This window comes from Archaeoglobus fulgidus DSM 4304, from assembly GCF_000008665.1.
GTDB classification, from domain to species: domain Archaea; phylum Halobacteriota; class Archaeoglobi; order Archaeoglobales; family Archaeoglobaceae; genus Archaeoglobus; species Archaeoglobus fulgidus.
Genome location: NC_000917.1, coordinates 988713 through 1042196, shown reverse-complemented (window position 1 = coordinate 1042196; position 53484 = coordinate 988713). Strand labels below are relative to the sequence as shown.

The following is a 53484-nucleotide window of genomic DNA, read 5'->3' as shown; positions in this document are numbered from 1 at the left end:
CCCTCTCGTAGATAGTTGCGAGGTCAGTGTACATGTAACCCGGATATCCTCTTCTTCCGGGAACCTCTTCTCTTGCTGCCGAAATCTCTCTAAGAGCTTCGCAGTAGTTGGTCATGTCTGTGAGAATAACCAGAATATGCAGGTCGTACTCGTAGGCGAGGAACTCTGCAGCGGTGAGTGCCATTCTGGGAGTCAGCAATCTCTCGATAGCCGGGTCGTTGGCAAGGTTGAGGAAAACAACAGCCCTCTCCAGTGCCCCAGTCCTCTCGAACTCCTTCATGAACTGGTACGCCTCTTCGTAAGTTATGCCCATAGCCGCGAATATGACAGCGAACTCCTCACCCTCGCCCCTAACTTTTGCCTGCCTCGCAATCTGCAGAGCGATGTCGTTGTGCGGCAAACCTGAACCGCTGAAAATCGGGAGCTTCTGACCTCTGACGAGGGTGTTCATTCCGTCAATTGCTGAAATACCGGTCTGGATGAACTCTCTCGGATACTGCCTGGCGTAGGGGTTGATGGCCGCACCGACAATTGGTCTCCTCTCCTCTGGAACGATCTTTGGCCCACCATCAATCGGCTCACCGGAACCGCTCAGAATTCTTCCGAGCATGTCCTGGGAGCAGTTGAGCTTGACGATGTCACCGGTGAACCTGACGGTGCTTGAGGTGTCAACTCCTCTCGTACCCTCGAAAACCTGAACAACGACGACATCTTTGGACGTGTCGAGAACCTGACCTCTCCTTGTTGAGCCGTCGGGAAGCGTTATGGTGACGAGCTCTCCGTAGGCAACCGGCTCGGTTTTCTCAACAAAAACAAGGGGACCCGCAACCTGGGTTATGGTCTTATACTCCTTCATCTTCATCACTCTCCGAGCAGATTCTTTCTAATCTTCTCCAGCGCAGCCTCCATGGCGGGCTTGTAGTCCTCCTCGAACTTGGCTCTGGCAAACTCTTCGAGACCCTCGACTCCCGCAATTTCATCGATGGTCTTTCCTGCTTCGAGAGCCTGATAGAACCAGTCGTTGATCTGCTTTATGGCCTTCAGCATGTCGTACTGCTTCTGCACGCTGCAGTATGTATCGACGGGGTGGTAGGCGTACTGGATGAGGTAAACCTCTCTGATGATTCTCGCAACCTCCAGAAGGACTCTCTGGGATTCTGGCAGTGCGTCGCTACCAACAAGCTGCACAATCTCCTGCAGGTTAGCCTCCTCCTGCAGAACCTCCATTGCCCATCTTCTCAGCTCGTTCCACTCCTCGCTGACGTTCTCAGCAAACCAGTCCTTCAGGGTGTCAACGTAGAGGCTGTAGCTCTGCAGCCAGTTTATGGCGGGGAAGTGCCTTCTGGCAGCGAGCTTCGCATCGAGGGCCCAGAACACCTTCACAATTCTGAGCGTGTTCTGAGTTACTGGCTCACTGAAGTCACCGCCGGGCGGTGAAACTGCTCCGACAACCGTGACACTCCCTATGTTCCCTGCGAGGGTCTTAACTCTGCCAGCTCTCTCGTAGAACTCTGCAAGCCTTGATGCGAGGTAAGCGGGGTAGCCCTCTTCACCGGGCATCTCCTCAAGTCTTCCTGAGATTTCTCTCATTGCCTCTGCCCATCTGCTGGTTGAGTCAGCCTGTATGGCTACATCGTAGCCCATGTCTCTGAAGTACTCCGCAATGGTGATTCCGGTGTAAACCGAAGCCTCTCTCGCCGCAACAGGCATGTTGGAGGTGTTGGCAACAAGAACCGTTCTCTCCATCAACGGCTTTCCTGTTCTCGGGTCTTCAAGCTCCGGGAACTCCTCAAGAACCTCTGTCATCTCGTTGCCTCTCTCACCGCATCCGATGTAAACGACAATCTGAGCATCACTCCACTTTGCCAGCTGGTGCTGGGTCACAGTTTTACCGCTTCCGAATGGGCCCGGAATTGCAGCGGTACCTCCCTTTGCAACCGGGAAGAAGGTGTCCAGAATTCTCTGACCAGTTATGAGCGGCACAACGGGTGGAAGTTTCTCTACGTACGGCCTCGGAATTCTGACTGGCCACTTGTGGTAGAGCTTAAGCTCCGTGCCATCCTCAAGAACCGCAATGGTGTCCTCAACCGTAAAGCTGCCCTCGTAAATCTCAGCGATTACTCCCTCCTTGACGTTCGGCGGAACGAGAATCTTCTGCTCTACAACCTCAGTCTCCTGAACAGTTCCGATTATTTCTCCCGGTTTTACTTTTTCTCCCTTCTTCACCAGCGGCTTAAACTCCCACTTTGCCTTTCTGTCCAAGCCCGGAGCTTCAATGCCCCTCCCGATGAAATCTCCGCTGACCTCCTTTAGCACCGGCAATGGCCTCTGCACACCATCGTAGATGTTTCTTATCAATCCAGGCCCAAGCTCAACGCTGAGCGGCATTCCGGTGTTCTCTACTTTGTCACCCGGCTTTACACCCTCTGTATCCTCGTAAACCTGAATGAGAACCTTCTGCCCTACTAAACCTACAACCTCTCCCATCAGCCCCTCTTCACCTACCTTGCAGAGGTCGTACATTCTGGCCTTCAATCCCTCCGCAACGACGAGGGGTCCAGAAATCCTATAAATTTCTCCCACGTATCCAGCTTCTTTCACTTCCATAGGTCAACACCTATCGCCTTTCTTATCTTCTCCCTAATCTCCTCCACACCTCCGGTTCCTCCTACAGAAACAAAGGTGGGTTCAACCTTCTCATCAATTTCCCTCCTCAAAACCGGAGGGAGCTTTTTCAGGTACTCCTGCTTAATAATCACAACACCAACATCATCTCTCTTTAAAACATCCTCAACCGCCTTAACGATTTCCTCGTCGCTCGTGACCTCGTATATGTCCGAGATTCCTGCAAGCATGAAGCCAATCGTGAAGTCCGGATCGCCCACTACCGCCAACTTTTTCATAATATCACCATCTGCCTCTCAATCTCCTCGCTCGGCAAGCCGTAGTATTTGCCCCAACCAAGAACTCTCAGGTTGTCCACTTCAACCTTTTTCAGCACAATGTACTGCAGAACCGGCAGAATGCTGAGCGGATAGTTGCTGGCCCTCTTGGAGATTGTCTTTATCCAGACCTTGTCGAACTCGATCTCAACTGCCGCGACCTCCTTCCCTTCAATCTGAACGTCATTCCAGAACCAGTAGCCCTCGAGAGCCTTTATCATTTCATCAATCGGCATGGCCGCAAGCTTCCTGAGTTCTTCTTCGGTAAGTTCGTAACCACCGGGAATCGTGCACTCCATTATTTCGTCGGGCGTCGCATCCTCCGCCTTCAGCCTCAGCAGCGTCTTGACGTTCCTTATGTCTATTTCCATCTTGATGAAGTCGAGGAAGAGCTTCATTGCAAAGTCTGAAGGATTTAGCTTTAGTAACTCCCTGTAGTAAACCTTGTAAAGCCCGTCCTCGATTTTGCTCATGTCTTCGCTGCCTATCTTGGAAAGGGGCTCGTAGTAGGGTGTCCCCTCAAAGGACTTGACGATTTCTTCGATATCCTTGACAAGCAACGTCTTCCAGAAGTCCATGTCCCTCTCACCAGCAGGGACCAGAATGTCATCAACCACTTCGGGCTGAACGTTTGCCATTTTGCCCCTGATGATGTTTATTATGTTCCAGACATCCCACTTCTCAAGATACTTCATTATCAGGAACTTTGAGGCACCAAAGGAGACCTCAATGAGCTTTCTGTAGGTTCTCGCGAGGTTTGCGTAGAGGGCGTGGTCGAGCAGTCTTGGCCCCGTGAACTTGTAGCCGAGCTCGTCGATTTCCTTTTTATACTCCGTCTCACCTATATACCTCACAATCTCGTCAAACTCCATGTTCAGCAGTTTCCTGAAGTCCTCTGGCTTCAGCAGTCTGCTCTTCATAACCTTCGTTCTTGCAACGATGTAAGCCCAGGCGGCTCTATTTCCCTTGTAGATCATTGTTATCACCTCTTACTTACTTGAAAAGCAATTTTGACACTTCGCTCAGCTTCTGTTCGTAAACCTGGCTTACAAGTTCGTCGAACGTCAGGTTCAGTCTGATGTCCCCGGCGGGGTCTTCAAGTATGACTCCTCCTATACAGTCTATGTTGCCGCCGTAGGTGACATCGAGTTTGAGCTCCTTTATCAGCTCTTTTACTATGTCCTCATCCTCTTTCCTTGAGTAAACAACCATTCCTGGTGAAGCGTTCTTTTCAAGCAGGTTTTTGAGTATCTTCTTTCTCGTCTCTTCATCCATGTCTCTAACCTTCTGCCTGAGAAGGTTGAAAACCTCCTCAAGGATCTCCTTCTGCACGTTCAGAAGTTCCCTTTTCATCTCCAGTTTGACGCTGGAAATTTCCTGCCTTCTGATGGCTTCCGCCTCCTTCTCTGCCTCCTCTCTGGCCTTCTTCAGAATCTCCTCGGCCTCAGCCTTGGCCTCGGCCAGTATCTTCTCAACTTCCTTCTCCGTCTCCTCCCTGATTCTCCTGACCTCCTCTTCACCTTTCTGCTGGATCTCCTGCAGTACTTTATCCAGTGGCATCTCTTTCACCTTAGAACGCGAACATCAGTATGAACGCTATGACCAGTCCGAAGATGACTATGGTCTCCGGTATAACTGTGAACAGAATACCGAGACCGAAGAAGCCCCTGTCCTCGGCTGTAGCTCCTACGGCAGCTGCACCGATACCGCTCTCACCAAGTCCTGCACCAATACCGGCCAGTCCAACTGCCAGTCCAGCACCAACTGCAATCAAACCCTTAGCCAATGCATCTTCCACCATTCATCTCACCTCCAGGGAATAAGCTGGCTAAACTTAAGCCCGCCTATTAATATTAAAATGAGGATGGTTACTCCGAGAACCATCCTCGCGGTCGACACCAACCAGTAATACTTCACGAACCTCTCTATGTTTTTTTCCGTCAGCACCCTCCTTTCCAGGAATCTCCTGACCAGCTCCTCGCCCGGCATGTTAGAACGCGAACATCAGTATGAACGCTATGACCAGTCCGAAGATGACTATGGTCTCCGGTATAACTGTGAACAGAATACCGAGACCGAAGAAGCCCCTGTCCTCGGCTGTAGCTCCTACGGCAGCTGCACCGATACCGCTCTCACCAAGTCCTGCACCAATACCGGCCAGTCCAACTGCCAGTCCAGCACCAACTGCAATCAAACCCTTAGCCAATGCATCTTCCACCATTCATCTCACCTCCTCAAACACACCTCACTCCTCAATAAACCTCTTTATCCTGCCGAAAGGCTCGTAGAGCCTTCCGCCACCCTCAAAGAACTTCGTAAAGAACTCTACGTAGTGCAAACGCAATGACTGCAAACCTGGATCGAGAATGCCGAGAATCAAGTTGCCCACGTGTCCGATTAGCAGGACTATTGCGCCAACTATCGGTATACTTATACCCACTGGATCAATGAGCTTCATTCCGATGAAGTTGATGACGAAGGCTATGTAGACTGAAGACAGTCCAATGGCTAGAAGTCTCGCGTAGCTCATGATCTGGCCGAACCACGTTAGCAGCTCGACTGCAAGTATGACTCCCATAGCACCCATTTTCGGCACTTCGCCCATGACGAACAGTATGAACCAGACGACGAGCAATGGAAGTGCTGCCAAGTAGTAAACGTTCAGTCCTGCCTGCCAGCCTTCCATAAGTCCAGGCAGTGGAAGCGGAGGCACATCGCCCGGATTCGGACCCATTCCGAGCTGGTAGAACACTCCCACGTTGTACGCGAAGCCGAAGATGATCATTGCAAGGCCAAGAACACCTATGATCCACGAGAGCTTCTCGAGAATCGCATCCTTAAGGCCATGCTCGACATAGACGTTGTAGAAACCGAGAGCGAATCCAAAGAGAATCTTCGCGATACCGATCACAATCGTTGCGAACAGCAGAATCTTGACACCCATCTCCTCAACCCTGTCGAAAATCGGATGACCGTGGTGGAACTCGTAGAGGTGCTCAAGCTGCGAGCCAATGAAGTGGATCTGGTATGGCTCGTACTCTCCAGGCACTATGAAGGGGCCGAAGCACTCTCCGTAGATGAAGCCGAAGATTATTGACATCACTCCAGCGTACACACCGATGTTCAGCATCCTCTGCCAGCCCTCAGTCTTAAACACCCTCTTGAGGTACAGGGAAATGACCGTGACGAGCAAACCGTAACCGATATCTCCCAGCATCATACCGAAGAAGATCGGGAAGAAGATCGCTATGAACACAGTTGGGTCAATCTCCTTGTACTTCGGAATTCCGAAGGTTGTTGTGAGGAGCTCAAAGTTTCTCACACCAGCAGGGTTGCTGAGCTTGGTTGGAGGTTCACCCTCTTCATCAAGCACCTCAACCGCAACGCCGTTTGCATCCATCTTGGCCTTGAACTCGTTCAAAGCCTTTGCAGGCAGATAGCCCACGAGGACGAATGAGTACTTCGAAACCAAAGTTCTCAAAGGCAGCTCGTACTTGTCCATCTGCGAGCTGAGGTATTCTTCAATTGCAAGCAGAGTTTCGGCCTCCTTTACCTTTACCTCTTCTATTTCCTTCTCTACCTGCTCCTTTCTTGACTTCAGCGATTCGATTTCCTTCTCTATCTCCGAAATTTTTGCCTCAAAGTCCTCAACGTCGGGAACCTGAATCTCCCTGTAACCGCACTCCTGCAAGATTCTCAGGAACTCGTCCCCGTACTCGGCTTTAACGAAAACCGCTACAACGAGCTCTTTCTCGTATTCGGTGGCGAAAACTTCAAAATCGCTCGTTACCTGGGCAAACTTCTCCGTCGGGTTCTCCTTTACAAACCCGACGAAAACTCTGAGCGTCTTGTAGCCCTTAAGCAGTCTTGCGGGTATTCCGAGCCTCTTGAGAGGCTCTATCTGGTTGAGCTGCTCCTGCAAGGATGCAATCTTTTCATCAACGCTTCTCAGATACTCAATTCGCTCTCCAATCAATTGCTGGTACTCGTCGAGCTTCTCCTTAAGCTGGGCTTCAATCTCGGACTCTCTGAACTTTCTTCTGGGCACTATCCTCGATGGATCGAGCTTCAGGTGGGAGATGAAGCTCCTCATCTGGACAAGGGCTCTTGAAACAACTGATGCATCCGGATGCGGCTCGCCGATTCTGAAGTATTCCGATTCTTCAGGCTCCTCTATGTGGACGAGGTTGAGTCTGTGGAGAAGGTCTGCAGTTTCGCCCAGTTTCTCCCTGGGACCCACTACAGAAACCCTAACCATTCGTTCCGGCTTAAGCATGTTCCATCATCCCTACGAACTCATTATACAGCATCTCCACGGCCTTCATGATGTTATCCTTGCCCTTCTTTGCGTAATCCTCGATGTTCTTTGTTTCCCTCTTTCTGATTTCCTCCTTCTCGGCTTCTATCTGTTGCCTTGCAGAATTGAGAATGTCTTCCTTAACTTTAACCGCCTCAGCTTCGGCACTCTCAATAATTTCTCTCGCTTTCATCTTAGCCTCAAGAATTTTGTTTTTTCGTTCCTCCTCTGCAGCCCTGATAGCCTCTTCAACCTTAATCTCTGCCTGCTTAATTTTTTCAAGAATTTCTGTCCTATCCATGGTAACCACCCTGATCAAACTCTAAACTTTAAAGACATTCGAAAGCCTTACAAATCGTATTTAAGCTTTGTTATTTTTACACAGGTAGAATTTGTAATTAAAAACGAGGATTAATTATATATCCGCCCCTGCTGACCGAAAACGGAAAATAATCGATGAGATAAAAAACGGTATGAAGGTTCTGGTGGTCGATGCAGGAGGGAGGGGTAACGCAATTGCTCACGCTTTCTCAAGGAGTGAGCAGGTTAAAGAAATTTATATAGCTCCCGGAAACGGGGGTAGCGAATTTTTCGAAAAGTGTAAGATTGCCGAGCTTGATGGAAAGAAAATTCCATCTATAAGGGCAATAGACGAGATAGTGCGGTTCGCAAAGAAATGCGAGGTTGACCTCGCTTACATCGGACCGGAAGAGCCGCTGAGCCTCGGATTGGTTGACAGACTTGAGGAGGAGGGAATACCTGCCGTAGGGCCGAAAAAGGAGGCCACGATTCTTGAAGCAAGCAAGTGCTGGGCGAAGGATTTCTTAAAGAGAATTGGAGTTCCCATTCCTGAGTACGCGAACTTCGACAATCCAGAAGAGGCGAAGGAGTACATAAGGGAGAAGTTCAACAACGGGATAGTGGTGAAGGCAGATGGCCTTGCTGCGGGGAAGGGTGTTTACGTCTGCGACTCCGTAGAGGAGGCATTAAGGGCGGTGGACGAGATAATGGTTCAGAAGAAGTTCGGAGAGGCTGGAAACAGGATTGTGGTTGAGGAGAGGCTGAGGGGAATTGAGGTTGCCTTCACCGCCATGACGGACGGCAAAACCGTCAAGCCGTTCGGCCATGCAAGGGACTACAAGAGGGCTTTCGACAGCGATGACATTGAGGGCTTGAGGGACTTCTACATCGGCCTCACAAAAAAATTCTACACCAAAGCCCAAATAGAGCAACTCTACAGGGAGGGAAAGCTCATCAACCCCAACACAGGAGGTATGGGTGCGGTGAGCCCACATCCAGCGGTAACGGAGGAGGTAGAGCAGAGAATCATGGAGATGGTTGTGGAGCCGATAATAGAGAACTTTGACAAGGAGTTCAAAGGCGTTCTTTATCCTGTCATAATGCTTGTTGAGGAAAACGGAGAACTAATCCCTAAGGTTCTTGAGATAAACGTCAGGGACTGCGACCCCGGAGCGGAGGCAAAGCTACCGAGGCTTAAGAGCGATATGGCTGAGATATCGATGGCTGTGGTGGAGGGTAGGCTGGATGAGGTGGAGATGAGGTTCAGCAGCGATTACTGCGTTGCTGTTTGCGCGGTCAGCGGAGCTCTGAAGGGCAGAGAAGGGCTGAAGCCCGGCTATCCTGCAGACCACTACACCAGCCAGCCTATAACAGGAATCGAGGAGGCGATGAAGGAGGCGATAATCTACGCCAACGGCATCGCTAAAACGAATGGATACGTCACAACCGGCGGAAGAGTTCTGACGGTCGTTGGAATGGGACAAAGCATTGAGGAGGCAAGGAGCAAAGCGTATTCAGCACTTGAAAAAATTAGCTTTCCCGGAATGCGATACAGAAGGACCATAGGGCTTGATGTTCCCGAGTAATTAATGAGGAATTGTTATTTTATACTTATCCGAAATAATAACGGCCTAACTCCAAGCTAACACGGAAAACAATTAAACCACTCGCATGAAGTATAATTCCGATGAGTAAAAGGATTTACATAGAGACTTCCATAGCATTAGACTACATTGAAGGGCAAATAGAGAACAACACTGATTTAAAAAGCTATTTTAGAAGGGAATTGCCGAGAGTTCGAAGTCTATCTACTAGAGTCGTCAATTGGCGAAACTTTCGGGCAGTGTTTAGTTAAAGAGTGGAGAGAAGATAAAATAATCGAAAAATTGCTTGATTTTCTAAGAGAAACTCAGTCCAGAATTATAAGAGCCGATTCAATTAATGATGTTGATAAAAAAGAACTTAAGAGGATATTCGGCAGAGGTGACAAAATCCTGAATCAGGAGTGGAGTGACGAAAATCAGTGGGGGCTTGACATTTACGATATATGGTTTCTCTCCCAGGTGTCAGTGGACCCTAATGCAAAATATATATGGGCAAATGATAGAAGGATGTTAGATTACGGAAACGCATATATAAATTTCATTTCTGGTCGAGATGTTAGCGTAGTTGACACATTGCGTGGAATTAAATAGCACCGTATTTTTTAAGTTCCTCTAATACCGTTTTGATATAGTTTTTAGATGCAAAGGGCTTTCTTTTATATGTTAAATTCACAAGTTCCATTTCGAAGTCTTCTTTCGTTATTCCCAGCTTAGCTAGGCTCTCAGCAACCTTCTTCAGTTCTAATAATGTCGCAGCAATTTCGAGCCAAGTTCCGTCTTTATCTCTTGCTATATTCACTAATGCTCTAAAAATTTTATCTTGGAGAAAAATCTCTTTCTGTTGACCCCCTACCTCACCAATCATTCCAGAATTAGATAGGTGGTAGTAATCATCCGCTAGCTCTGGAGAATATGGACCTCTCAGGTATAGATTAAACTCATAATCTAGCAGATTTCCGCCCAATGCCTTATAAATGTAAACTAGTTTTTGTAGTTTCAATCTATGGTCAAATCTGTTAACATTAAATTTGAAACTCAAAGCTTCCTTGAGGGCTTCTACAAATCCTGCCAAGCTTCGCAATCTTGATTCCATAAGAGGGGTGTTTACAAAGTTACTTAATACTTTTTCGTAATAACTACTTAAAATTAAAAATCTAAATAATTTTTCGTAAATCCTCGATACTTCCTAGATACACAACTTCCTCCTCAATCGCATAAACCTCAATTTTCCTCGCCTTCTGAAGGATGGGTGACAGAAAGTTTCCCTGCAGAACATCGCTACCGCTCATCAGGGGGGAGAAGGCGGGCAGGACGATTTTTGCTCCATCCGCAACGAGGTAGCATGGGAAAGTGTACAAAGCTCCCCTCACTCTCACCTTCACGGCCGGATGCTCATGCCCCATTATCACCTTCTCCTCCTCGCAATCCTTATGGCCATGAACGACCAGATAATCTCCAACCCTTACGCTCTCCTTAAGCTCTATTCCGTACTCAGCCAGAATTGCTGCGAGGTAGTTGTCATGGTTTCCTCTCACAACCTCAAGCTCCACATTAACGGATTCTATAAACTCCCTGACGTCCTCCCACTCGTACGGTAAATTTTTGCTGAACTCATGCTTTAAGTCTCCCGCCACCACGATTTTGGCGATACCGTACTTCTCCACAATGCTCGCAACTCTAGCTTTTATTTCCTCCACCTGCATTCTCGGTACAGCGTAGCCTCTCTCCTGCAACACATTCTCAAATCCGAGATGCAGGTCGGCTATTACAGCTGTATTTCCCACAATTGCCGCCCTCTCTGGCGTAAGCAAAACATCTTCCATTGGTAACGATAAAAGCGTAAAAGTTTAAAACCTATCTGAACACCTAAGCCAACACCTTGCAGAGAGGAATTTAGATGACACACGTACTGATTAATGGCCCCCCTGGAACGGGCAAGTGCAAGATCCTCGAGGATGTTTCGAAGGAATTCGACAATGTAGTTTGGGTTACCACTCTCTCCAGCGCATATTTTGTCAGAAAAAGAATTGGAAGAGAAGATGTGTGGATTATCGACACCTACACGTGGGGGAAGAAGAACTCAGAAGACAGCAGAGACATAATCGTTTCCAACCCCCTGAACCTCAACGAGGTGAGCCTGGCCATAAACAAAGTGCTTGACGGTCTTGATGGCAGCTACCTTCTGATAATGAACTCAATCTCGGGGTTGCTCATCTACCACACATATCAGAGAATCCTCCACTTCTTAAGGGCTTTACTTGTGAGAGTTGAAAAGGAGAAATCAAACAGCATTTTCACCTTAGTCAAGGATGCCCACGAGAAGAGTGTGGAAGTTTCAATTTCCATGTTCTTTCCCAATATTGTGGAAACTAAAGAGGATGGAAAGGTCAGAATTATAAAGTCCTCGGTCCCCCTTGACAAAAGCGATTTTGATTCCAATGAGGCGAAAGAGATAATTAAGAGGATGCTGAAAGAGAGTTTATGAAGGATGTTTTTTACACAAGCACAAGGGCGGAGGTTACAGATCCAGCTAAATGGTATCAGCCCGATTTGAGTGCTGTTAGAAAGCTGGAAAAGCTGATAGATGAGAGCGGTGTTCTTGATGTGGTTTCAAAGGGGGATGTTGTAGCGGTAAAAACGCATTTTGGCGATAGGGGCACAACAAGAACTCTGAGGAGCGTCTTCATAAGGACAGTTGTTGAGAAGGTTATCGAGGCTGGTGGAAGGCCTTTTGTGACGGAAACTACCGGTCTGGGGATGCTGAGGCCAAGATGCACTGCGGTGGGGAGAATAAACATTGCTGAAGAAAACGGATACACCCACCAAACCCTGAAGGCCCCGATAATCATCGCCGACGGATTGCTGGGCTTCGACTACGTTGAGGTGCCGGTAGAGGGGAAACACCTTAACTCGGTGAAGGTGGCTAAGGCCATTGCTGAATGCGATGCGGTCATCTGCTGCACCCACTTCAAGCTGCACATGCAGGCTGGGGTTGGGGGGAGCATAAAGAACGTGGGGGTTGGCTGCGTTGCAAAGCCCTCCAAATTCGACATCCACATGTCCGACTACCCGCAGATTGATGAAGAGAAGTGCACGAAGTGCGATGAGTGCGTGAAAATCTGTCCAAGCAATGCGATAGAGGACTACCAGATTAACAGGGAGAAGTGCGTCAAGTGCCTCGGCTGCTCGGAGGCCTGTGATTATGGGGCTGTTAAAACCTTCTGGGTTTTTGGCAGAGATGTGTCGGAGAGAATAGTGGAGTGCACGAAGGGTGTTTTTAAGGTGCAGAAGAACTTCGCCTACCTGAACTTCCTGATGGACATCACCCCCCACTGCGACTGCCACCCCTACAGCGACCTGCCAGTTGTGCCTGACCTGGGCATAATGGCCTCAAAGGATATTCTCGCAATAGACAGGGCAAGCGTGGACTTGTACAGGCAGGCTGAGAATCTAAGCGGAGCATTGCTGAAAGACAAGAAGTTCTGGGACTGGACGGACGTTGAGGGGATGCTTAACTATGCCGAAAAGCTTGAACTGGGAACGCAAAACTACAGGCTGATTGAAATCAGCTGACAGCTATCACATCCAACCTGTCAACTCTCGCATTTACTCCAACTTTTTCTGCCAGACTCGGCCTTGTTCTTCCGTTATCCCCGCTGACAAGCTCCTTGATGTAGAGCCCCGCCTCGGCCTCAAACTCCACCACCGCAACCCTGCCGGTGTGGTGAATCAACCTTGCATCGTAAAGCCTTCTCACCCTAACCCTGTCCGCCCTTCTGTGCGAAACTCTCATGGGAGTTCTCTGCCTTATCTCTCCCTTAAGGCTTTCAAGGGCCTCAATTAGCCTTTCCCTCTCAACCTTCTCCTCAAAAACGACCTTCGCCCTGTAGGTCTTTCTGTGCCTCTCCGTTTTCACCTCTCTGACCTTCTCAGCATCTGTGTACTCAAGATCCCTAACAGCAACCCACTTCTGGGAATTTATAGCCTCTTCAAGCTCCTTCAGGTCAACAAACCTCTTTCTTGGCTCGATTACCTCAAGCACAAAGGGTCTGCCAGTTCCAAGCATTCTCGCATCAACGTCCTCCCTTCCAGCACCGTGGAGCTTTGCATCTCTCGCTTTGAAAAGCCTGACAGCGGGCATGGCAATTAGCTCCTCAACCGATGAAACGTACTTCTTCCCGGTGAAGTTGCATACTTCACAGCCTTCTCCATTGCAATACCCGCACAGCCACCTCGTCTGCGAGATGTTCCTGACCCTCTTCAGGTATCTTCCGTAGATGAAAACGGGCCTTATCTGAAGCTCAAAGGTGAAGGTTTCGAGGTCGAACAGAACGGTTATGTCTGGATTAAGGGTTCTTTTACTTCCAGTTTTCTCTTCGATGGCTCTGGCAAGCTTTGTGTTGAACCTCTGCTTTATCTCGTACTCAATCCCCTTCAGCGACAGATATTCTTGCAGGGCTTTCAAACTGCCCCAAACCCTGCTCCCAACGTTGAATGTCTCGAATTCGTACTCTGACATCTTTTTCACAATCTCCTCGGCAAACTCCTCAACTCTGTCGAAGGCGTTGCAGCACGCCTCGCATTTCTCTGCAACCACACCTTCGCCGATGATGCCATAGCACTCCCTGCAGAGGTTCACAGAGAAAATTGGAAAAGGGCTTTAAAACTGCTGTGGCAGTGGCTACATGAGGCAAACAATTCTGAAGCTCTACGAAAAGGCCAACGAGAGGGACTGGAAGCCGTGGGAATTGCAGAGTGAGATGAGAAAAATCTACGAGAACGTCGTAGCTGTGGGAGATGACCTCTCCTTCACCGTAAGGCTCGACAAAGATGTTAAGCCCGTCAGTCTTGAGAAATTTGGTGCTTCAAAGGTCAAGCTGCACCCCTTCAAGACCGCATGGCGGTTCGAGAGGGGATTCATTGCCTTCGAGGGAAAATTCCTGAGAATAAGCAGGGAAATCGATAAAAAATTGCTTGAGGAAATCCTCAGCGTTATCCTGCCTGAGGACTGAGCAGGTTCTGGAGCTTCTGCTGTGTCTCAGCGAACCTCTCCCTGAGCTTTTCCTCCTGCCTTTGCAGAGTCTTTATCCTTATCTCGTAGGTCTCCTTTTTCTCTGTAAGCTCCTTAATCACGTCCTCCTTCTTCTCCTTAACCAGAATGTTTCCAACAGCCTTGTAGACCGGTGTTTCATCATCGACCTTCTGAAGCTCCTCCAGTGCCTGCTCCGTGTCTCTCAGCAACGCCTCTACCTGAGCCCTCTGAGTGATTACTGCCTGCAGCTGCTGCTGAAGCTGCTGAAGCTGCGCAACCAGATTCTGAACCTGCGGAGGGAGTTCACCCATTTTTCAACACCTCTTCAACCTCTACACACATCTTAATCAGCCTTAACCACGAATTTATCGCCGCTCTCAAATCTGAGACGTCTTCAGCCTCAATTTCTAATCCCAACCTTTCGCCAGATTGATAAAGCTTTGCCCGACTTATTGAGGTTTCGATTTCTGGCTGGATTGATTTGGCCACATCAGGGCTGCAACCCTCAATGACAATCTCTGCCCTGTTCATCATCCCCATTCGGCAAACCTGCTTATAAATCAATCCCAGAACCTCCTCGTTCGAATGTAGTTCCTCTCAGCCTCAATTAAAGCCTTAAAGAAGTCATCTTCCTCCAGATAATACCTCGAAAGAAGCCTTGCAGCTGTGTCAGCCCCTATTCCGAAAGTTGAGAGAGCGTAAACAGCTCTCTTTCCGTGAGCCATGACGAGGTTGGCCAGCTTGAAAAGCTCTCTTTCCCTGAACTCCTCGGGCTTTCTTCTTGAGTTGAAGACGGCAATCATTTTCGAGCCGCACTTTATGCATGTGAACCTCTCAAAGCTCTCAACTCTCTCCGTGTAGCAGGCCCTGCAGTTCAGGCAGTAAACCCTCACCACCTCTTTTTCAAGCCTCTCCCTGAAGGCTCTGAGGATGGCCTCGCTGGACTTGACGGCAAGAATGTCCATGGCCCTCTGTCTCGCTGCAAGGCTTATTGGACTGAGTTCATTGTAAACAGAAACTTCAATCTCCCCGCTGGAGATTTTCTCCACAACTTCTGCCGTTCTCTCGACATCCATCTTCTCAACGAAAATCTCCCTCAAAGCCTCTCTGTAGATGGGCGTATCCTTCAGCTTCACCACGAGGCTTCTAACGTTAATCCTGCTCAGCTCGTCCTCCTTGGACAGGAATCCGAATTTTCTGGCAGCGTTGACAACCTTCCACTGCATCAGCCTCGTGTCAAAAACAGCTCTTTCAGCTAAACTCTCAACCGCTTCGGGCTGAATGCTTTTAAGTATGCTCTCCACCTCTTCGGGTTTTGCTGGACTGAGCTTGATTCTGTAGGGGTCGATCTCAACCGCCACACTGCTTCCCCTTCTTGCGGTTAAAAGTAAAGCGAGAATTCTGCCGAGGGTCTCGTTCACCTTGTGACCGAAGCATGCGTTAACCACAACAACATTCTCCGAGCCCTCAATGGTAATGTGGCTGTCATAGGGGACTGCAAAGCCCTTCTCAATCTGCTCCCTCAGTGTTTTAACCACCACACTGACATCTCCCTTAGCTCCCAGAGCCTTCAACGCTGCCTTCTCCCCCTTCGCCTTTATCAGCCCGGCTAACCAGTTTCTCAGCATTCCGACTTCCTGAGCAACCTCAAAGGGGACGGGAATCTCCTCCCCCACCCATGAAGGTATCTCTCCTTCAGCAGATACTGGCTCAACCCTCACGACCTCATCAACGCTCAGAACTCTCCAGAGCTCTCCTTTCATCGCAAAAATCTCCCCGCTGAAGGTGGAGAGAAAGCTCTCGTCGAGGGAGCCTATGGTTTTTCCGCTTGAAACATCAACAACCCTGTAGTGCTTCTCGTCGGGAATCATCGATATGTTCTCGTAGAAGTACCTCCTCGTGTTTCTCCTCGCACCAATCTCCCCCTCGTCGTAGAAAATCTTCCCGATCCGGGCGAGGAAGTTGCAAACCTCATCAAACTCCTCAAAAGTCAGATTGCGGTAGGGAAAAGCTCTCTTCACTATCCTGTGGGCCTTTTCAGCATCAATTCTGCCGTATTCGAGGGCGAGAGCGCATATCTGATTCGCCAGCACGTCAAAACTTTTGAAGTGAATCTCCGCATCCTCCAGCAATCCCTCCTTGGCCCTTCTGACAATTACAGCGGACTCAAGAATGTCGTCGAAGCTGCTCGCAACAACGTAGCCCTTCGAAACTCTCCCCAATCCGTGACCGCTCCGTCCTACTCTCTGCACGAGCCTTACAGCCTGCCTCGGACTGTTGTACTGCACAACAAGATTTACGTGGCCAATGTCAATCCCAAGCTCCATTGAGGAAGTGCAGATTAGAGCATCAAGCTCGCCCTTGGCGAACCTCTCCTCAGCCTCTACCCTCGTTTCCCTCGAAAGGCTGCCGTGATGCACCTCCACATCAATCAGCTTTTTGAGCTTGATTCCCAGTGCTTCAGCCGTCTGGCGTGTGTTGACGAAGATTAAAGCAGAACCGTGTTCCTTCACCGCATCAGCAATAAACTTCAGCTCTCCGGCAATCTCCGCATCAACGCCAAGCTTTGCTGCAAGCTTCTCATCAACCTCAGGCTTTACAACCTCAATTTCGTACTCCTTCTCAGCCTTCCACTCCAGAACTTCCGCATCAGCCCCAACGAACCTTGAAACAAGCTTGGGCCTGCTTACAGTTGCTGAGAGGCCAATGGTCTGAAACCTTGCCATCTCCCTCAGCCTTTCAAGGGCAACGCTAAGCTGCACTCCCCTCTCGCTGTCAATTAGCTCGTGAATCTCGTCAACCACCACATACCTCACGTTCTTCAAAGCCTTCCTCAGGTTTTTTCCGAGGAAAAGAATCTGGAAGGTTTCTGGAGTGGTGATTAAAAGGTGCGGGGGCTTTCGGGACTGCCTCGCCCTCTGGGAATCTGGAGTATCGCCGTGCCTGACGTCAACCCTTATGCCAAGAAACTCGGCAATCCCCCTAATCCTCCTCAGCATGTCCCTGTTCAAAGCTCTTAGAGGTGTAATGTAAATGGCAACGATTCCCTCGGGCTTCTCCATTTTTAGCATTGCCTCGAAAATGGGGATTATTGCAGCCTCCGTTTTCCCGCTTCCCGTTGGAGCGATGATTAGCACGTCCTTACCGCTCAAAATCTTCCTGAAGGCCTCTAACTGCAGCTCGGTCAGCTCCTCAATTCCCGCAGCACTCAAAGCCTCTCTGAGCCTTTGATTCAGCATCGTAAAGGCTATGTTGGCGGGGAGGTGATTAAAGCTTTTGCCTTCAGTTTCGCGCTCAGCTTCAACCTGCAAAAACCTTAAAAATTCTTCAAATAATGGAGTTCAATGGTAAAGATTGATGAGGTTGACATCAAAATTTTGAGAGAATTGCAGGATGATGCCCGCAAAAGCTTGAAGGAAATTTCAGAAAAGGTAGGAGTGGCCGAGGGGACGGTTTACAACAGAATAAACAAGATGAGAAAAATCGGGCTTATCAAGAAGTTCATTCCCGTCGTTGACTACTCAATGCTGGGATACGACCTCATAGCGATAATAGGCATTACCGCAGAGGGTGGTTACCTGACGGAGATTGAGAAGGAGATTGCGAAGGAGAGAAACGTGACAGCCGTTTACGACGTTACAGGTGACTACGACATTATCGTTGTGGCCAAGTTCAAGGATAGGGACAGCCTGAACGCCTTTGTAAAAAGAATAGCGGGGATGGACAAGGTACTCAAGACATACACAATGCTCGTGCTGAATGTGGTTAAGGAGACGCACCTGATAGACCTCTAAGTTGTGTACTCGGCATTCAGCTTCACGTAATCGTAGGTTAGGTCGCAGCCGATGGCAAAGCCCTTTCCATTACCTTTTTCAAGCCTCAGCCTGATTACAAGCTCCTCTGCTTTCTCCATCAACACTCTCGCCCGCTCTTCGTTCCCCAAAGGCCTTCCGGAATCGATTAGAAAGACTTCATCCCTCCCGTCTGAGAGGCTAAGAGTTATTCTCTCATCCACATCTGCCCCGCTGTAGCCGGCAGCAGCAATAATTCTCCCCCAGTTGGGGTCGCAGCCGAATATTGCCGTCTTAACAAGCAGCGAGCTTGCAACAGCTCTGGCTATCAGATTCGCATCCTCATCATTTCTCGCTCCGTCAACCCTGACTTCGAAAACCTTCGTCGCCCCCTCTCCATCTCTCGCCATCTGCTTTGCGATGCTGTAAAAGACCGAGCAAAGCTCCTCCTCGAAAACATCTCTCTCCACCCTCTCCTTGCCGGTTGAAATCAGCAAAACGGTATCGTTGGTTGAGGTATCCCCGTCAACCGTAAGTCTGTTGAAGGTTTTATCGGCTGCCCTTCTCAGCATATCGTAAAGCTCTCCGCTGTCAAATTTTGCGGAGGTGAAGGCAAAGCAGAGCATTGTAGCCATATTCGGTGCAATCATTCCCGCCCCCTTTGCAACAGCAGCAATCCTCGCCTTCTCTGAGTAGGCCTTCTTGACGAATCTGTCCGTGGTTACAATCGCCCTTCCGAACCTCTCTGCATTCTCCACCGAATTTCCGAGACCTGAGTAAACCTCCGGTGCTTTTTTTCTTATCCACTCCATGTCCAGCTTTCTTCCGATTACGCCGGTAGAGGCGACCGCAACTCTCCTCTCCTCACATCCAAGAAGATTTGCAGCGATTCTGCACATCTCCCTCGCGTCTCTCATCCCCTGCTCCCCGGTGTAGGCATTTGCATTTCCGCTGTTCACAATCACACCCTCCACAACCCCATCCCTGATGTTCTCCTCGCAAACGATAACCGGAGCAGCCCGGATTTTGTTCTGCGTGAAAACTCCTGCAATACTTCCTCTAACCCTAACGAGTCCAAGGCCGTATTTTCCCTCCTTTATTCCGTTGCAGAGGACACCGCCAATGTCCGTTATTTCCATGAACCAATTCTGAGCAGGTAAATTAAAATTTTCAGAAAGTTTTTAATTTCACCTTCCGAATTGAAGTGATGATAGACGGCCTTCCAACACTAGACGATATTCCGTACAGAGGAAAGCACGTTCTGCTGAGGGTTGACATCAACGCTCCTATTGTGAACTCAACGATTCTCGACACGAGCAGATTCGAGAGCCACATTCCGACAATTGAGGCTCTTGAAGACTCAAAGCTCGTTTTGCTCGCACACCAGAGCCGACCCGGAAAGAAGGACTTCACGAGTCTCGAAAGCCACGCATCCACACTTTCCAAACTGCTCGGGAAGAGAGTCGAGTACATAGACGAAATTTTCAGCAAAGGCGTTCTGAGAAGAATAAAGGAGATGGAGAACGGTGAGGTAATTTTGCTCGAGAACGTGAGGTTCTACTCCGAGGAGCAGTTGAACAGAAGCGCTGAGGAGCATGCCGAGTGCCACATGGTCAGGAAACTCAGCACAGCCTTTGACCTCTTTGTCAACGACGCCTTCTCCGCATCCCATCGAAGCCACGCATCTTTGGTCGGCTTCGTTCCGGTTCTGCCATCCGTCGTGGGAAGGCTCGTCGAAAATGAGGTTACCGCCCTCAGCAAACCCCTCAAGGGGGAGGGGAGAAAGATATTTGTCCTGGGCGGAGCTAAAATCAAGGACTCGGTGAAAGTTCTAAAAAACGTGCTGGAAAACAACATTGCGGAAAAAGTCGTTCTCACGGGTGTAGTTGCCAACTACTTTCTCATGCTGAAAGGTTACGATATAGGTGAAGTGAACAGAAAGGTTGTGGAGGACAACAAGGAAGACGTGAGCGACGAGGAGATGATAAACATACTCAAGAAGTACTCCGACAAAATTATCCTTCCCATTGACCTCGGTATAGAGAAAGACGGTGTCAGGGTAGATATCCCATTGGAGAAGTTTGATGGGAAATACAGAATAATGGATATTGGGCTTGAAACCGTTAACCAGCTTTCGGAAATCATCCCGAAGTACGATTATGTGGTTCTGAACGGTCCTGCGGGAGTTTTTGAGGATGAGCGTTTCTCTCTCGGAACTTACGAGATTCTGAGGGCCGCGACAAGGGCTGGTTACTCGGTTGTTGGCGGGGGGCACATCGCCTCAGCAGCACGCCTCTTCGGCCTTTCGGACAAGTTCAGCCACATATCAACTGCAGGAGGGGCGTGCATAAGGTTCCTGAGCGGTGAAAAGCTGGTAGCTCTTGAGGTTATCAAGGAATACTGGGCGAAGAAGTGGGGCAAATCTTAATTTTTTAAAATTTCATACGATAAAATTTTTAAGCTGCCCATTTTCCTAAAGGATTAATCAGAGTTATGTTTAATTCAGAAAACGTTAAATATTCTCCATAATTTTCAAATGAAGAGGTGTGATAGAATGAACTACAGGGAAGAATATGAAAAAAAGCTTATCAGTCCTGAAGAGGCTGCGGGGCTTGTAGAGAGTGGAATGCACATCGAGCTTGGCGGTGCCGCAAATACAGCGCTCATAATAGACAAATACCTCGCAAAGAGAAAGGACGAGCTTGAAAACGTTAAAGTGGGTACTTTCATAGACCTCGCCCATTACGAGTTTCTCAAGGCCGACCCCAATGGGGAGGTCTTCGAGTGGTCGAGCGGCTTCCTCTACCGACCCGTAAGAAAAACCAGCAAGGAGCTTGGACCGTGTGTATTCAGGCCCAACCTGTATCACGACGTTCCGAAAATTGTCAGGGAGTTCTCCAAAGACTACGACCCGATAGACATCGCCTACCTCGTCACCACGCCCATGGACAAGCACGGCTACTTCAACTTCGGCCTGACCTGCTCGCACATGAAGGCGCTGGCAGAGGTTGCAGAGAAGGTTGTGGTGGTCGTCAAAGAAAATATGCCCTGGGTCAATGGAGGCTACGACGAGTGCATCCACATCTCGGAAGTTGACTACATCGTTGAGGACAACGAGATGCCAGTTCCGTTCATACCATTCAGCATACCCCCAACGAAGGAGGATGAGATGATAGCAGAGAACATACTCAACGCAGAAACGAAGGACGGCAGGAAGCTCATACAGGATGGCTCAACGCTTCAGGTTGGCATTGGCGGTCTGCCGGATACGGTTGTTAAAATGCTCAAGGAAGGAGGGTACAAGAACCTCGGCGTGCACACCGAAATGATGGGCGATGGCACGCTTGAGTTGATTGAGGAGGGCGTTGTTACCAACGACCAGAAGAGGCTCGATAGGGGGAAGAGCGTTTTCACGTTCGCCCTCGGCTCTCTCAAGCTCTACGAGTACCTCGACAGGAATCCGGAGGTTGCAACCTACCCAGTCGACTACACCAACGACCCCTTCATCATAGCGCAGCAGCCGAAGATGTTCTCCCTAAACCAGGCCGCAGAGGCCGACCTGATGGGCCAGATAAACTCGGAGCAGATGGGGCTGATATCACCAACAGGCAAGCTCTATCAGGTGAGCGGGACTGGGGGGCAGTTGGACTTCGTTATGGGCTGTCTTTTCAGCAGAGACAGACAGGGCTTCAGCATTCTCGCAATGTACTCCACACACAACGGTACGTCGAGGATCAAGCCCATCCTGCCTCCTGGAGCGGCGGTGACTGTCCCGAGAAGCATGGTTCAGGTTGTTGCAACCGAGTGGGGAGTTGCCTACCTGAAGGGGCTTACGGTAAAGGAAAGGGCAATAGCGATGATTCATCTCGCGCATCCAGACCACAGGGAGTGGCTGGAGAAGGAGGCTGAAAAACTCGGTCTTCTACCGCCGAACTACACAATCCCGGCAGGCAAGCCGGATTACTTGCTCTACAAGAGGGATTAAGTTTTTAAATTTTTTCGCATAAGGCAAACTCATGCAACTGAAAAAGGCAGCTCTGCTGACATCAGGTGTTGCTTCCTTTCTCACCCCCTTCATGGGCTCTTCAACCAACATAGCCCTGCCCGCAATAGGCAAAGAATTTCAGATTGACGCCATAACTCTCGGCTGGATTGCCACGGCATATCTTCTCGCAGCCGGCATGTTTTCCGTCCCCTTCGGCAGGATTGCAGACATAGCGGGAAGGAAGAAGGTTTTTGTGGTTGGACTGCTTGTTTTCAGTCTCGGCTCCATTCTCTCAGCAATTCCTCCCAATGCGGAGATGCTTATAGCTTTCAGAGTCCTCCAAGGTGTTGGCGGTGCGATGATTTTCGCCACCTCAGTAGCCATTCTCACTTCGGTTTTCCCTCCCCAGGAAAGGGGGAAGGCCATTGGCATCAACACCGGAGCGGTTTACACGGGATTAAGTCTTGGCCCCATAGGTGGAGGGTTTCTGACCCAAAATCTCGGATGGAGGAGCTTGTTCATCGCCAACGGAGCTTTGGGATTCTTCGCCCTAATCGTTGCATCAGTCTATCTCAGGGGGGAGTGGGCTGATGCGAGGGGGGAGAAATTCGACCTTGCCGGTTCCGCAATTTACGCGGCCATGCTCTTCTTCCTGATTTACGGTTTTTCAGAGTTCTCAGTTGCTTTCATAGTTCTCGGTGCAATCTTGGCCTTAATTTTTGTTGTTTACGAGAACAGGCAAGAGCATCCCGTTTTTGCTGTAAGGCTTCTTCTGAGCAACCTTACCTTCTCCCTCTCAAGCCTCGCCGCACTGCTCAACTATGCGGCAACCTTCGCCGTGGGCTTTTTGATGAGCCTCTACCTCCAGTACGTAAAGGGGTTCGACGCTCAGACGGCTGGCCTCATCCTCGTATCCCAGCCCGTAGTCATGGCAATCTTCGCCCCCATTGCCGGCTGGATTTCGGATAGAATAGAGCCGAGGGTTGTAGCCTCAACGGGCATGGCTGTGACAACTCTGTCCTTAATCCTCTTCGCAGGCATCAACGGAGAGACGGCCTTAAGCAACATAATCACTTACCTCATGCTCCTCGGTTTTGGAATTGCACTGTTCAGCTCTCCGAACACCAACGCAATCATGAGCTCGGTTGAGAGAAAATTTTTCGGCATAGCCTCAGCCACAGTTGCAACAATGCGGCTCGTAGGGCAGACTTTGAGCATGGCTCTCGTCATGCTCGTCTTCTCAATGGTAATTGGAAGGGTTGAGATAACTCCTGAGTACTTCGGCAGGTTCATCGAAAGCTCAAGAATAGCCTTCTCGATCTTCGCCGCGCTCTGCTTCGTTGGAATCTTCGCATCGCTGGGGAGGGGAAAAATAAAGAGAGGCTAGTCGAGCTGCTTTAATGTGTGAAGCATGCGGTGCAGTGTGGTTATAAAGCCGAGCACCGCCACAATCCACAGCGTTGCTGCATAAACGCTCACCGCATTACCGCTGGCGTATCCGTAGAGCAGCCCAACCATTATGATGGCAAGCCTCGTGTCCCTTCCACCAATTCCAACTTTGCATTCCGCGCCTTCAGCTTCAGCCATAGCCCTCGTTATGCTCACTCCAAAGGAGCCAACCACCGCCATAAAGCCGGCAAGCCATAGCTCAGAAGGATAAAGATAGACAATTCCAATGACAATTGCAGCATCCACGAACCTGTCGAAGACTCTGTCGAGGTACGCTCCGCTCCTCGTAACCCTCCCCGTCAGCCTTGCCAGGTCACCGTCAGTGCAGTCAAGAATTTGCGAGATGAAGAGAGTTAGCACGCCCCAGTATATTTCTCCAGCTGCAATGACCGCTGCTGCCCCCAATCCGACGATTGTGGCAATAACGGTGATTAAATTCGGCGAAACACCTGTTTTCGAGAGAATCTTTGCCAGAGGTCGGGAAAACCTCCGATAAACAAGTTCTGTCAGCAGATACTCCCATTTGATTTAAATCACCTCCTTATGGGTAATTTTAAATAACTCTCCTTTTAACATTTTTCATGGAGGCAGTAATACTCGCTGCAGGTTTCGGTTCACGATTGGGTCATCACACTCGCGAAATCCCGAAAGCTCTCCTGAAAATTGGGAAAAGACCGTTGATATACTACACGGTTCAGACTCTGATGGAGAACGGTATCAGGGATGTTGTAGTGGTTACCGGACACAAAGGATACGTTTTGAGGGAGTATCTTTCGCAGTTCGACCTCAATTTCAAATTTGTCCACAACAGCCTTTACAAGAAAACCAACAACATTTACAGCCTCTATCTGGCAATGGACCACGTGAGCAAGGGATTTTACATCCTGAACTCCGATGTTCTCTTCCATCCCGGCATCTTTCGGGAACTGCACTCCTCCACGAAGGAGAACCTGATACTGTCCGTTGACACGTTCAAGGAGCTTGGAGAGGAGGAGATGAAGGTCAAAATAGAGGATGGAGTTGTTAAAAGAATAAGCAAACAGCTCAACCCCTCAGAGGCTGATGGAGAATACATAGGCATTGCAAGAGTTGAGGAAAACATCATCGACGACCTCTACAACCACGTTTCCAGAGTTATGGAAAGGAAAGGGAGAAGAGTGTTCTATGAGGAGGCTTTTCAGTCAATGATGGATGACGGCATCGCTGTTTACTATGAAACAACAAAAGGGCTTCCGTGGATTGAAATAGACACCCCTGCGGACTTGATGAAGGCCAGATACGAAATCTACCCCAAAATCCAGTTTTGAGAAAAAGAAATATAGACCCATTTTTTACTTGAAGCATGGCAATCGGTTTTACCTTTACCGAGGAGCAGGAGGATATAAGGAGAGCTGCAAGAGAGTTTGCGGAGAAGGAGTTCACGCCTGAGCTGGCGAGGGAGTGCGACAGGGAGGAGAAGTTCCCCTACGAGCTGTGGAAGAAGTGTGCAAAGCTTGGCTTTCATGCTGTCGACATCCCTGAGGAGTACGGTGGAGGCGGTTATGGGCCGATAGAGAAGATGATTGTGATGGAAGAGTTCTCAGCCGTCAACCCCGGCCTCGGACTTGCGTGTTTGCTACCGACCTTCGGCTTTGAAATTCTTGTTCTGCACGGCAGCGAGGAGCAGAAGGAGAAGTGGCTGACGAAGCTTGCAAGGGGAGACGTGATAATGGGCATGGCCAACACTGAGCCTGATGCGGGCAGCGATGCTGCAAACATCAAAACGAGGGCCGTTAAGGAGGGAGATGAGTGGGTGATTAACGGGACGAAGCAGTTCATCAGCAACGGCTCCATTGCGGACTTTCTGCTCGTCACTGCAAGGACGAGGGAGATGGACCCCAAGGCTAAGCACAGGGGAATAAGCTACTTCATCGTTGAGACGAACAGGGAGGGTTACAAGGCGAACAAAATTAAGGGCAAGATGGGAATCAGGGCGACTGACACAGCAGAAATCAGCTTCAGCAATGTAAGAGTTCCGGCAGAGAACCTTGTCGGAGAGGAGGGCAAGGGATTCTACTACATGATGGAGTTCTTCGACATGAGCAGAGTGTGGGTTGGAGCGCAGGCTGTGGGGATTGCCAAAGGGGCTTTGAAGCTCGTAATTGACTACGTGAAGCAGAGAAAGGCCTTCAACGTTCCCCTCGCAACCTTCCAGTACATACAGTTCAAGATTGCCGAACTGGCAACAAAGATTGAGGCTGCAAGAACCCTCGTTTACAGAGCCGCTGCTGTGCAGGTTGAGCAGGGCAAGCCTGACAACACCCTCTCATCCATGGCGAAGTGGTATGCTGGAGAGGTGGCAGTTGAAACAGCCAACTGGGCTCTGCAGTTCCACGGAGGCTACGGATACATCGATGAGTATGCGATAAACCAGTTCTACAGGGATGCCAAAATCACAGAAATCTACGAGGGGGCGAAGGAGATAGAGAAGCTAATAATCGCAAGGAATCTTCTCGGATTCCGTTAAATTCTTCTCAATTTTTCAAAGAGTGCTGTCATAGCGAGAAGGGTGAGAACGGACGAGATTATATCGGCTACGGGCTGGGACAAAATAAACCTCGGCGATAGGACTGCGTAAACAGCCCCAAAATTGACAAGAAGCAGCCCAATCCACTTTAGGAACCCCACTTCAGGGAAGTAAATTTCTTCTCCCTTCTGCCAGAAGATTATTAGCGAGGAGAGCATTGAAACAATTGCGGGAATTGCAAAGGCCATAAAGAGGTAGAAGGGATTCTGGCTCACAATGAAGGCTATGCTACCTGCTGGAAGGGAAGCGGCGAAGGAAATGACGAAAATCAGGCAGGCTTTGGACATAACAAAGCCCCTCTTGCTCAAGGGAAGCATTCTCAAAAAATCTACGTTCTCAAGGTTGCCGATAATTCGCAGGTCGATGGTTGAAAGTGTAGAAATCGTGGTGATGATAAAAATTGAGAGGTTGGGCATGTTTGCGATGCTGACAACGTTCGGCATTACTATGACCAGAGGAACGATTAAGGGAAAGAGGGCGTTTTTCCTTAAAATCAGCCTGAAATCCTTGATGAGCATGGCTCTGAGCGGAGAGCCTGAGCTGAGCCGAGAGCTCCCCTTCACCTCCACAATCTCGGGGTTGAGTATGCTTCTCCACACTCTCCCTGTTGATAGCTTGATGGTGGCTGAGGAGGCCGCATAAGACAGAAGGAGAAGATGGGGTGTCAAGTATGGTGTGAGGTCTGGAATTTCCTGAAACCGCCTTAACGCAAATACGAGCACGGCAAAAAACAAAATCCCGGCGAGGACTGACTTGGAAAAGCCGCTCCTGACCTTTACGCCGAAGAGGGCGTAGTAGAGGAAAACCATTGAGTATCCCAGCAAAATTGCTGCGATTATCCAGAGAAGGGAATAAAGTCCGAAGTAAAGGTTCTTCACCATCAAAACGGCAATTGTTGGCGTCGCAAAGGCCAGTATGTTGATTGAATCGATGAAGAAAACAACCAGCATTCTCTCGGAAAATCTCACGGGCAGATACCTTAGAGGCTCGAAAACCCTTGAGGAGGCTGATATGGCGATGTTTTGGGCTGGATAGATCTGGGAGAAAACGAGCGAGAGGGTGAAGATTAGGCTCAGGCCCAAGCCGCTGCTGATGAAGGCAACCCAGCAGAGGAAGGAGCCAAGGAAAGTCATAATGAAAAAGGATTTTGCAACCTGCACTCTAAGCGAGAACTTCCTCATTGACTTAACTACTCTCTCATGCGAAATCTGGGGGTTTCTTTTCATGTTCTGGTAGTTCATCTCCCTGTAAATCACGTCCAGAATCCTGCTGAGGGGCTCAGCCAGAAGACAGCACCTCCAGCAGAGGTTTGATGTCCCTCTCTATTTTCGTGAGCTTCAGAAAAACATCTTCAAGATCCTCATCCTTTTTCAGCTCATCAGGAGTGCCCTGAGCGATTATTCTGCCGTTTTGAATTATGAGAATTCTGTCGCAGATTCTCTCGGCAATGGGCATGATGTGGGTTGAGAGAATCACCTCTCTCCCCTCCTCTCTGAACTGGAAAATCAGGTCTCTGAAAACCTTTGCTGAAGCAACGTCGAGGCCGTTGAAAGCCTCGTCGAGAATCAGCACCGAGGGGTTGTGGAGCATAGCAGCGATTATGGAAACCTTCTGCCTGTTTCCAAGGCTTAGATTTGCAAAAAGTTCGTCCATCGCCGTGAACTCAAGGGCCTCAGCAAGCCTCTCAACCCTCTCTTTCAGCAGAGAGGACTCAATTTTTCTAACTGCCCCGACAAAGCTGAAGAGTTCGGATGCAGTAAGGCTCTCGTAAAGCACTGGAGTTTCGGGGACGAATCCAACAAGCTCCTTAACTTTAAGGGGGTTCTCAGCTACAGATACGCCGTTTACAATGACATCCCCTTCATCCGGGGGAATAACTCCGGCGATTATCTTCATCAGCGTTGATTTACCGCTCCCGTTTGGGCCGAGAAGGCCGAGAATCTCATTTTCAGCTACAAAACTCACTTCGCTGAGCACTGCCTTATTGCCAAAGCTTTTGGAGACGCCTTTTACCTCAATCAACTCTACCTCCTCCCCACCTTCTTGATGAGGATTATCAAAGCCAGAATGGTTACTGCAATGATCCCCAGCCCCACGAAGGTTGCAGCGCTGCTTTCTCCAACCACAACGCTGATTCTGTCACTCATGGTCATCTGGTCAGAGGTTGTTTCAACTGTTATTCTGTACTCGCTCGGCTTGGCGTCGGGGGGAACCCTGATCCTAAGGTTAACTTCCCCCCTCTCTCCGGGTTTTACGGAGGGAATCACTTCGGGGCTAACCTCCCCGCTCCATCCCTGAGGAAGTTCAAGCTTTACCTTAACGTTGGTCAGCGTCACACCCCTCCCAGAGTTCTCCACGTATCCCTTCAGCTCAAGCTCCTCTCCCGGAGAGGCTTTTACAGTGTACATCCCACCCTCAAGGCTGAAGTAGGCTGCCATTCTCCCAACAACGCTGAGCTTGAGGTCTTTTTCGGCAGTGTACTTGCCCTTGGCAACGATTTTCAGGCTGTAATCCCCCACTTCTGCGGTTGCCGGTGTGTAGATTTCGAGGGTGATGTCCTTCTCTTCTCCACCCTCCAAGTAAACCTCAGAGACTGCAAGCTCACCCTCCCTGAAGTTGTATGTAAAATCAGGGGGCAGGCCTTCAAGGCTGAGGGCATACTGGTCCTCTCCGTAACCCCTGTTTTCTATTCTGACGTTAAGGGAAGCCACGTCACCTATGGAAACGGTGATTCTTGAGCTGCTCACCGAAAGCTCTGCATAGTAAGCTTTTTTCTCAAGAAAAACCGTTCCGAGGTCGTTTGTCCTCCCGCCCCTGACCTTAACGTCCCTTATCGTCTTCTCGTAGTACCCACCCTTTTCGATTTTCAGGTCGTAGGTGCCGGGCTCAACCTCGAAAATTGCCTCTCCATCACCGGAGGTAAAGAAGGTCTCGTTTCCAGCTGTGATTCTGGCTGAAGCAACCCCCTCACCATCCTTGTCAACAACTCTGAGCCTCACCTCCCCCTTCTCTCCCGCATGGCTCTCCTTCACAAAAACTTCAAATTCTTTGGTTTGCGGGCCGATATGCAGTGTAACCGCATACTTTCCCACATCAGCGGTTGAATCTATATCAACCTGAACCCTCAGCTGCTTCCCGCCCTCTCCAACCACAGTTCTGTAGACCTCCACATCGCCGTCGTAAAACCTGCACTCCCAGCCTTTGGGGGCATCACAGCTCAAATCAACCTCTATCGGCGAGTTGAGGGTGTTTTCCAGCAGTGCGTTAACCTCAACCACATCCCCTCCTTCAGCAACAATGCCCGTGTTGTCGAGGGATATCCGCAGAGGCTTTTCTGGAAGCTCAACGTTCACCGTAACGCCTGCACTGCCGTCTGCGTGGAGATAAAGGTAATACCTCCCCGGCTTTTCCGGAGCCAAGAATTTGAAGGTTAAATCTGCCGACTCGCTGGAGTTCAGCCTTAAGGAATTAACCCTCTGTCCGTTGTAGTAGAAGTAGCCCTCAGCCTCTCCATACCAGAAGCTGTAGCTTAGCTGAAAGGTGCTCTCATTCCCCTCGTCATTTTTCACGGTGAGGGGGATGGAGACCTCTTCTCCCGGGGCAGCAGTTATCTCCTTGAGTTCACACTCAATCGAGCCAGTAAGGAGTGCCGCAATCGCAGCTAAGAGAAAAAACCTGAAAAATTTCATAGCTCCTCCCTCGTGAACCTGACGTAGCTTAGAGTAAACAGCAAGAGAGGCAGTATGACGAAAGAAAGAGCGTTTTTGGTTGTGTCCGTTGGCTGGAAGGGCATGAATTCAGAAGTTGCCGCGAAGGAGCTTACGAGGGTTGTGTAGCTGTTTTGGGGCGAAATCAGCAAAATTGTCTGGGTAATCTCCTGAATTCTTCTGAAGTGCTCCTCTCTCTCCTCCTCATACTTTTGCCATTCTGGAGATTCAATAACGCTCTCATCAACTTTTTCAAAGTCAACAGGCGGCTGGGGAGCAGGACCTGCTAAGATGCCGGCGATGAAGTAGGCCATTATCGGCACAAAAATAGCCAGCATGACGAAAAGTGTTAGGGAAACTGTTAATGAGGTAGTGGAGCTTTTGAAGACTGCTGAGAAGAACAATCCGATGGAGAACATGGTGAAGAGGTATGCAATCGTTGCCAGCGCGAACTTCGCAATCAAGCCTAAATCGTCTGCTGCTGGTATGTAGCCGTAAAAGGCTGAAACTCCGATGATGAACATTACCGTAACGAGAACTATAATGCAGATTGCCGCCAGTGCAGCAATTGCTTTGCCCAAAACTATTTCATCCCTGAAAACCGGGTGGCTGAGGAGCGTTCTTAAAGTTCCGCTCTCCTTCTCCCTCGAAATCATGTCAAATCCTATTGCCAGCCCTAAAATCCCTCCGACAAAGGCTATCGTTTGAGAGCCAAGGAAACCAAAAACTGCTTTGATGCTGATTGTCGAGAACTGGCTCATTTGAGACACAAAGAGCAGGTATGTGAGCAGCATCGCTGCAAGCAGAGCTAAAAACCTCTTGCTGGTTACGATATCCGCAAACTCTTTTTTTGCTATAATCAGCGCCTTCATTCTCCCACCATGCTGAGGTAAATTTTTTCAAGGCTTGGCTCCCTCAGAGAGAGCTCTTTAACAACAAAACCGTGCTCGAAGAGTGTGCGCGAAATTTCCACTCTGCAGTCCGATTCAACCTTAATGACATATACATCTCTGCTCTCATCATACTCAACCTCTCCAAACTCCCTCAGCAGAGATTCGTCAGCTCTGGGCTCGGTTTGAACAACAACCTCCATGCTGCCTGAAAGCTCCGAAATCTTCCCAACCTTCACGATCCTTCCCCTGTTTATGATTCCCACAACGCTGCACACCTCCCTGACCTCTGAAAGTATGTGGGAGGAGAAGAAGAAGGTCTTGCCCTTCTGGTTGAGCTCCCTTATAATTTTCCTGAAGTCTGCAATCCCCTGCGGGTCGAGGCCGTTGGTCGGCTCATCCAGAAAGACCACCTCAGGGTCGTTTATCAGTGCCTGAGCTAAGGCCAGCCTCTGCTTCATTCCCCTGCTGAACTCTCCAACCTTTTTGTCTGCGGAATCCTGAAGGCCTACGAGGGCGAGAAGCTCGTCAACATTATCCTTAGGATTGGCGTAGAATTCCGAGAAGTAAAGCAGGTTCTGCCTTGCCGTTAAGTTGGGATAGAAACCGTAATTTTCTGGCAGGTAGCCACAAATCTCCTTAACCTCAACCGGCTTCTCCTCAACGTCCATTCCGGCAATCCTTACGCTGCCTGAAGTTGGCTTAATCAGTCCGAGGCAGCAGTTGATGGTTGTTGTCTTTCCAGCCCCGTTTGGACCGAGAAAACCGAAAATTTCGCCCCTCTCAACTACCAAGCTTATCCCGTCAAGAGCCCTGAAACCGTTGAAGACCTTGGTGAGGTTCTCAACCTCAATCTGTGCCATGCTGGAGCTTGGTAGGGGAGAATATAAATGTTACCAAATGAGATGTGATATGGTAAATACATTATGATGACAATTAGGAAGCTGAGAAAAAATGGGAAATAGCTTACCCAATTTGGAAAGCTCCTGTGTCGTAGAGCGCTGCGGTGAAATCGATGTTAACGCTCTCACTCCAGAACCACTTGTTAAAGTCTGCTTTGAACTCATGGTGTGCTATCATTGGCAGGTTTCCACCCGGCTTTGTTGGATCAAGCAATCCAATATCCTCAACGACGAAAATTCCAAAAGGTCTGGCCGAGAAAGCCACCAAATCAGCTTTAAAAATCCTTTCATCAAGCTTAAGCGATTTTTTGTCTTCGGTAACTTCCGATACAGGCAGAACGGTAACCTTATGGCCTGATTTCGACAGAGCTTTTAGCCATGCCTGAATGAATTTCTCCTTCTCCTCCTTGCTTACCTTGTGGAGCACTATGGTAAAGCTGCTATTTTCGATCTTCTCTGCAAGGCTTTCGTAGAGCTCAAGTGGAGTGACTTTTTTGAGAAAATCCTCCTCGGCGAGGTACATCTTTTCTCCTGAGTTTAGGTCCTCCAAGTCCTTCAGGACTTTTCCGCTTGCTGTTGGCTCCAGAACGGTTTTCTCTTTTTCTGTGGTGAACACGCCAGCGCATGCGCTTAAGACAATCACTGCGAGCATAGCTGCCGAAAGCTTGAAGATACCTCCTTTATCTCCCATATTATACACCTTATTGTTAGCAAATGACTTTTGCTTATAAAATTGTTCCGTGTTGTCGTCTTTACCTAAGGGAAAAACAACCCATTTGGCGTAAGGTAAGTTAAAAAGTCAGTGGGGAGTCACCGGGTACACCCTTACCTTCTCCAGCCACGCCCCAACTTTCGGAAAAACCTCGCTCGGCGCCTTCAGCCCGAAGGGCAAGTCAAGATGGGCTGTGCCCTCAATTATGTAGTACTCGTCGAACTGGTGTGGTGTCTTGGCCTCCATCAGGTCTCTGATTATCTGTTCCGCCTCAACAAGCGCATCGTATTCTGAGAGCAGCGTTATGAACGGGACTCTGACTTTCTGCATGTTCAGAATGTAATAGTAGTAGCCATCCTTTCCGGGATTTGGTTCTGGGGGAACAATTAGGTAGCTTCTGCCACCGTTCTCGAAGTATTCCCTCGCAGTCCTGTGAGTTCCGAAATCGTTGTAGTGGGCCAGTGTGGGAGTGTAGAGGCTGTCAGCGACGTATCTTACAAGGAAATCGTTCAGCTCGTCATTCATGTTGCCGGGGTTTGTGAAGGTTAAATCTCTTATGAGTTCGCTGTACTGCCCGTACTCCTCGTTCATCTCAAATATTAGCTCAAAGACCTCATCTATAGTGTGGGTAGTGGCGCACCACAGCCTGTCGTTCTTCGCAATTAGATTCATGATCCCCCTGATGTCGATGTAAAGCGGGGTGTCGAGGAGAAGCCACATCAGCTTCAGGTCTGTGAGCTTGGGCAGTGGTGGAATCATTGCCGGGTCGAGGGCAATTACTCCAACAACAGTCTCCTCACCCTCGGTCAATCCGTTCCTTTCCCTCACCAAATCATCATCCGAAACGACCTTCTTGCACCACGGCTTTTTGAAAAGGCAGGCGAAAGTCCATTTGAATTTAGCGCCCTGCAGGTAAACGTAGCTCACAAGCCCACCGGTGCTGTGCCCCCCTATCACCGGATGCTTTCCCGTCACCTCGTAAACCTTCGTAATCGCCGCCTTTGTGTCGTAAATCGCCCACGTATCGAGGCTCGTTCTTGCAGAGCCGACACCGCTTTTCAGCTCCCCAACGCCCGTCCCCCTGTAGTTCACGAGCCAGACGTCGTATCCCTGCTTCCAGAGGTAGTATGCAAGGCTGTAGTAAAGCATGGGGTCCTGCTGGATTCTCTCATCCCCCACGGCCCAGTCCGCAAGCTCTGATGGAAGCTGAGTTTTGTAGAGGTCTTTGAGTTCCGGAGGTGTGTGAGTCAGGTATTCGTTCATGTTGCAGAGCAGCCCCGAAAACAGCACAACCGGCTGTACACCGTCGTTTACACCTTCTCCCGGCGGGTGGTATCTCAGCAGCTTGATTTTTACTCCGTCATCCGTTTTTGCCGTGTAAACCTCGCCGAGATACTCAAACGCTCCAGCGGCAGGAATCAACAGCAGCGCCATAACCAGAGCAACAGCCCTAAGCATGCAGTCTGTAACCTAAGATAATTATATAATTTTCTACAAATTAATGGTGATAATTAGGATAACAAAAAATAAACTTAAAGCTCGGCCTCGAAGTCCTCAATGCTGTAGGTGAAGTCCTGCCCCCTGATTTTCGCAATCTCCCTTGCGAGGAGCCAGTAAACAATGGCCAGAGCCCTTCTGCCCTTGTTGTTTGTGGGTATGACAAGGTCAACGTCAGCGGAGGAGTTGTTGGAGTCGCAGAGGGCAACGACTGGAATGCCGACAGCAGTGGCCTCGCTCACGGCCTGCTTGTCAATGGCGGGATCATTGACGAAAACGACCTCAGGCTCCCTGTACTCGGAGAGCATTGGATTTGTCAGAGTTCCAGGAATAAACCTCCCCACGATGTAATCGCTTCCAACCACCTTTGAGAACATTTGAACGGGCTTGTGAGCGTACTGTCTCGCCGCAACCAGCAGAATCTTTGAAGGCTCATACCTCGAAAGGAACTTTGCGGCAACTCTGATTCTCTCGTCCAGCTTTCTGATGTCCAGAACGTAAAGCCCATCCTGCCTTACCTTGAAGATGAACTTCTTCATGTCGCCCGTTTTGATTTGGGTCCCTATGTGCACTCCCGCTGCGAGGTAATCATCCGGCGGAACCAGATACTCGTACTCCTTCTCCATCATATCATCACCATTCTCGGTTTGTCCATCAATTCTTCAATCCTGATGAGCTCGTTGAGCTTGGATATTCTCTCTCCCCCAACCACTCCGGTCTTTATTAACTTTGCGTTGAAAGCAACGGCGAGATGTGCTAAAGTCTCATCCTCCGTTTCTCCGCTTCTGTGGCTCACAACAACGCTGTATCCGTTATCCTTCGCAATTTTCACCGCCTTTGCCGTCCCGCTCAGAGTCCCGTTCTGGTTAGGTTTTATTAAGACTGTGTTTGCTGCACCAACCTCAATGCCCTTCTTTATGATTTCGGGGTTGGTTACGAAGATGTCATCCCCGCAGACCATGCACTTTACCTGCTTCGTCAGCTCCGCAAACCCCTCAAAGTCCTTCTCGTGGAGGGGGTCTTCGATATAGAGCAAGTCGTACCTGTCAGCAAGCTCCGCCATGTAGGCAATCTGCTCCTCTGTAGTTAGCTTTCTGTCGGAGTAAACGTACCTCTCACCATCCCATAGCTCAGTTGCCGCAACGTCAATCCCCATCCTGACCTTCACTCCCAGCTCGTCCTCAACTCTCTGGATGGCCTCGCTGAGAATCTCGAAGGCCTGCTCGTCACTTATCTGTGCAGCCCAAGCCCCCTCATCGCCTTTGGCAGCGAAAATTCCCCTTTCTTTGAAAATCTTCTTAAGCTGCTTGTGTACGGCGGCGTTTGCTCTCTGAGCCTCAAAAAAGGTTTTTGCCCCAACTGGAATTACCAGAAACTCCTGAATGCTTGTGGAGCCTTCTGCGTGTCTCCCACCACCTATGACATTGCCCAAGGGGTAGGGAAGCTCCTTTGCAAAAACTCCACCAACGTAAGCGTAAAGCGGAAGGCCGAGAATTTCCGCAGCTGCTTTAGCAACTGCAAGGCTTGCGGTTATGGCGAAATTGCCACCAATTCTGGAAAAGTTATCGGTTCCGTCAAGCTCTCTCAATGCCTCATCAACGCTCTCCTGATCAAAGACGCTCATTCCGATAATCGCCTTTGAAACTTCCTCCTCAATCTCCTCGTATCTGTAGGGGCTGACTACTACAGCCTCTCCACTGCCAGTAGAGGCTCCGCTCGGAGCCATCGCCTTCGCAACAACCTCCCCAGCAACGACTTCACACTCAACCGTCTCGTTTCCCCTGCTGTCGAAAACGACTCTGTAGTGAACGTCCTCAATTATCAAGCTACCACCTCAGAAAAGGTCGTATCTTTCAAGCCATACAAATTCATTTCTCCTCCTCCTGACGGTAATTGGAATTACGCCCCTGTTGAACTCTTCAAGGGCTATTTCGAGGGGTTCAGTTTTATCAGTCTCAATTAAGACAGGAGCTCCCATTGCAATCTGCAATGCTCTCGCTCCAATAATCCTGGCCTTTTCAAATCTCGTATATTCGAACGGGAACTTTACTTTAATGCCCATCACCCCTTAAAGCAGATGGGGCCGCCGAGATTTGAACTCGGGTCACGGCGTCCCGAACGCCGCAGGATCACCAGGCTACCCCACGGCCCCATGAAAGCGGGATAGCTCCTTAATTACAGACTTGTGAGTTATGAACATTCTCCTGCAGCAGTACCTCTCGATTCCGAGTTCGTCCAAAGCCTCTTTTGGACTCTTGCCCTCGCTGAGCTTCTGCTTGTACTCATCGTATAGGTGGCCTATAACCGCCCCGCAAGAAAAACAGCGAATTGGGAAATCGCTGGAATTCTCGTTTCTCGGTACGTCCATTGTGTTCACCTGTAGGATGTCTGTCTCCTTGCTCTCGCTCCCCTACCTCCCTGAATCTTTGGAAGCTTCCTCCTCACGTCGTTAACCAGGAGGGTTCTGTCATACTCTAAGAAAGCCTTTCTCAGCTCCTCATCTCCGCTGAACTCAAGGAGCGCTCTGGCAATGGCAGTTCTTGCGGCCTCCGCCTGAGCCATGAACCCCCCTCCCCAAGTTTTGACCTCAATGTCAACCTTCTCTGCAAGCTCCTTGGCGATGATGAGGGGCTCCATTATCTTCATCCTTGCAAGCTCGGGCTGGTGTATCTCAACCGGAACGCTGTTTATCCTCACTCTGCCCTTGCCCGGCTTTATAACAGCCCTTGCAGTTGCCGTTTTTCTTTTACCGCTCGTTACAACAATCTTCATCTCAGACACCTCTGAAACCGAGATACCTGCTTACCTCTGCAAGAGTAACGTACTTGTCTGTTTTTGAAACTTTCTCCAGAAGTGCGTCCTCGATTTTCTCAAACTCCCTGCCCTGAAGCTCCTCCGGAACGCCCATGAAAACTCTGAGCCTTCTGTAGGCATCTCTTCCCCTTGAGCTCTTCCATGGGAGCATTCCCCTGACGGTTCTCTTGAATATTCTCTCGGGATGCCTCGGGAAGTAAGGCCCCTTCTCCTTGCTTCCCCTGTCGTACTTCTCCTTGTACCTCTCGAAGACCATGTACTTGTCCCCCGTAATCACCGCCTTCTCTGCGTTAACAACAACGATTCTCTCGCCGTTGAGCAGTCTCTTTGCAATTTTGCTTGACAGCCTTCCGAGAATGTGGCCTGAAGCATCAATAACTGTGAAGTCGTCTCCAAGAGTCTTGATAACCCTGCTAACGTTTACCGCCATTCCAACCACCTCAGACCATCAGCCTCACTCCGCTACCCTTCGGATTCTCCTTCAAAAGCTCCTCGATTTTCATGCAAACTCCGCCAGCCTCCCTGATTTTGCTTGCCGCCTTCTCCGAGAAGCTGAGCGCTGCAACCTTTACTGGCTTTGTGATGCTCCCTGAACCAAGAACTTTCCCCGGAACCACAACATACTCGTTGGGCTTTGCATACTTCTCAATCTTCGATACGTTTACCTCCGCCTGCAACCTCCTCGGCTTCGCCAACCTCTCTGCAACCTCTTTCCACACTGGCGCCTCATTTTTTGCTGACTCGCTCAGCAGTACATCGATGAGAGTAACGAGGTTTGGATTTGACTTCCTCCTCTGCCAGCTTCCTTATCTTGCTCATATCAACTACACCTCAGCGTAGTTTTGACCGTTACATTACGTAATTTAAATCTTTGCCGCATGTTAATTTTTAATGTTCCTTCCGCGGAAGGCTAAAAACGATTTCGATATGAGGTGAAGCTAATGCAGATTGGGGTTATAGGAGCGGGAGAGTGCGATGAGGAGACTTACAGAATTGCGTACAGAGTTGGGGAGCTTATTGCCGAGAAAGGGCACGTGCTGATAAACGGGGGCCTCGGAGGGGTGATGGAGGCCAGTGCCAAGGGGGCGAAAAGCAAGGGTGGGCTGGTTGTTGCCATTCTGCCGAGGAAAAAAGATCTCTGCAACGATTTTGCCGACATCAGGATTGCGACGGACATGGGACATGCAAGAAACGTAATAATCGTCCACTCCAGCGACGCTTTGATTTCTGTGGGCGGTGGTTACGGAACAATTTCGGAGATAGCCATTGCACTCAAGGAGGGGAAGAGGGTCGCCTCTCTCAAGCCTCCTGTCGTGATTGAGGGGATGAGGGTTTTTGAGACTCCGGAAGAGGCAGTTAATTACTGTATCTCATCATCCGTCAAATAGCAGCTGGGGTCAGCACCCCACAAATCGCCGTAGCGGTAAGCTCTAACTCTGAACCCTCCACATATTTCCTTAAAGTGACACTTCCCGCATTTATCCCTGAGATACTTGGTTTTCTCCCTAAGCTTTTTCAGCAACTCGTCCTCACCCATCCATATTTCCTCGAAGCTCCTCTCCAAGACATTTCCGACAGTGTAGTCCCACCAGAACTGGTTGGGGTGAACATTGCCCTGATGGTCGATGTTTGCGAGCCTTATTCCGCTGCTGTCTCCGCCTCTGAACTTCAAGAACTCAAGAGCCATCTCTGCCTTTTCAGAATCAGCCTCTTTCAGCTTCAGGTAGGTGTAGATTCCATCCGCGGGATTGTCCACCGTCATAATCTCCATTCCCTCTTTCTCAGCCTCCCTGAGAAGGTTATCGAGGAGAGCCCTTCTCTGCTCGTTGGTGATGTCGTCCTTGAACTCCGCTCTGCCGGATGGGACGAGGTGGTAGAGGCAGAATCTCGGAATTTCGTGCTCCCTCGCCAGCTCGATGAGAGAAAAAACATCTTTGTAGTTGTATTTGCTCACGGTGAACCTTATTCCAGATAAAACAACTTCTGAGGCCATTAGCAGTCCCTTAAATGCCCTTTCGTAGGCCCCCTCGACTCCCCTGAACCTGTCATTGGTTGAAGCAACGCCATCGAGGCTAACTCCAACGTACTCAAAAACCTTAAGATTTTCTGCCATATCTCTGTCAATGAGAGTTCCGTTGGTGGACAGAACACTCTTTATCCCCTTCTTTTTAGCGTAACCAGCAATTTCGAAGATATCTTCCCTTAAAAGGGGTTCACCACCGCTGAAGAGGATTAGCGGGACTTTAAACTCGGCAAGGGAGTCCACAATCTGGAAGCACTGCTCTGTCGTTAACTCCGAAAAATCGGAATTGGCGGATGCGTAGCAGTGAAGGCATCGCAAGTTGCATCTGTTCGTAACATTCCAGACGACAATGGGGCGGAGGGATGAGGCAAACTGCTTGAGCTTTTCAGGAATGAAGCTGGAATCCCCTCCGTAGGTTATCTGCCTTGAAACCGTCGCTTCTCCCGCAATAAGCTTGCTCAGACTGATCATCCTCAACCTTAGCGGCAACCTTCAAAAATAGTTTTCGAAGGAAAGCTTATTATCTCATTCGCCAACTAAGGCTAAGCCGGGGTTGCAGAGCCAGGCCACTGCGGGAGACTCGAGATCTCCTGCCCGAAAGGGCGCGTGGGTTCGAATCCCACCCCCGGCGCTTACCAGATGAGCACCTTAACCACGCCCTCTGCAACAACTTTATCGCCTGTATAGCACTTGACGTCGATTGTGTAGCGGTTTTTCTCCACACCGCTAACCACTCCCTCAACCCTCACAACGTCTCCAATTCTTACGGGGGAGGTGTAGCGGAAAGATTGTTCAAGCAGCACCACAGTGCCGGGAAGCCTTGCAACAGCGGCAGAAACGAGGCTTGTTGTCAGCATTCCGTGCACGACTCTGCCTCCAAATCTCGTTTTTGAGGCAAAGTCCTCATCAAAGTGCACAGGATTCAGGTCACCAGAGATTAAGCCGAACATCGCCACGTCAATTTCGCAGAGCTTCTTTTCATACTCAAACCTGTATCCTTCCTTCAACTCACCTTCAAACTTCTCAAAAGGCTTAACCTTCCCTCCTTTCTTGGAGTAGATTCCCTTCATCTCTTCCAGAAGGCTCATCATTTTGACCTCTCCACCACCCATTTTATAGCTTCCGGCCAGATTTTTCTGTGCGAGCTTCCGCTGACAGTTAGACCGATATGCCCTTTATCAGACAGAAGCAACTTTTTGTCCTTAGACGGAATCTTCTCAAAGAAGGCTGTAACGGACTCTGGTGGAGTTATGTGGTCCTTCTCTGCAGCAAGAACGAGAACGGGCATTTTGATGTTTTTCAAATTCACCCCCTGTAATCAAATTTTCCTACATCTTTGAGAAGTAAAACACAAAAAATTATTTGGATAAAAAATACAAATTACCTGCCCTTCCACTGAGGTCGCCTTTTCTGAACAAAGGCCGCCATTCCCTCAGCAAAGTCCTCAGTTGGGATTAGAAGCTCAATCTCCTTTCCAGCAAGCTCTAAGGCGTTCCTGAAAAGCTGCCTTACAGCATTCATCGACCTCTTTATCGACTGCGCCGCTAAGGGAGCAACTCTGCAAACCTTATCAACGTGCTCTATCCCCGCATCCTCCAAGCAGTGCTTCGGCACAACTAAATCAACCAGCCCGAACTCCTTAGCTTCTTTAGCATCCATCGTCTCTCCAGTTAGGGCGTAGTAGGCCATCCTCCTGCCGAAAAGGGCGTATCCGAAGGATGAGGCGATAGGCGGGATAGCTCCAATCAGCCCCTCAGGAACGGCAAAGCTTGCATCTTCGCTGGCTATAACGATGTCAAAGAACATGTTGAGCTCCATCCCTCCACCGAACGCATTTCCGTTCACAAGAGATATTATGGGCTTGTCGTAGTCAGCAAGCTCCGAAACGAGGGGCATGGCAATGTTCTCGAAGAACTCAACGCCATCCCTGAAGCTTTTCCAAGAGCCCATTACAGCTATGTCGTCTCCAGCGCAGAAGGCTCTCCCCTCTCCAGTTATGATTACAGCCCTAACATCCCTGTCAAGCCTCGCCTTCCTGAAAGCCTTTGTCAAACCAACCCACATCTCCTCGTTTAAGGCATTCAGCTTCTCAGCCCTTCTCATGGTTATAACTGCATAGTTGTGCCTCTTCTCATACCTTACTGGCCCGATATCCTCAAGTTCGTAGTTCCACTTGTAAAAACCCTCTCCGGTCTTCTTTCCGAGCTTTCCATTCTCCTTAAGCTCTTTCAGCAGCTCATCCGGCTCGTACTCCTTCAGTCCCGTCTTCCCCTTCCTCGTTTCCAGCACCGAAACAACCCTGTCTATGCCATAGCTGTCGGCAAAGTCCAGAATGCCCTTCGGATAGCCCATTCCCTTCACCGTTGCCTTGTCTATGTCTTCTTTCGTTGCGATTCCGTTTCTTATCAGCCACGCAGCCTCGTTAATCCCCGGAGCCAGCAGATTTATCGGGTTGACGCTGTATGCAAGGTCTTTTGAGATTTTAGCCCTCGTGTAAAAGCCACTGTACTCATAGAAGCCTTTGCCAGTCTTCATCCCCAGCCTGCCCTCTAAAACCATTCTCTCGAGCAGTCCAGGCACCTCCACCTCAAAGCCCCTCTTCCTCACTTCATTGAGGACATTGTAAACCGTATCAACTCCGCTGAAGTCAACAACCTCGAAGAGGCCCATAGGCAGCCCTGCTCTGTATTTAACGGCTGCATCAATCTGCTCAGGTTTAAAACCCTCCTCAAGCAGCCTTATCGCCTCCACGAAAACCCTTATGTTTATCCTGTTAATCAAAAACCCGGGAACGTCCCTCTCAACGAGAACGTAGTCCATTCCAATTGATTTGGCAAACTCAACGGTTTTCCTTACAGTTTCATCGCTCGTGTCTCTCCCCCTTATTATTTCAACCAGCCTTATCAGAGTTGGAGGGTTGAAGAAGTGCAGCCCCACAACCTTGTCCTTTCTCTTTGTTGCCATCGCTATGTCTGTTATTGGAATGGTGGAGGTGTTCGTGGCGAGAATGACGTCATCCCTGCAGTTCTCATCAAGAGTTTTGAAGACCTCATGCTTCACTTCGGTCTTCTCGACAACAGCCTCTATGACGAAATCAGCCTCTTTAGCAGCTTCAACCAAATCCGTTGTGGTTTTCAGCCTCTTCAGCACATCATCTGCCCCTTTTATCCTTCCCTTTTGTTCAAGCTTTCTGACGCTCCACTCTATCCTTGAGAGCGCATTTTTCAAAATGTTCTCGTTTATGTCGCAGAGAATTACCTCATTTCCAGCAAGGGCACAAACTTCAGCAATTCCGTGCCCCATCGTGCCCGCACCGACCACAAGAACCTTCATAATCCAGTTTGATAATGATATTATTTAAGTGTTTCTTATTAGTGTAGGCATTGCCTTGCAGATTTCAACAAAAGTGGAATTTTTTACTAAAAATGGTAATAGAGGCGTAATTCACAGCAGAATTGTACGCCGGCTATCCTTCACCGTCTCCCCAACAAACTGGGCCATTGAGTCTATCTTTATCCCGCTCCTCTGCAACCACTCAAGGAATTTTTCTCCCTCAGAAACAAGCTCCTTCAGATTCTTGTATCGCACAACGACCAGAAGATTGTAATTGGAGCCAACGAGCTTGTATATCTTTTCCACGAAGTCGAACTTCGCAAGCCTTTCCGTTATCTTCTTCAGCCCCTCGTAATCGTTGTGCACTCCCAGAAGAAGAATCCCGATCGTGTCGCACTCCGCCTTCTTGTAATCGATTTCCCATGTTCTTTTCACCTTTTTCACTATTCCCATGTCTTCGAGCATCTTTATTCTGTTGTAAGCCGTTTTCTTGGAAACTCCGGCATATTCGGCGATTTCTTCAAGAGAGAGGCCTTTCGCTATTGCTTCCAGGATCTTCAGATTTTTTTCATCAATCATCGAAGAAAATGGTGTCTCAGAAAAATAAACTTTTTTATCTTACCTCCTGCATCATTTCCACAATAAGGCTGGCCACTTCTCTGTCAAACCTTCTTACAAGTTTCTCCAGCTTGCTTTTGCTTGGCTCAGCCTCCTCCATATCCCGCAGAAGAGAATTCAGCGTGAGAACAGCCCCTTCAAAATCTTCGGTCATAATCTTGCCTAGCTGCGCTCTCGACCTCATCAACCTCTCGATTTCAAAGTAGAAAGGAGTCACGAGGAAGCAGAGCCTCCTAACACCATCGAGCATCCCGTACAAATCCACTAAAGCGTCCCCGCTTCTCGATCCAAGGCCTGCTGTGAAAATGATGCAGTCGTAGCCGGAAAGCTCCTCCGCCAGAGCCTCCATCTCCTCGTAACCGAAGTACCTTGCATTTTTAAGCGTTCTCCTCTCATTGACGTTGTAAGCATCAAAATCAGAGGCTATGCCTAGCATTTCTCTCATTATGCTCGTTCCTGCCCCTCCTAAGGACACCACCGCAATTTTTGCCATTCCCCATCTTCTCACAAAAAAATTTAAGGTTTTTCATTGCTTGGCGTGGATGTAGATGGCGTAGCTGCCTGTAGGAGCATCATCGTCAACATCGATGTGAACGTGAATTACAGTTTCAGAAGGGCTGTCAGCTGTGCCTGCAGGCAATCTGAGCTTATTTGAGCTTGAAATGCTCTCTCCACTTTCGGTGTGGAAGGAGACGTCGATGGCACTCTTGTCTGGACCTTCAACAATGTCTTCGAAGTAAATCTCAGCCTCTCCCCCGGAATTTTTCACCTTAACCTCCTTCACGTAGTGCGCCCCTTTCGCAATGTCGATGCTGAAGCTTGCAGGAGAAACAGATATCGCGTCTTCAATCACATCTATATTTCCCTTCATCGAAAAGTACACTGCAGATGCCGACGCTCCTCCGAGTATCAGCAGTAAAAGAACTATGGTTTGCCATCTCAATCTCATGCTCTGTCATAACACTTCAATAATTTAAATTTTTTGCTCAGATAAAAATGCTCACTCTAATAATCATCAACTCAACTTAAAGCTTATATTGGTTAAAGAACATCATATAGCATGAAGAAACTGCTGGTGGCATCGCTGGCTCTGCTTATTCTCACGCCGGTTGCTTTGGCTGAAGACTTCTCCATGGATGCCGAGCAGCTTGCGGTTGTGCTTCTGAAGAACACGATTTCCAACCTTGAAATGAGCAACAAATTCGTTGAGATTCTCGACAATTCCGGCAGTGATTCGGTTTATCAGAATCTCTGGGGAGTGATTTACGGAGCGCTGGCCGTTATGGCAGTGAACAACGAAGTAACTACAGCTCTCCTTGATGAAGTCTCAAAATCGCAGGAACTGTCCTCAAAAGTTGGTGATGCTATTAACTCGCTTGGTGAGAACAGCACCGTTGTTTTCGGCGACGTAAACGGAAGCAAGGGGCTGACTTTGATTCTGAGGAAGGAGAGCGAGGTTCTGCAGAACGGAAGTTACCCGTACTCAGACAACGAGACTTTATCTGAAGCTTACGCGAGGGTTGTGGCTGAGTTTACTTCCAGGAGCGTGGATTTCATAGTTAAGCTTTTCAGCAAAATCGATGAGGCCTGGGTTTGATTTACATTCTTAGTTAAATTTATATTGCTTCCCGACCCAGCAAAGGCTGCGGTGATGATTTTATGTACGCCCGTATAAAACTCAGAGATACTGTTAGGGTTCCTCCATCAAAGCTTGGAGAGGATATTGAAAAGGTAATCAACTCCCTCCTCTGGGAGCAGTTTGAGGGCAGGCTCGACAGAGAGTACGGAATGATCATAGGCATCGAAAGCATAGAAGAGATAGGAGAGGGCAGAATTATTGAAGGGGACGGAGGAGTTTACTTCGACGTCGTTTTCAATGCTATATGCTTCAGACCGCTCCACCAAGAGGTCGTGGAGGGGGAGGTCATCGAAATCGTAGAGTTCGGAGCGTTCGTTTCCATCGGCCCATTCGACGCTCTTCTGCACATGAGTCAGGTTACCGATGACTACATGGTGTTTGACGAGAAGAACAAGAGGCTGGTGGGGAGGGAAACTAAAAAGGTTCTTCAGGAGGGTGACAAGGTAAGGGCAAGAATCGTTTCGCTCAGCCTCAAGGAGAGAGAGCCTGAGAAGAGCAAGATTGGTCTCACCATGAGGCAGCCCTGGCTTGGGGCGCTGAAGTGGATTGAGGAGGAGATTGAGAAGCTCATGAAGGAGAGTGGGGTTTGATGGCCGAGCTTGCATGCAAGAACTGCAGGTTCATAAATGTTGACACCAACATCTGCAGAAATTGCGGAAGCACTGACCTGACGAAGGAGTGGTACGGTTACGTCGTAATTGTTGACCCCGAAAAGAGCGAGATTGCAAAGAGGCTCGAAATCAAAATACCGGGCAAATACGCCCTGAGAGTAGGATGAAGGGGCTTAGACTTCCTGAGAGCATGCGCGAAGAGCTTGCAAAACCGCACGGGAAGCTTTACAGGGGCAAGGGGGAGAAACTGCTGCTTGAGGTGGAGGAAATCTCGGAAGCAAAGCCCTTTTGCACAGTCGGAGATTTGGTGACCGCTTCAGCCATCAAAGTCGGTCTAACTCCAGATTTGGCTGTTGCCGACGGAAAAACGCTGAGAGAGGAAAATGTTGAGTTCGAACAGGAGGCTTTCGATGAAGTAATCGAAACAACCAATCCTCCCGCTCACATATCCTGCGAGCTTATTTCCGCCCTCCTCAAAGCCTTAAAGCTGTGCGAAGATGGAAAGAAGGTTCTCGTGTTTGTTGACGGTGAGGAGGACCTTGCAGTTGTCCCACTCGTAAAATTGCTCCCTCTTGGAGCTTTGATCCTTTACGGTCAGCCGGGAGAGGGTGTCGTGGCATTGAAGGTTGACGAGGAGAAGAAAGTTCTAATACTCAACCTGCTTAACAAGATGGAGATAATCGGAGAATGTGATGAGTTGAAGTACTTGCTTGGAGGTGATTGACTTGGAGGTTTACGTTGAGAAAGAAAGGCACAACCCTCTGCTGAGGAGGAGAGAGGTTTACTGCAGACTGAGCTTCGAGGGAAAAACACCCTCCAGAAAGGAGGTCAGGGGCAAAATAGCGGGGCTGATGAACGCCGAGCCGGAAAGAGTTGTTGTGGACTACATAAAAACCGAATTTGGCAAAACAGAGGCGAAGTGCTACGTTAAAATCTACGACACGGTTGAAGACCTGCAGAAGATAGAGGAGGAGCACATAATCGAGAGAAACAAGGTTGAGGAGCAGGCTGAAGAAGCTGAGGAGGCTGAAGCTGGCGCTGCCGAGTAAATGGAGGTGGGAAAATGGCTAAAGGTGCGGAAAGCATTTACAGATACTACGAGATAAAGGGCGAGAAAGTCGTAAGAAAGAAGAAATTCTGTCCGAGATGTGGTGAGGGAGTCTTCTTAGCTGAGCACAAGGACAGGCTAAGCTGCGGCAAGTGCGGCTACACTGAGTTCAAGAAGAAATGATTGCTCTCGGAATAGAGGGCACGGCCTGGAGTTTGAGCATAGGTGTTGTTGATGAGGAGGGCGTTATAGCCCTCGAAAATGACCCCTACATCCCGAAAGAGGGAGGGATACACCCGAGAGAGGCTTCACAGCATCACAGCGAAAGGCTCCCCTCCCTGCTTTCAAGAGTTTTTGAGAAAGTCGATAAGAATTCCATCGACGTCGTTGCCTTTTCTCAGGGCCCCGGAATGGGGCCTTGTCTCAGAGTTGTGGCGACCGCAGCCAGACTTCTGGCCATTAAGCTCGAAAAACCCCTTGTCGGTGTAAACCACTGCCTCGCCCACGTTGAGGTAGGGAGGTGGCAAACTGGTGCAAGAAAGCCGGTTTCTCTCTACGTGAGCGGCGGAAACAGTCAGGTCATTGCAAGGAGGGGGAACAGGTACAGAGTTTTCGGCGAGACGCTCGACATAGGTATAGGCAACGCCTTGGACAAATTGGCGAGGCACATGGGACTCAAACATCCCGGTGGGCCTAAGATAGAGGAGCTTGCAAAGAAGGGGCAAAAATACCACTTTCTGCCATACGTGGTAAAGGGGATGGACTTCTCCTTCAGCGGTATGGTTACTGCAGCACAGCGCCTTTTTGATTCAGGAGTTAGAATGGAGGACGTTGCATTCAGCTTCCAGGAGACTGCCTTCGCAATGCTGACGGAGGTGACGGAAAGAGCCCTCGCCTATCTTGATCTGAACGAGGTGCTGCTTGTTGGTGGTGTAGCTGCAAACAAAAGGCTGCAGGAGATGCTCAGAATTATGTGCGAGGACAGGGGAGCAAAATTTTATGTGCCGCCAAAAGAGCTCGCCGGAGACAACGGGGCGATGATTGCCTATACCGGCCTGCTGATGTACAAGCACGGTCACCAGACTCCCGTAGAGAAATCCTACGTCAGGCCCGATTTCAGAATAGAGGATGTTGAGGTAAATTGGGATTAATCCTTCCCTTCAATCTCCTTCTTCATCAGCTTCTGCCTCTCCTTTGCAGTGTAACCGGTAAGCTCTTCGAGAAACTTGTTGTAGGTCTTAAGCGTTTTTAAAGCCGTCTCATCATTCGTCAGCCTCGTCTTAGATTCTGCGTAGAGCCTCTTGTTCTCAAGCTTGAGCCTCAGAACCTCTATGGCGCCGAAGTTCTTCACAACATAGTACTCCCCCTCAACCTCAAAACCGCCGAAGTGCTTGTTGAGCATCTCCTCCAGTCTTTCTGCAGTTGGCTTGAACCCCCTCTTGAACCTGTACTCACGCATGTCGATTGTTGAAAGAGGAGTTGAAAAATTTTTGTCAAAATCCTTATAACCTTAGTATTAGGTTTTATTTTATGGAGTTCTACAGCCAGTCAAGGTTCAGCAACTGGGTAAACAAGATAGCTGAAACGGAACTTGATGAGGACAATCCGGAAACTTTCGCGGTATTTGATCAGATGCTCGAAGACGTCATAATTGCCTGCCTCAGCATAATAAGGGCCGTCAAGGAAAGGGAAATCAGGAAGGCTGACGCGGTGAAGGAAGTGGAGAAGATTTTAGGGCTGATTCCCAACCACGACTTCGGAGATGAGCTCAAAAACGAGCTCTTCCAGTTCACTCTGGAAAGCATCAAGGCCGTTCTGCTGTCTTTCAGGCTCTACTTTGAGGGCAAAATCAGCAAAAAGAGCTTTGAGGCTCTGCTCAAAGATGCTTTGAAAAAGGAGCAGAGCGGAGACTACGAGGGCTCACTCAACGCAGTTGCTCAGATGGGAGCGAAGGTTATCAAGGGTGAGCAGCTTCCCGAGCTGGACATTCCTGAAGACAGTGCAGTAATTAGCTGGATTGACGGGATTGACGCAATAAGCTCCGTTCTTGAGTTAAGCAAGATTGATGCCCCTACCGAGTGAAGTGGAAAAGGCAGCGAGGAGCGGCAGTGAGTACGAGCTTTACAAGGCGCTGCTGCTGAGCTTCGGAAAGAGGGGGGACAAGGCCTTTGAGTATTTGAAGAGGAGCAAGGTCAAGAGGTACAAGGACTTTTTTGTGGTTGTGGGGAAGGAAGAATACGTCGTTGAGGGAGGGTTCTGCACCTGCCCCGATTTTCTTGTAAATTTAAAGGGGAAATCCCCGTGTGCGCACATAATTGCCGTCGAGGTTGCAAAGATAACGGGGAAGTACGACTACATCGACGCATACTACGTTGACTACCCCGACATCTTGAGGAAAAAGAAATAACTCCTTCCCACAAAACCGCTGCATGGCGGTTCTGAGCGGGGATGAGATCAGGAAGTTGATTCAGAAAGAGGGGTTAATCAGGGACTACGTAGATTTGGAGACGCAGATTCAGCCCAACGGTTTTGACTGCACTCTGAGAAGCGTTTACAGGTTGAGAGGTTGTGGTAGGGTTGACTTCGACAACAGCAGAAGAGAGCTACCTGAGCTTGAGGAGGTGGAATTCAGAGATTGGGTTTACCTTCCCAAAGGCGTTTACAGAGCGAAACTGAATGAAGTTGTCAGGCTGGGAAACGATATTATGGCAATAGCCCGTCCGAGGTCAACGCTTATCAGATGTGGAGCAAACGTTCTCACCGCAGTCTGGGACGCTGGATACGAGGGGAGGAGTGAAGTGAGCATAGTTGTACACAACGATTACGGGATATGGCTTTCGAGGAACGCCAGAATCATTCAGCTTGTGTTCATAAGGCTCTCCTCACCGACCAAAGGGTACGAGGGGGTTTACAAGGGGGAGAACATTGACTCGTAGAAAGTGTTTAATATTTTAGTGACATACCAGATTCTGTGCTAGTGGCTGAAGTTTACGGACTGTTCGGAGTCAAAACCGCCTTTGGCGTAACTCCTGTAGTTGTCCTAAGAACTGAGGACGGCAGAGTTTTGCCCATATACATAGGTCATGCCGAGGCCTTTTCGATTTATTCCGCTCTGCGCGGATTTGTTCCTCCGCGCCCCATGACTCACGACCTGCTTATCGATATAATCGGCAAGCTGAACGCAAGAATTGAAAAGGTGATTATAGACGACCTCATAGACAACACCTTCTACGCCAGGCTTATTTTGAGCCAGAACGATAAAACAATAGAGATTGATGCGAGACCGAGCGACAGCATTGCGATTGCCGTGAGAACCTCATGCCCGATATACGTGGAAGAAGACGTCATGGACGAAGCAGGAGAGGATGAAATCCCGCAGGAGTTCGTTGACTTCAGCGAGAGCTTCGGCTGATTTTTAAAATTCTGAGTTTGAAAAGCATTTCATCATCGTAAAAAAAGAGCCATTCATCCCCCTTAACGACAACCTTTTTCCTGAACTCCACCTTTCTCGTCAGCTTTAAACCCGCTTTTGTTTGGGGTATCGCACCAAAAACAAGAGGGTCAATGGGGGCTTTGCCCTTGAAGACGGCTGGACTGTCATCCATCTTGATCTTGTTCACGTTGCTCAGCGTGAAGCTTACCTCAAGCGTCTTCTCTCCCCTTTCGTAAAGATTCAGTATTGCGGGATTACCCTTCACCTCCGAGATTATCCAAAACCTCTCCGCAATCCCCGCCAAATCCTCCAAGCTAAGCTTACCCCTGTTGACGTATTTCCAGTTGAAAAACCTCGCCAGAACCTTCGCAAACCTCCTCGTCTTTCTGCCCGGCTTCCTGGATGTCGTCAGAACCTGCATTTCACGAACCCATCCAGATAACCGATAAGATTTCTCCCGGACTTCTCCGGAATTATAACCCCCTCAGCCTCCTCAGGATTGCTGAGCCTTTTTACGGAGGTAATCGAAAAGTTTTCAATGGTAACGTCCAGAAACTCCCCCTCCGCCAAGGGCTCGCACTCAAAGCCCTGAATGTTGGCAGGAGTCAAATCATAAGCTCTGCCATTCTCAAAGCCAATTTCCTCGCCGAAGAGGATTTCCTGAAGGCTTTTCGTGAAAAAGCTCCAGTCAGCTTCAACAAGCAGCTGGCGGGGAAAGGCAGAGAAGTAAGCAAGAACCTCCTCAACGTTCTCCTTTTCGTGAATCCAGTGGCAGTTCCTGCAGCTCCATACGTATCTGCCATCGGAAGAGACGATTATCTCACCTCCAAGGCGGTAGAGCAGGCAGGGATAGAAGGGACAGTAGCAGATTGAGCAATCCTGTCCATCAAAGTGGCAGGGGTAGTAGGTGCACTCAAAGGCAGGGCCGGCAAGCCCCTCCATCGCTGCGAAGAGGTCAACCAGTGCCCTCTCCCTCGGGTTCATTCGACCACCTTTGCCACCATATCTCCAACGTTAACGCCAATGTCTCTCGCAACAGGCTCGCATTTTGCTGTTAAAAGGAAAGCTATCGGCTTTAAGCTGCCATCAGAAAGGCACTCGTAGTTGGCCATTCCCTTCGCAACAATCAAATCAGCTTCCTCTAAGGCTTTTCTGGTTTCGTCGGGAAGCTCGTCCATTATTATGCCTATAGCCCCCTTCCCGTTTGTCAGTAGCTCGTCTGCTATCTTATCAACTCTCGCCAGCCTCGCATCTTCAATGGTGGCGTCGCTGATGATTGGCCTGCCCCTCACCACAGCAGTCAGCTTCTCGCAGCGCCTCTTAATCTCTTTCATTAAGAGGGTGTCGAAGAAAATCTCACCCGCGTTGTCGGTCAGATAAACAACCTTTCCACTGCTTAGCTCCTTTATTCTTTCGGTGTCGTTAATCTTCAGCCCTTCTTGAACTTTTCTCTTGAGGAAATCCCTGAACTCCTCCTCAACAACTTTGTGCCCCTGCACGCCGTAATCAAAATTGTTTCCCACTATAGAGACTATCACAGCAGTCTTGAAGGGGTCGTCGGAGCCTTCAACGATTTCTTTTGCAAGAGGTAGAACCTGCCTCGCCACCTCGTTGGCTCTGGCCTTCACCTCCGCGTAAGGATCTTCAACGCCGAGAATCTCGTAAACCCTCCTGTGGATTCGCGTTGCAAGGTGAGCGTTTATCGGGCGTGATGAGTAGTTCTCGGCGAGAATTTTAAGGGACTCATCAACGCATTGTGAGATTAAATCCTCATCGTCAGTGACAAGCTTCGCTTCGTAGTAAACCCTGCCGAGAAGGCATGAGGGGCAGAGGGGTGAAATTTTCATGGTAAGCCTCTGGCAGTTCTGATTTAAAGTTTATGGATTCAGGCTAAGCTGCACTCTGCCCTTTGGCACCACAATGGAGCCGTCAATCCCCTCCAGCTTCACTCCCATGCCCTCGGAGAACAGCTTTACTGTCAGCGCAGCTATTACCGCATCAACCTCATCATGCGAAAGCTCTGGAATCTCCACCCATCTCGAAAGCTCTGCCCTTATCTCCTCAAGCCCGCTTTTTGTATGCTTCTTCGCCTTCGGAGCGATGTTAAGAATCACCCTCGTTGCGTAGGGGTAAACCTCGTAAACCTCCACGCCCTTACTCCTCAGCTCTTCCGCAATCTCCATTCCTCTAAGCGCAATCCCCCTGAAAAAGGGTGCTCCTGAGGGGAAAAGCCTGATTCCCATTTTCAAAAGCAGCCTCTCGCACTCCCTCAGCGAGCCTTTTGCTGGGAAGCTGAGAGGCGCATCTATTCCAGTAACCCTAACATTATCCAGATCAAGCTCAGTGTAATCCCCAACAAACTCAAGCCTGTCAGAAATCAAAGCTGCATGGCACTTCTTGAGCCCGACATCTATTCCACAGTACACATTAATATTTTGTGTTGTATTTTAAATTTTTTACTCCTTTCCCTCAGCTATCCTCTTAAGCAAATCCATTTTCTCCAGCGTGAGTTTTTCCAGCTCCCTCGCCGCATTAAGCACGTCATTCAAACCCAATTTCTCAAAATCCTCCGCCCAGTCGGGATGCGAGTAAATGAAATCCTGAAGGTAGTAAATCATGTTCCTGATATCGCCAAAGGCATCGTTCAGCACGCCGAGCATCAGCATTGCCTTTGCCTTCTCATCCATAACCGACATAGGCTTTCATAAAATAAAAAAGAATTAAAGGTTGTCGAGAACCTCCTGAAGCATGCTGTAGTAGAGCTCTCTGTCCTTCGTTAGATTGGTAAAGCTGAACTTTGCGTGCGGCTGGTAGAACTCGTCTATGGCTATGGTTGTAATCTTGGAGAAGTGCTTCAGCGATGACAGCATCCTTGAGAGGTAGTACGGGAGGAAGCCGAGGAAAATTACTGTGTCATAGTTTCCATTGCCATCAAAGCCCTGAAACTCCTCATCCTGCAGGAACTGGGTTATCTGGTGGAGAGTGTAGGTCTTGGAGACGGGTTTTATACCTCTCTCAATCAAAGGTTTGCTTGAGCCTGCCGTTGCTGCTATCGGAATCCCTTTTTCAGCGAACTTCACTGCAAACTCCACCAGCTTCTCATCCTTCAGCAGCTGTCCGCCTGTTACAAGCAGAGGCCTCTTTGCCCTCTTAATCATGTTGGCAACAACCTTTGGCTTTACCGCAGTCGCTTCCCTGCTCACCTGTATGTCGGCAATGTCAAAGCGCTTTGCTGTCGGAAACTTCTCCTCCTTAGCTACCGCCATTTCCATCACCTCGGTGCCTTCTCTCCAGCATACTTCTCATACACCTCTTCAACTATCGTTGGGTTGAATCCAGCATCAAAGTGCCTTACTGGCCCCTCGACAATCTTCTTCTTGTCCCAGTCAATCTTCCAGCCATACTGCTCCTCAAGAACCTTCAGCAGCTGGTCTCTCATCTTCAACGGCAAATCAGCCTCGCTTCTCACATACACCGCCCAGTCGTCGGGCAAATCGCCGTAGTACTTCTGGTGAAGCTCGATGTAATGGGTGAGCTTAATCTGCCTGCCCTGATTGGTGTCGTTGGGCCTTATGCATAGCCTTGCCAGCTGGACAATTGCCTCCTCCTTGGTTTCAACGGCAACCAGCAGCGAGTCTGGAGCTGGCTCGATGAAGACCTTCTGCCTGCTCTTTATGTCGTAAACCCACCACTTGTCCTTCTTCCACGGCTTTCCGATGTAAGCCCTCCTGTATTTCGTGCCGTGAGGACCTACGACAACAGGCACACCAAGCCTGTTGAAGCCCGTTGCAATTGATGCAGCCTTATGGCTGTAGGGACCCCATGAAAATCCGACGGCACCAACCCTGTTCAGCACGTAGTCGGCAATTTCTGCATAGTTACCTCTCAGTGGCCTCATGGCGAAGATGTTGGCAATCTTTATTGCAGCCCCCGCAATGTGGGAGTTGGCAACACAGCTTCCCGTGTTTACAAGCCCTCCTGCATCAAAGTTGCCCGGATACTTCTCGTAGAGTGTCTTTCCTTCCTCGTCCTTTATCATTCCAATGTCCATCGCGTGGCAGCCTGAAGTGACGACGATGTAGCGCCTCTTCAGGAACTCCTCAAGAATCTCCCTGATTGACTTCATCTCGTCCGGGAAGTTTATACATCCAACAGCAGCGATAACTCCCGGAATCTGGCCGAATACGATTGGCTGCCCGACCTTCCTGATTTCCGTGTCCTGAATAGGCCCTCTTCCAACCCTCGTCTTGCCCGTCTTGTTGTATAGCCTGTCGTAGTTTGCCCTCATGAT

Annotated in this window: 70 protein-coding genes and 2 tRNA genes (2 of these 72 running past the window's edge); 24 read left to right on the top strand and 48 right to left on the bottom strand. The window is 49.3% G+C overall.

The features are described from left to right. The 10 genes in view from AF_RS05910 to ahaH are tightly spaced (at most 24 nt apart) and all read right to left on the bottom strand, a layout consistent with a single transcriptional unit that may run on beyond the window. Positions 1-856: the 5' portion of an ATP synthase subunit B gene (locus AF_RS05910; RefSeq protein WP_048064680.1), read on the bottom strand. 557 nt of this gene lie to the left of the window's left edge; the window shows 856 of its 1413 coding nt (coding positions 1-856); it begins with the start codon at positions 854-856; its stop codon lies off the left edge, out of view. 5 nt (positions 857-861) lie between these two features. Further along, complete coding sequence (locus tag AF_RS05905) at positions 862-2607, bottom strand: ATP synthase subunit A (RefSeq protein WP_010878662.1); 1746 nt, start codon at positions 2605-2607, stop codon at positions 862-864. Continuing rightward, positions 2598-2903 (bottom strand): V-type ATP synthase subunit F, encoded by a 306-nt coding sequence (locus AF_RS05900; protein WP_010878661.1) that lies wholly within the window; start codon positions 2901-2903, stop codon positions 2598-2600. Before AF_RS05900 ends, AF_RS05905 begins: the two co-directional genes overlap by 10 nt. Continuing rightward, entirely contained in the window at positions 2900-3919 is a 1020-nt protein-coding gene (ahaC, locus tag AF_RS05895; protein WP_048064342.1) for an ATP synthase A1 subunit C, read from the bottom strand. The genes AF_RS05900 and ahaC overlap by 4 nt, the downstream gene beginning before the upstream one ends. Positions 3920-3935: 16 nt before the next feature. Next, a complete protein-coding gene (locus tag AF_RS05890; protein WP_010878659.1) occupies positions 3936-4502 on the bottom strand; it encodes a V-type ATP synthase subunit E in 567 nt (188 codons plus the stop codon). Between the two features lie 10 nt (positions 4503-4512). After that, positions 4513-4743 (bottom strand): ATPase, encoded by a 231-nt coding sequence (locus AF_RS05885; RefSeq protein WP_048064341.1) that lies wholly within the window; start codon positions 4741-4743, stop codon positions 4513-4515. A 5-nt stretch (positions 4744-4748) separates the two neighbouring features. Continuing rightward, positions 4749-4931 carry a hypothetical protein gene (locus AF_RS05880; RefSeq protein ID WP_010878658.1) on the bottom strand — a complete coding sequence of 61 codons (183 nt, stop codon included), beginning with the start codon at positions 4929-4931 and terminating at the stop codon, positions 4749-4751. 1 nt (position 4932) lies between these two features. Then, a complete protein-coding gene (locus AF_RS05875; protein ID WP_048064341.1) occupies positions 4933-5163 on the bottom strand; it encodes an ATPase in 231 nt (76 codons plus the stop codon). A 24-nt stretch (positions 5164-5187) separates the two neighbouring features. Then, positions 5188-7218: a V-type ATP synthase subunit I gene (locus tag AF_RS05870; RefSeq protein ID WP_010878656.1), complete on the bottom strand. Its 2031-nt coding sequence runs from the start codon at positions 7216-7218 to the stop codon at positions 5188-5190. Then, a complete protein-coding gene (gene ahaH, locus AF_RS05865) occupies positions 7211-7540 on the bottom strand; it encodes an ATP synthase archaeal subunit H (RefSeq protein ID WP_231487652.1) in 330 nt (109 codons plus the stop codon). Before ahaH ends, AF_RS05870 begins: the two co-directional genes overlap by 8 nt. 172 nt (positions 7541-7712) lie before the next feature. Between ahaH and purD the strand changes: the two genes are divergently transcribed. Together purD and AF_RS05855 are read left to right on the top strand one after the other, a co-directional pair. Beyond that, on the top strand, positions 7713-9125 hold the full coding sequence (gene purD, locus AF_RS05860; RefSeq protein ID WP_010878654.1) for a phosphoribosylamine--glycine ligase: 1413 nt from the start codon (positions 7713-7715) through the stop codon (positions 9123-9125). Positions 9126-9425: 300 nt separating this feature from the next. Continuing rightward, the gene (locus AF_RS05855) at positions 9426-9734 is read left to right on the top strand and encodes a hypothetical protein (protein WP_048064340.1); all 309 of its coding nucleotides are present in this window, start codon (positions 9426-9428) and stop codon (positions 9732-9734) included. Here the strand turns inward: AF_RS05855 and AF_RS12410 are convergent. Then, the gene (locus tag AF_RS12410; protein WP_010878653.1) at positions 9727-10236 is read right to left on the bottom strand and encodes a YwgA family protein; all 510 of its coding nucleotides are present in this window, start codon (positions 10234-10236) and stop codon (positions 9727-9729) included. The genes AF_RS05855 and AF_RS12410 overlap by 8 nt on opposite strands. 61 nt (positions 10237-10297) lie before the next feature. Continuing rightward, positions 10298-10966 carry a metallophosphoesterase gene (locus AF_RS05845; RefSeq protein WP_010878652.1) on the bottom strand — a complete coding sequence of 223 codons (669 nt, stop codon included), beginning with the start codon at positions 10964-10966 and terminating at the stop codon, positions 10298-10300. A gap of 74 nt (positions 10967-11040) precedes the next feature. Between AF_RS05845 and AF_RS05840 the strand changes: the two genes are divergently transcribed. After that, a complete protein-coding gene (locus AF_RS05840; protein WP_010878651.1) occupies positions 11041-11628 on the top strand; it encodes a DUF7090 family protein in 588 nt (195 codons plus the stop codon). Then, positions 11625-12716 (top strand): DUF362 domain-containing protein, encoded by a 1092-nt coding sequence (locus AF_RS05835; protein ID WP_010878650.1) that lies wholly within the window; start codon positions 11625-11627, stop codon positions 12714-12716. Before AF_RS05840 ends, AF_RS05835 begins: the two co-directional genes overlap by 4 nt. Here the strand turns inward: AF_RS05835 and AF_RS05830 are convergent. Next, positions 12709-13782 carry a tRNA pseudouridine(54/55) synthase Pus10 gene (locus tag AF_RS05830; RefSeq protein WP_010878649.1) on the bottom strand — a complete coding sequence of 358 codons (1074 nt, stop codon included), beginning with the start codon at positions 13780-13782 and terminating at the stop codon, positions 12709-12711. The two genes, AF_RS05835 and AF_RS05830, sit on opposite strands and share 8 nt — an antisense overlap. Positions 13783-13828: 46 nt before the next feature. Here AF_RS05830 and AF_RS05825 point away from each other — a divergent pair, with 46 nt between their 5' ends. Beyond that, on the top strand, positions 13829-14155 hold the full coding sequence (locus tag AF_RS05825; RefSeq protein WP_010878648.1) for a hypothetical protein: 327 nt from the start codon (positions 13829-13831) through the stop codon (positions 14153-14155). On the opposite strand, the gene AF_RS05820 is transcribed toward AF_RS05825, so the two are convergent. The 3 genes from AF_RS05820 to AF_RS05810 are packed head-to-tail and all read right to left on the bottom strand — an operon-like array spanning position 14136 to position 17486. Further along, positions 14136-14486: a prefoldin subunit beta gene (locus tag AF_RS05820; RefSeq protein ID WP_010878647.1), complete on the bottom strand. Its 351-nt coding sequence runs from the start codon at positions 14484-14486 to the stop codon at positions 14136-14138. The genes AF_RS05825 and AF_RS05820 overlap by 20 nt on opposite strands. Then, a complete protein-coding gene (locus AF_RS05815) occupies positions 14479-14715 on the bottom strand; it encodes a KEOPS complex subunit Pcc1 (RefSeq protein WP_052270479.1) in 237 nt (78 codons plus the stop codon). The genes AF_RS05820 and AF_RS05815 overlap by 8 nt, the downstream gene beginning before the upstream one ends. 20 nt (positions 14716-14735) lie before the next feature. Then, positions 14736-17486 (bottom strand): DEAD/DEAH box helicase, encoded by a 2751-nt coding sequence (locus tag AF_RS05810; protein WP_244372822.1) that lies wholly within the window; start codon positions 17484-17486, stop codon positions 14736-14738. A gap of 33 nt (positions 17487-17519) precedes the next feature. Here AF_RS05810 and AF_RS05805 point away from each other — a divergent pair, with 33 nt between their 5' ends. Further along, positions 17520-17969, top strand: a complete 450-nt coding sequence (locus AF_RS05805) for an Lrp/AsnC family transcriptional regulator (RefSeq protein WP_010878644.1) — start codon at positions 17520-17522, stop codon at positions 17967-17969. Here the strand turns inward: AF_RS05805 and argJ are convergent. Beyond that, positions 17966-19105, bottom strand: a complete 1140-nt coding sequence (gene argJ / locus AF_RS05800; protein WP_010878643.1) for a bifunctional ornithine acetyltransferase/N-acetylglutamate synthase — start codon at positions 19103-19105, stop codon at positions 17966-17968. The genes AF_RS05805 and argJ overlap by 4 nt on opposite strands. Before the next feature lie 68 nt (positions 19106-19173). On the opposite strand from argJ, the gene AF_RS05795 reads away from it, so the two are divergent. The 3 genes from AF_RS05795 (at position 19174) to AF_RS05785 (ending at position 23338) form a co-directional block, all read left to right on the top strand. Continuing rightward, positions 19174-20394 carry a phosphoglycerate kinase gene (locus AF_RS05795; protein WP_048064339.1) on the top strand — a complete coding sequence of 407 codons (1221 nt, stop codon included), beginning with the start codon at positions 19174-19176 and terminating at the stop codon, positions 20392-20394. A gap of 126 nt (positions 20395-20520) precedes the next feature. Continuing rightward, positions 20521-21951, top strand: coding sequence for an acetyl-CoA hydrolase/transferase family protein (locus AF_RS05790; protein WP_048064677.1), 1431 nt, complete (start codon positions 20521-20523; stop codon positions 21949-21951). A 31-nt stretch (positions 21952-21982) separates the two neighbouring features. Next, on the top strand, positions 21983-23338 hold the full coding sequence (locus AF_RS05785) for an MFS transporter (RefSeq protein WP_010878640.1): 1356 nt from the start codon (positions 21983-21985) through the stop codon (positions 23336-23338). On the opposite strand, the gene AF_RS05780 is transcribed toward AF_RS05785, so the two are convergent. Next, positions 23335-23832 (bottom strand): CDP-alcohol phosphatidyltransferase family protein, encoded by a 498-nt coding sequence (locus AF_RS05780; protein ID WP_257640103.1) that lies wholly within the window; start codon positions 23830-23832, stop codon positions 23335-23337. The two genes, AF_RS05785 and AF_RS05780, sit on opposite strands and share 4 nt — an antisense overlap. 149 nt (positions 23833-23981) lie before the next feature. On the opposite strand from AF_RS05780, the gene AF_RS05775 reads away from it, so the two are divergent. Then, on the top strand, positions 23982-24707 hold the full coding sequence (locus tag AF_RS05775; protein ID WP_010878638.1) for an NTP transferase domain-containing protein: 726 nt from the start codon (positions 23982-23984) through the stop codon (positions 24705-24707). Between the two features lie 35 nt (positions 24708-24742). Continuing rightward, positions 24743-25906, top strand: coding sequence for an acyl-CoA dehydrogenase family protein (locus AF_RS05770; RefSeq protein WP_010878637.1), 1164 nt, complete (start codon positions 24743-24745; stop codon positions 25904-25906). Here AF_RS05770 and AF_RS05765 read toward each other — a convergent pair. From AF_RS05765 to AF_RS05700, 15 genes are all read right to left on the bottom strand, one after another. Further along, positions 25903-27222: a hypothetical protein gene (locus AF_RS05765; protein ID WP_010878636.1), complete on the bottom strand. Its 1320-nt coding sequence runs from the start codon at positions 27220-27222 to the stop codon at positions 25903-25905. The two genes, AF_RS05770 and AF_RS05765, sit on opposite strands and share 4 nt — an antisense overlap. A gap of 22 nt (positions 27223-27244) precedes the next feature. Beyond that, positions 27245-27988 (bottom strand): ABC transporter ATP-binding protein, encoded by a 744-nt coding sequence (locus AF_RS05760; protein WP_048064337.1) that lies wholly within the window; start codon positions 27986-27988, stop codon positions 27245-27247. 2 nt (positions 27989-27990) lie between these two features. After that, positions 27991-29655: a COG1470 family protein gene (locus tag AF_RS05755; protein WP_010878634.1), complete on the bottom strand. Its 1665-nt coding sequence runs from the start codon at positions 29653-29655 to the stop codon at positions 27991-27993. After that, positions 29652-30545, bottom strand: coding sequence for an ABC transporter permease (locus AF_RS05750; RefSeq protein WP_010878633.1), 894 nt, complete (start codon positions 30543-30545; stop codon positions 29652-29654). Before AF_RS05750 ends, AF_RS05755 begins: the two co-directional genes overlap by 4 nt. Next, positions 30542-31426, bottom strand: a complete 885-nt coding sequence (locus AF_RS05745; protein WP_010878632.1) for an ABC transporter ATP-binding protein — start codon at positions 31424-31426, stop codon at positions 30542-30544. Before AF_RS05745 ends, AF_RS05750 begins: the two co-directional genes overlap by 4 nt. Positions 31427-31529: 103 nt before the next feature. Beyond that, positions 31530-32156 (bottom strand): hypothetical protein, encoded by a 627-nt coding sequence (locus AF_RS05740; protein ID WP_048064336.1) that lies wholly within the window; start codon positions 32154-32156, stop codon positions 31530-31532. Positions 32157-32264: 108 nt separating this feature from the next. Continuing rightward, positions 32265-33635, bottom strand: coding sequence for a serine aminopeptidase domain-containing protein (locus tag AF_RS05735; RefSeq protein ID WP_010878630.1), 1371 nt, complete (start codon positions 33633-33635; stop codon positions 32265-32267). 74 nt (positions 33636-33709) lie between these two features. Beyond that, positions 33710-34303: a 30S ribosomal protein S2 gene (rpsB, locus tag AF_RS05730; RefSeq protein ID WP_010878629.1), complete on the bottom strand. Its 594-nt coding sequence runs from the start codon at positions 34301-34303 to the stop codon at positions 33710-33712. After that, complete coding sequence (eno, locus tag AF_RS05725; protein ID WP_048064335.1) at positions 34300-35499, bottom strand: phosphopyruvate hydratase; 1200 nt, start codon at positions 35497-35499, stop codon at positions 34300-34302. The genes rpsB and eno overlap by 4 nt, the downstream gene beginning before the upstream one ends. 9 nt (positions 35500-35508) lie before the next feature. Next, positions 35509-35736, bottom strand: coding sequence for a DNA-directed RNA polymerase subunit K (locus AF_RS05720; RefSeq protein WP_010878627.1), 228 nt, complete (start codon positions 35734-35736; stop codon positions 35509-35511). 16 nt (positions 35737-35752) lie between these two features. Next, a tRNA-Pro gene (locus tag AF_RS05715) sits at positions 35753-35826 on the bottom strand. Continuing rightward, positions 35812-36042, bottom strand: a complete 231-nt coding sequence (locus AF_RS12675) for a DNA-directed RNA polymerase subunit N (RefSeq protein ID WP_010878626.1) — start codon at positions 36040-36042, stop codon at positions 35812-35814. The genes AF_RS05715 and AF_RS12675 overlap by 15 nt, the downstream gene beginning before the upstream one ends. A gap of 5 nt (positions 36043-36047) precedes the next feature. Beyond that, positions 36048-36446, bottom strand: a complete 399-nt coding sequence (locus AF_RS05710; RefSeq protein ID WP_048064334.1) for a 30S ribosomal protein S9 — start codon at positions 36444-36446, stop codon at positions 36048-36050. Position 36447: 1 nt separating this feature from the next. Next, a complete protein-coding gene (gene rplM / locus AF_RS05705) occupies positions 36448-36918 on the bottom strand; it encodes a 50S ribosomal protein L13 (protein ID WP_010878624.1) in 471 nt (156 codons plus the stop codon). A gap of 10 nt (positions 36919-36928) precedes the next feature. Then, positions 36929-37237, bottom strand: a complete 309-nt coding sequence (locus AF_RS05700) for a 50S ribosomal protein L18e (protein ID WP_244372838.1) — start codon at positions 37235-37237, stop codon at positions 36929-36931. A gap of 192 nt (positions 37238-37429) precedes the next feature. On the opposite strand from AF_RS05700, the gene AF_RS05695 reads away from it, so the two are divergent. Next, positions 37430-37876, top strand: coding sequence for a TIGR00725 family protein (locus tag AF_RS05695; protein ID WP_048064332.1), 447 nt, complete (start codon positions 37430-37432; stop codon positions 37874-37876). Here AF_RS05695 and AF_RS05690 read toward each other — a convergent pair. Continuing rightward, positions 37849-38982, bottom strand: a complete 1134-nt coding sequence (locus AF_RS05690; protein ID WP_010878621.1) for a radical SAM/SPASM domain-containing protein — start codon at positions 38980-38982, stop codon at positions 37849-37851. The genes AF_RS05695 and AF_RS05690 overlap by 28 nt on opposite strands. Before the next feature lie 75 nt (positions 38983-39057). On the opposite strand from AF_RS05690, the gene AF_RS05685 reads away from it, so the two are divergent. Further along, positions 39058-39142: transfer RNA gene (locus AF_RS05685), tRNA-Ser, on the top strand. 1 nt (position 39143) lies between these two features. Here AF_RS05685 and AF_RS05680 read toward each other — a convergent pair. From AF_RS05680 to AF_RS05655, 6 genes are all read right to left on the bottom strand, one after another. Then, positions 39144-39602 (bottom strand): MaoC family dehydratase, encoded by a 459-nt coding sequence (locus tag AF_RS05680; protein ID WP_143274404.1) that lies wholly within the window; start codon positions 39600-39602, stop codon positions 39144-39146. Beyond that, positions 39599-39814 carry a serine aminopeptidase domain-containing protein gene (locus tag AF_RS05675; protein ID WP_010878619.1) on the bottom strand — a complete coding sequence of 72 codons (216 nt, stop codon included), beginning with the start codon at positions 39812-39814 and terminating at the stop codon, positions 39599-39601. Before AF_RS05675 ends, AF_RS05680 begins: the two co-directional genes overlap by 4 nt. Before the next feature lie 77 nt (positions 39815-39891). Next, positions 39892-41844, bottom strand: coding sequence for a 3-hydroxyacyl-CoA dehydrogenase/enoyl-CoA hydratase family protein (locus AF_RS05670; RefSeq protein ID WP_010878618.1), 1953 nt, complete (start codon positions 41842-41844; stop codon positions 39892-39894). Between the two features lie 111 nt (positions 41845-41955). After that, a complete protein-coding gene (locus AF_RS05665) occupies positions 41956-42423 on the bottom strand; it encodes an Lrp/AsnC family transcriptional regulator (RefSeq protein ID WP_010878617.1) in 468 nt (155 codons plus the stop codon). A 34-nt stretch (positions 42424-42457) separates the two neighbouring features. Further along, positions 42458-42955 (bottom strand): hypothetical protein, encoded by a 498-nt coding sequence (locus AF_RS05660; RefSeq protein WP_048064331.1) that lies wholly within the window; start codon positions 42953-42955, stop codon positions 42458-42460. 33 nt (positions 42956-42988) lie between these two features. Further along, positions 42989-43411: a hypothetical protein gene (locus tag AF_RS05655; RefSeq protein ID WP_010878615.1), complete on the bottom strand. Its 423-nt coding sequence runs from the start codon at positions 43409-43411 to the stop codon at positions 42989-42991. A gap of 111 nt (positions 43412-43522) precedes the next feature. Between AF_RS05655 and AF_RS05650 the strand changes: the two genes are divergently transcribed. From AF_RS05650 to AF_RS05620, 7 genes are all read left to right on the top strand, one after another. Next, positions 43523-44059 (top strand): hypothetical protein, encoded by a 537-nt coding sequence (locus AF_RS05650; RefSeq protein WP_010878614.1) that lies wholly within the window; start codon positions 43523-43525, stop codon positions 44057-44059. Between the two features lie 62 nt (positions 44060-44121). Continuing rightward, complete coding sequence (gene rpoE / locus AF_RS05645) at positions 44122-44691, top strand: DNA-directed RNA polymerase (protein ID WP_010878613.1); 570 nt, start codon at positions 44122-44124, stop codon at positions 44689-44691. After that, on the top strand, positions 44691-44879 hold the full coding sequence (spt4, locus tag AF_RS05640) for a transcription elongation factor subunit Spt4 (RefSeq protein ID WP_010878612.1): 189 nt from the start codon (positions 44691-44693) through the stop codon (positions 44877-44879). The genes rpoE and spt4 overlap by 1 nt, the downstream gene beginning before the upstream one ends. Beyond that, positions 44876-45436 carry a GTP-dependent dephospho-CoA kinase family protein gene (locus AF_RS05635; RefSeq protein WP_010878611.1) on the top strand — a complete coding sequence of 187 codons (561 nt, stop codon included), beginning with the start codon at positions 44876-44878 and terminating at the stop codon, positions 45434-45436. Before spt4 ends, AF_RS05635 begins: the two co-directional genes overlap by 4 nt. A gap of 1 nt (position 45437) precedes the next feature. After that, positions 45438-45761: a 30S ribosomal protein S24e gene (locus tag AF_RS05630; RefSeq protein ID WP_048064676.1), complete on the top strand. Its 324-nt coding sequence runs from the start codon at positions 45438-45440 to the stop codon at positions 45759-45761. A 14-nt stretch (positions 45762-45775) separates the two neighbouring features. Beyond that, the gene (locus AF_RS05625; RefSeq protein WP_010878609.1) at positions 45776-45943 is read left to right on the top strand and encodes a 30S ribosomal protein S27ae; all 168 of its coding nucleotides are present in this window, start codon (positions 45776-45778) and stop codon (positions 45941-45943) included. Next, on the top strand, positions 45940-46911 hold the full coding sequence (locus AF_RS05620) for a bifunctional N(6)-L-threonylcarbamoyladenine synthase/serine/threonine protein kinase (protein ID WP_010878608.1): 972 nt from the start codon (positions 45940-45942) through the stop codon (positions 46909-46911). Before AF_RS05625 ends, AF_RS05620 begins: the two co-directional genes overlap by 4 nt. Here AF_RS05620 and AF_RS05615 read toward each other — a convergent pair. Then, positions 46908-47219: a DUF5611 family protein gene (locus tag AF_RS05615; protein WP_010878607.1), complete on the bottom strand. Its 312-nt coding sequence runs from the start codon at positions 47217-47219 to the stop codon at positions 46908-46910. The two genes, AF_RS05620 and AF_RS05615, sit on opposite strands and share 4 nt — an antisense overlap. Positions 47220-47290: 71 nt before the next feature. Between AF_RS05615 and AF_RS05610 the strand changes: the two genes are divergently transcribed. The 4 genes from AF_RS05610 to AF_RS05595 are packed head-to-tail and all read left to right on the top strand — an operon-like array spanning position 47291 to position 49172. Further along, positions 47291-47842, top strand: coding sequence for a DUF2150 family protein (locus tag AF_RS05610; RefSeq protein ID WP_010878606.1), 552 nt, complete (start codon positions 47291-47293; stop codon positions 47840-47842). Beyond that, positions 47826-48167, top strand: coding sequence for an SWIM zinc finger family protein (locus AF_RS05605; RefSeq protein ID WP_010878605.1), 342 nt, complete (start codon positions 47826-47828; stop codon positions 48165-48167). The genes AF_RS05610 and AF_RS05605 overlap by 17 nt, the downstream gene beginning before the upstream one ends. 22 nt (positions 48168-48189) lie before the next feature. Further along, entirely contained in the window at positions 48190-48696 is a 507-nt protein-coding gene (locus AF_RS05600) for a deoxyuridine 5'-triphosphate nucleotidohydrolase (protein ID WP_010878604.1), read from the top strand. Between the two features lie 35 nt (positions 48697-48731). After that, positions 48732-49172: a bifunctional nuclease family protein gene (locus AF_RS05595; RefSeq protein ID WP_010878603.1), complete on the top strand. Its 441-nt coding sequence runs from the start codon at positions 48732-48734 to the stop codon at positions 49170-49172. Here AF_RS05595 and AF_RS05590 read toward each other — a convergent pair. The 7 genes in view from AF_RS05590 to cdhA are tightly spaced (at most 30 nt apart) and all read right to left on the bottom strand, a layout consistent with a single transcriptional unit that may run on beyond the window. Further along, a complete protein-coding gene (locus AF_RS05590) occupies positions 49153-49614 on the bottom strand; it encodes an rRNA maturation protein (RefSeq protein ID WP_010878602.1) in 462 nt (153 codons plus the stop codon). The genes AF_RS05595 and AF_RS05590 overlap by 20 nt on opposite strands. After that, positions 49602-50177: a cysteine-rich small domain-containing protein gene (locus AF_RS05585; RefSeq protein ID WP_010878601.1), complete on the bottom strand. Its 576-nt coding sequence runs from the start codon at positions 50175-50177 to the stop codon at positions 49602-49604. The genes AF_RS05590 and AF_RS05585 overlap by 13 nt, the downstream gene beginning before the upstream one ends. Next, positions 50174-51040 carry a damage-control phosphatase gene (locus AF_RS05580; protein WP_010878600.1) on the bottom strand — a complete coding sequence of 289 codons (867 nt, stop codon included), beginning with the start codon at positions 51038-51040 and terminating at the stop codon, positions 50174-50176. Before AF_RS05580 ends, AF_RS05585 begins: the two co-directional genes overlap by 4 nt. Positions 51041-51070: 30 nt before the next feature. Then, positions 51071-51619, bottom strand: a complete 549-nt coding sequence (locus AF_RS05575; RefSeq protein ID WP_010878599.1) for a DUF429 domain-containing protein — start codon at positions 51617-51619, stop codon at positions 51071-51073. 30 nt (positions 51620-51649) lie between these two features. Continuing rightward, a complete protein-coding gene (locus AF_RS05570) occupies positions 51650-51889 on the bottom strand; it encodes a cytochrome c biogenesis protein ResB (protein ID WP_231487648.1) in 240 nt (79 codons plus the stop codon). A gap of 24 nt (positions 51890-51913) precedes the next feature. Further along, positions 51914-52459, bottom strand: coding sequence for a CO dehydrogenase/acetyl-CoA synthase complex subunit epsilon (gene cdhB / locus AF_RS05565; protein ID WP_048064674.1), 546 nt, complete (start codon positions 52457-52459; stop codon positions 51914-51916). Positions 52460-52464: 5 nt separating this feature from the next. Next, positions 52465-53484, bottom strand: the final stretch of a protein-coding gene (cdhA, locus tag AF_RS05560) for a CO dehydrogenase/acetyl-CoA synthase complex subunit alpha (protein WP_010878596.1). 1389 nt of this gene lie beyond the right edge of the window; only the last 1020 of its 2409 coding nucleotides appear in the window; its start codon lies beyond the right edge, outside the window — the gene reads right to left on this strand; its stop codon occupies positions 52465-52467.

Excerpts from the sequence above, each read along its gene's own strand:
- AF_RS05905 (WP_010878662.1), bottom strand. The coding sequence starts at position 2,607 with ATGGAAGTGAAAGAAGCTGGATACGTGGGAGAAATTTATAGGATTTCT.
- AF_RS05900 (WP_010878661.1), bottom strand. The coding sequence starts at position 2,903 with ATGAAAAAGTTGGCGGTAGTGGGCGATCCGGACTTCACGATTGGCTTC.
- ahaC (WP_048064342.1), bottom strand. The coding sequence starts at position 3,919 with ATGATCTACAAGGGAAATAGAGCCGCCTGGGCTTACATCGTTGCAAGA.
- AF_RS05890 (WP_010878659.1), bottom strand. The coding sequence starts at position 4,502 with ATGCCACTGGATAAAGTACTGCAGGAGATCCAGCAGAAAGGTGAAGAG.
- AF_RS05885 (WP_048064341.1), bottom strand. The coding sequence starts at position 4,743 with ATGGTGGAAGATGCATTGGCTAAGGGTTTGATTGCAGTTGGTGCTGGA.
- AF_RS05880 (WP_010878658.1), bottom strand. The coding sequence starts at position 4,931 with ATGCCGGGCGAGGAGCTGGTCAGGAGATTCCTGGAAAGGAGGGTGCTG.
- AF_RS05875 (WP_048064341.1), bottom strand. The coding sequence starts at position 5,163 with ATGGTGGAAGATGCATTGGCTAAGGGTTTGATTGCAGTTGGTGCTGGA.
- AF_RS05870 (WP_010878656.1), bottom strand. The coding sequence starts at position 7,218 with ATGCTTAAGCCGGAACGAATGGTTAGGGTTTCTGTAGTGGGTCCCAGG.
- ahaH (WP_231487652.1), bottom strand. The coding sequence starts at position 7,540 with ATGGATAGGACAGAAATTCTTGAAAAAATTAAGCAGGCAGAGATTAAG.
- purD (WP_010878654.1), top strand. The coding sequence starts at position 7,713 with ATGAAGGTTCTGGTGGTCGATGCAGGAGGGAGGGGTAACGCAATTGCT.
- AF_RS12410 (WP_010878653.1), bottom strand. The coding sequence starts at position 10,236 with ATGGAATCAAGATTGCGAAGCTTGGCAGGATTTGTAGAAGCCCTCAAG.
- AF_RS05845 (WP_010878652.1), bottom strand. The coding sequence starts at position 10,966 with ATGGAAGATGTTTTGCTTACGCCAGAGAGGGCGGCAATTGTGGGAAAT.
- AF_RS05840 (WP_010878651.1), top strand. The coding sequence starts at position 11,041 with ATGACACACGTACTGATTAATGGCCCCCCTGGAACGGGCAAGTGCAAG.
- AF_RS05835 (WP_010878650.1), top strand. The coding sequence starts at position 11,625 with ATGAAGGATGTTTTTTACACAAGCACAAGGGCGGAGGTTACAGATCCA.
- AF_RS05825 (WP_010878648.1), top strand. The coding sequence starts at position 13,829 with ATGAGGCAAACAATTCTGAAGCTCTACGAAAAGGCCAACGAGAGGGAC.
- AF_RS05820 (WP_010878647.1), bottom strand. The coding sequence starts at position 14,486 with ATGGGTGAACTCCCTCCGCAGGTTCAGAATCTGGTTGCGCAGCTTCAG.
- AF_RS05815 (WP_052270479.1), bottom strand. The coding sequence starts at position 14,715 with ATGGGGATGATGAACAGGGCAGAGATTGTCATTGAGGGTTGCAGCCCT.
- AF_RS05805 (WP_010878644.1), top strand. The coding sequence starts at position 17,520 with ATGGTAAAGATTGATGAGGTTGACATCAAAATTTTGAGAGAATTGCAG.
- argJ (WP_010878643.1), bottom strand. The coding sequence starts at position 19,105 with ATGGAAATAACGGACATTGGCGGTGTCCTCTGCAACGGAATAAAGGAG.
- AF_RS05795 (WP_048064339.1), top strand. The coding sequence starts at position 19,174 with ATGATAGACGGCCTTCCAACACTAGACGATATTCCGTACAGAGGAAAG.
- AF_RS05790 (WP_048064677.1), top strand. The coding sequence starts at position 20,521 with ATGAACTACAGGGAAGAATATGAAAAAAAGCTTATCAGTCCTGAAGAG.
- AF_RS05785 (WP_010878640.1), top strand. The coding sequence starts at position 21,983 with ATGCAACTGAAAAAGGCAGCTCTGCTGACATCAGGTGTTGCTTCCTTT.
- AF_RS05775 (WP_010878638.1), top strand. The coding sequence starts at position 23,982 with ATGGAGGCAGTAATACTCGCTGCAGGTTTCGGTTCACGATTGGGTCAT.
- AF_RS05770 (WP_010878637.1), top strand. The coding sequence starts at position 24,743 with ATGGCAATCGGTTTTACCTTTACCGAGGAGCAGGAGGATATAAGGAGA.
- AF_RS05755 (WP_010878634.1), bottom strand. The coding sequence starts at position 29,655 with ATGAAATTTTTCAGGTTTTTTCTCTTAGCTGCGATTGCGGCACTCCTT.
- AF_RS05750 (WP_010878633.1), bottom strand. The coding sequence starts at position 30,545 with ATGAAGGCGCTGATTATAGCAAAAAAAGAGTTTGCGGATATCGTAACC.
- AF_RS05745 (WP_010878632.1), bottom strand. The coding sequence starts at position 31,426 with ATGGCACAGATTGAGGTTGAGAACCTCACCAAGGTCTTCAACGGTTTC.
- AF_RS05740 (WP_048064336.1), bottom strand. The coding sequence starts at position 32,156 with ATGGGAGATAAAGGAGGTATCTTCAAGCTTTCGGCAGCTATGCTCGCA.
- AF_RS05735 (WP_010878630.1), bottom strand. The coding sequence starts at position 33,635 with ATGCTTAGGGCTGTTGCTCTGGTTATGGCGCTGCTGTTGATTCCTGCC.
- rpsB (WP_010878629.1), bottom strand. The coding sequence starts at position 34,303 with ATGATGGAGAAGGAGTACGAGTATCTGGTTCCGCCGGATGATTACCTC.
- AF_RS05720 (WP_010878627.1), bottom strand. The coding sequence starts at position 35,736 with ATGGGCATTAAAGTAAAGTTCCCGTTCGAATATACGAGATTTGAAAAG.
- AF_RS12675 (WP_010878626.1), bottom strand. The coding sequence starts at position 36,042 with ATGGACGTACCGAGAAACGAGAATTCCAGCGATTTCCCAATTCGCTGT.
- AF_RS05710 (WP_048064334.1), bottom strand. The coding sequence starts at position 36,446 with ATGAAGATTGTTGTAACGAGCGGTAAAAGAAAAACGGCAACTGCAAGG.
- rplM (WP_010878624.1), bottom strand. The coding sequence starts at position 36,918 with ATGGCGGTAAACGTTAGCAGGGTTATCAAGACTCTTGGAGACGACTTC.
- AF_RS05695 (WP_048064332.1), top strand. The coding sequence starts at position 37,430 with ATGCAGATTGGGGTTATAGGAGCGGGAGAGTGCGATGAGGAGACTTAC.
- AF_RS05690 (WP_010878621.1), bottom strand. The coding sequence starts at position 38,982 with ATGATCAGTCTGAGCAAGCTTATTGCGGGAGAAGCGACGGTTTCAAGG.
- AF_RS05680 (WP_143274404.1), bottom strand. The coding sequence starts at position 39,602 with ATGATGAGCCTTCTGGAAGAGATGAAGGGAATCTACTCCAAGAAAGGA.
- AF_RS05670 (WP_010878618.1), bottom strand. The coding sequence starts at position 41,844 with ATGAAGGTTCTTGTGGTCGGTGCGGGCACGATGGGGCACGGAATTGCT.
- AF_RS05665 (WP_010878617.1), bottom strand. The coding sequence starts at position 42,423 with ATGATTGATGAAAAAAATCTGAAGATCCTGGAAGCAATAGCGAAAGGC.
- AF_RS05660 (WP_048064331.1), bottom strand. The coding sequence starts at position 42,955 with ATGGCAAAAATTGCGGTGGTGTCCTTAGGAGGGGCAGGAACGAGCATA.
- AF_RS05655 (WP_010878615.1), bottom strand. The coding sequence starts at position 43,411 with ATGAGATTGAGATGGCAAACCATAGTTCTTTTACTGCTGATACTCGGA.
- AF_RS05650 (WP_010878614.1), top strand. The coding sequence starts at position 43,523 with ATGAAGAAACTGCTGGTGGCATCGCTGGCTCTGCTTATTCTCACGCCG.
- rpoE (WP_010878613.1), top strand. The coding sequence starts at position 44,122 with ATGTACGCCCGTATAAAACTCAGAGATACTGTTAGGGTTCCTCCATCA.
- spt4 (WP_010878612.1), top strand. The coding sequence starts at position 44,691 with ATGGCCGAGCTTGCATGCAAGAACTGCAGGTTCATAAATGTTGACACC.
- AF_RS05635 (WP_010878611.1), top strand. The coding sequence starts at position 44,876 with ATGAAGGGGCTTAGACTTCCTGAGAGCATGCGCGAAGAGCTTGCAAAA.
- AF_RS05625 (WP_010878609.1), top strand. The coding sequence starts at position 45,776 with ATGGCTAAAGGTGCGGAAAGCATTTACAGATACTACGAGATAAAGGGC.
- AF_RS05620 (WP_010878608.1), top strand. The coding sequence starts at position 45,940 with ATGATTGCTCTCGGAATAGAGGGCACGGCCTGGAGTTTGAGCATAGGT.
- AF_RS05615 (WP_010878607.1), bottom strand. The coding sequence starts at position 47,219 with ATGCGTGAGTACAGGTTCAAGAGGGGGTTCAAGCCAACTGCAGAAAGA.
- AF_RS05610 (WP_010878606.1), top strand. The coding sequence starts at position 47,291 with ATGGAGTTCTACAGCCAGTCAAGGTTCAGCAACTGGGTAAACAAGATA.
- AF_RS05605 (WP_010878605.1), top strand. The coding sequence starts at position 47,826 with ATGCCCCTACCGAGTGAAGTGGAAAAGGCAGCGAGGAGCGGCAGTGAG.
- AF_RS05600 (WP_010878604.1), top strand. The coding sequence starts at position 48,190 with ATGGCGGTTCTGAGCGGGGATGAGATCAGGAAGTTGATTCAGAAAGAG.
- AF_RS05590 (WP_010878602.1), bottom strand. The coding sequence starts at position 49,614 with ATGCAGGTTCTGACGACATCCAGGAAGCCGGGCAGAAAGACGAGGAGG.
- AF_RS05585 (WP_010878601.1), bottom strand. The coding sequence starts at position 50,177 with ATGAACCCGAGGGAGAGGGCACTGGTTGACCTCTTCGCAGCGATGGAG.
- AF_RS05580 (WP_010878600.1), bottom strand. The coding sequence starts at position 51,040 with ATGAAAATTTCACCCCTCTGCCCCTCATGCCTTCTCGGCAGGGTTTAC.
- AF_RS05570 (WP_231487648.1), bottom strand. The coding sequence starts at position 51,889 with ATGTCGGTTATGGATGAGAAGGCAAAGGCAATGCTGATGCTCGGCGTG.
- cdhB (WP_048064674.1), bottom strand. The coding sequence starts at position 52,459 with ATGGCGGTAGCTAAGGAGGAGAAGTTTCCGACAGCAAAGCGCTTTGAC.